Here is a 43,756-nt window from a genome sequence, read left to right on the forward strand (position 1 = left end):
ACGCCGGCGTCGACACCGGCGGCGTGTTGAAACAGGCGCGCGGCAAGCCGGAGCCCGGCGACATTATTTCGAGCTATGCGTTGCGCCAGGCGGCGTTCTCGCGCGACATCTGCGTCGAGGCGGTCCGCGGTGCCTTGGACGGCAAGCTTGTCACGATCGACCCCGGCCTGCCGTCGAAACAATGGTACCATCCGACGATCTGGTTCTATCTCTGGACCGGCCTGACCAAGCGGGTTTGGTAGCCAGCCTTCCCTCGGAATCTCGCCTTTCTTTTTGCGACGTCCAATAGCGTCGCTTTTGAATGCGCGCGCGTCGTCCCATAACAAGCAGCCCCACTGCGCATCCGGCAATGCTCGCACCTGCTGGACAAAGTGGTGGAGCGTCGTTTCCCTCATGGACGCACGGCGCTCTACAGGGAGTGAGAGAATTCATGGCCGATCTGATCGTCGTCTATTGGCGCGACATCCCCGCCCAGGTCATCGTCAAGAAGGGCCGGCAAAACGCCAAGCGCGAACTGCCGCTGCGCTTCACCGAGGCGATCGATATGTGCGCCATGCGCACCGGCGCCGGCGGCACCGACGATTACCTCGCCGAATGGCGCAAGGCCGATCCGATCCCGGTCGGCGACGACCTCGAAGCCGAGGTCGAGAAGGCATTCAGCGACATCGACGCGAAATACGACCGCGAGCGGCTGGTCGCTCTGGTCAAGGCAGGCGGGAAAGAAAATGTCTGAAACCACTCCTGCCAAAGAGGGGCCAAGGGTTACCCAGCCGGTTACCCAGGCCACTCAGGTCAAGAAAGCAGCGCCGAAATCGGACTACAAGCCGGCCGACGTATCGCCGCAGCGGCGCGTGCAGCGCTCGTTTGCGATCAGGCTGTGGTCGATCCGCCATTCGCGATTGCTCGAATGGTTCTACTCCAGATTCGCAGACATGTTCCTGCTGCTCCATCCGCTGTGGAAAGGCCTTGGCTACGGCCGCGTCGAAGCGCCGATCAAGTTCGTTGAAAAACGCGTAAAAGGCTTCATGTTCGACTGCCGCATGTGCGGTCAGTGCATATTGTCCTCGACCGGCATGTCGTGCCCGATGAACTGCCCCAAGCAGCTGCGCAACGGCCCGTGTGGCGGCGTGCGCGCCAACGGCAATTGCGAGGTCGAGCCCGACATGCCTTGCGTATGGGTCAAGGCCTGGGAAGGTTCGCGGAACATGGAGCATGGCGACAGGATCCTGACCGTTCAGAAGCCCGTAGACCAGTCGCTGCGCGAAACCTCGGCCTGGCTGCGGGTGACGGCGCAGTCGGCAGCGGCCGGTGAAGCCGCTGCCAAAGCCAACACTGGAGCGGCCGCGTGATCGGCCGCCAGCGCGACGAAAACCCGGCCGGCATCCATCTGCCGCTCGATCCCCTGCCCGGCCACTCCTCACGTGGCCGACTGGAGCGTGTGCTGCGGCGCGGCGAATTCGCGGTCACCACCGAGCTCAACCCGCCCGACAGCGCCGATCCCGAAGACGTCTATAACCGCGCGAAAATCTTCGACGGCTGGGTCGACGCCATCAATGCCGTCGATGCCTCCGGCGCCAACTGCCACATGTCCTCGGTCGGCATCTGCGCGCTTTTGACCCGCATGGGCTATGCCCCGATCATGCAGATTGCCTGCCGTGACAGGAACCGGATCGCCATCCAGGGCGACGTGCTGGGCGGTGCGGCGATGGGCGTCGCCAACATGCTGTGCCTCACCGGCGACGGCGTCCAGGCCGGCGACCAGCCCGGCGCCAAGCCTGTCTTCGACCTCGATTCCATGTCGTTGCTGGAAACCTGCCGCATCATGCGCGACAACGGCAAGTTCCTGTCCGGCCGCAAGTTGACGACGCCGCCGCAAATTTTCCTCGGCGCCGCCGTCAACCCCTTCGCGCCACCCTTCGATTTCCGCCCGATCCATCTCGGCAAGAAGATCGCCGCCGGCGCGCAGTTCGTGCAGACGCAGTATTGCTTCGACGTGCCGATGTTCAGAACCTTCATGCAGAGGGCGCGGGACTTGGGGCATACGGAAAAAGTTTTCATCCTGTGCGGCGTCGGCCCGCTGGCTTCGGCCAAGACGGCCAAATGGATCCGCTCCAACGTGCCGGGCATTCATATTCCCGATACCATCATCAAGCGGCTGGAAGGCGCGCAGGACCAGAAGAAGGAAGGCAAGCAGCTCTGCACCGACATCATCAACGAGGTGAAGGAAATTCCTGGTGTCTCCGGCATCCATGTGATGGCCTACCGCCAGGAGGAATATGTCGCCGAGATCGTCGATGAATCGGGTGTGCTGAAAGGCCGCCAGCCATGGAAACGTGAGATCCGCCACGACGATCAGATGGTCGCCGACCGGCTCGAGAGCATACTGCACGACGACATTACCGAAACGCAGGTGGATATGGTGAAGACCGCGCACTGACAGCGCGGACGGCCAGCCATTCGCTTGAATGAAACCAGACAACGATATAAAGAAATCTTTATATCAGGCGGAGAGACTTCATGACCCGGACCATCGTCGCCTCGGCGACACGAGAGATCATCATCGGCTTCGACCAGCCTTTCTGCGTCATCGGCGAGCGCATCAACCCGACCGGCCGCAAGAAGCTGGCCGCCGAGATGATCGCCGGCAATTTCGAGACCGTCATCAAGGATGCGCTGGAACAGGCCGCCTGCGGCGCCACCATGCTCGACGTCAATGCCGGCGTCACCTCCGTTAATCCGAACGAAACCGAACCCGGCCTGCTCGTGCAGACGCTGGAGATCGTCCAGGGCCTTGTCGACCTGCCGTTGTCGATCGACTCGTCGGTGACCGCCGCCATCGAGGCAGCGCTCAAGGTCGCCAAGGGCCGGCCGCTGGTCAACTCCGTGACCGGCGAAGAGGAAAAGCTCGAAGCCATCCTGCCGCTGGTCAAGAAGTACAACGTTCCGGTCGTCGCCATCTCCAACGACGAGACCGGCATTTCGATGGATCCGGATGTGCGCTTCGCCGTCGCCAAGAAGATCGTGCAGCGCTGCGCCGATTTCGGCATTCCGGCGCATGACGTCGTCGTTGACCCGCTGGTGATGCCGATCGGCGCGCTCGGCGATGCCGGCCGCCAGGTCTTCGCGTTGCTGCGCCGTCTGCGCGAAGAGCTCAAGGTCAACACCACTTGCGGCCTGTCCAACATTTCGTTCGGCCTGCCGCACCGCCACGGCATCAACGCCGCCTTCATCCCGATGGTGATCGGCGCCGGCATGACTAGCGCTATCATGAACCCGGTTCGCCCGCAGGAAATGGAAGCCGTGCGCGGCGCCAATGTGCTCAACGGCACCGACGAGAACTGCACCAACTGGATCCGCACCTACAAGGATTACAAACCGGCCGAAGGCGGCCAGGCGGTCGCAGCGCCCACCGCCGTTAACGCTCCGGGCGAAGGCGGCGGCAATGGCGGTCGCCGGCGCGGCGGCCGTGAAGCCCGCATGGCCAGGGGATAAGCGCGCAATCGTGAACTCGCCTGCAAACATTACCGATCCGCTCGTGCTGTTCATGCCGTCAGGCAAGCGCGGGCGGTTTCCCGTCGGCACACCGGTGCTCGATGCCGCGCGTCAGCTCGGCGTCTATGTCGAGAGCGTCTGCGGTGGCCGCGCCACCTGCGGTCGCTGCCAGATCGAAGTGCAGGAAGGCAATTTCGCCAAGCACAAGATCGTCTCGTCCAACGACCACATCTCGCCCAAGGGCGCCAAGGAAGAGCGCTATGAGCGCGTCCGCGGCCTGCCCGAGCGGCGCCGCCTGTCCTGCTCGGCGCAGATTCTCGGCGACCTCGTCATCGACGTGCCGCAGGACACGGTCATCAACGCCCAGACCATCCGCAAGGATGCCGACACGCGCGTCATCGCCCGCGATGCGGCAATCCGCATGTGCTATGTCGAGATCGAAGAGCCCGACATGCACAAGCCGCTGGGCGATCTCGACCGCCTCAAGATCGCCTTGATGAAGGATTGGGGCTTTAAAAACCTCGAATTCGATTTCTACCTGATGCCGCAGGTGCAAAGCATACTGCGCAAGGGTAACTGGACCGCGACCGCGGCCATCCACAAGGATGCCGAAAGCGACATCGCCCGCGTCATAGCACTCTGGCCCGGCCTCAAGAACGAGGCCTATGGACTGGCCTGCGACATCGGCTCGACCACCATCGCCATGCATCTGGTGTCGTTGCTGTCGGGCCGCGTCGCCGCTTCGTCGGGCACCTCCAACCCGCAGATCCGCTTCGGCGAGGATCTGATGAGCCGCGTCTCCTATGTGATGATGAACCCGGACGGCCGCGAAGGCATGACGGTCGCCGTGCGCGAGGCGATCTCGGGCCTGGTCGACAAGGTCTGCGCGGAAGGCAATGTCCAGCGCAACGACATCCTGGATTCCGTCTTTGTCGGCAATCCGATCATGCACCATCTGTTCCTCGGCATCGATCCGACCGAACTCGGCGGCGCGCCCTTCGCGCTCGCCGTCTCGGGCGCGGTGCGCATCAAGGCCTCCGATATCGGCCTGAAACTCAACCAGGGCGCCCGCCTCTATATGCTGCCTTGCATTGCCGGCCATGTCGGCGCCGACGCCGCAGCCGTGACGCTGTCGGAAGGCCCGCATCGTCAGGACGAGATGATGCTGATCGTCGACGTCGGCACCAATGCCGAGATCGTGCTTGGCAACGGCAAGCGGGTGGTCGCAGCCTCCTCGCCCACCGGTCCCGCCTTCGAGGGCGCGGAAATCTCCGGCGGCCAGCGCGCTGCCCCCGGCGCCATCGAACGTGTGCGCATCGACCCCGATACGCTGGAGCCGAAATACCGCGTCATCGGCTCTGAACTCTGGTCCGACGATCCCGGCTTCCTCGACAGCGTGCAGGCGACCGGCGTCACCGGCATTTGCGGCTCCGGCATCATCGAGATCGTGGCCGAAATGTACCTCGCCGGCATCATCTCCGAGGATGGAGTGATCGACGGGTCGCTGGCCGAGCGGTCGCCGCGCGTCACGGTCAACGGCCGCACCTTCTCTTATGTCTTGAAGGAAGGCGAACCCAAGATCACCATCACCCAGACCGACGTGCGCGCCATCCAGCTTGCCAAGGCGGCGCTCTATGCCGGCACCAAGCTTCTGATGGAGAAGCAGAACACCGAACACGTCGACCGCATCCATTTCGCCGGCGCCTTCGGCTCGTTCATCGATCCGAAATACGCCATGGTGCTCGGCCTGATCCCGGATTGCGACCTCGACAAGGTCTCGGCCGTCGGCAACGCCGCCGGCGCCGGTGCGCGCATGGCCCTGCTCAATCGCGGCTATCGCCGCGAAATCGAGGATACCGTCAGCCACATCGAGAAGATCGAGACCGCACTGGAGCCGAAGTTCCAGGAGCATTTCGTCTACGCGATGGCGCTTCCCAACAAGGTCGATCCGTTCCCGAAACTGTCGGCGGCGGTGAAATTGCCGCCACGCAAGACCGTCAGCGAGGATGGCGTCGCCGGCGACTCCGCCCCGCGGCGGCGTTCGCGCGAAGGCCATGCCGCCAGGCGCAGCCGGGAATAAGCCGCCTTACGAAGGCCGCCAATTCGCCCAATTTCATTTGTATGCAAATGTTTCCAGATCGCACCGATCTGGAAACCGAAACGCTGTTTTGGCGCAATCCGTCCGATACAGACGTGAAGCATTTAACGGACATCGAAGGGCGGACCGGACTATTCCGCCGCCACAACGCTCCAAAGGAGAATAGAGATGTTCGAGACCCTCGGCCGTTTTCGTGCGGCCATGAAGAATGCACAGGCCGTGCGCGCCATGAACAACCTGCCACCCGAAATCCAGAAGGACATCGGCTGGCCCGTGTCGTCGCGCATCGACGCCCAGACCAACCTGTCGCGCCTGATCCTGGGCTCGGGCCGCTGATGACCTTCGCCGACAAGTGCAAATTGCTGACCAATCGCCGGGACCGCCGCGTGGTCCCGGCTGCGACCGACATCAAGCTTCGCGCCGCGCTGCTGCCCCGGCGCTGAGCCGCGCTGCCCAGAGCCGCGGACGTGGCTGATCAAACAACCGTGTTGGCTTGGGCCAGAATCTTGACATTTCGGCTGGAGGTACGATCTTCGAGATAGTGGGGAATTCTCTTAGTCGGCTGCTGCCGAGCTTGTGTATTCGAATGCCCAGTTTCAAAAGCCACCTCGTTTCCTTCATCCTCCGGCACAGCCGCAAGAAGGCATTTGCCAGCCCGGAAAACCTGCAGCGCTGGATCGCCTATGCCCGCAAGACCGAGGATCATCATCCCCCGGCATTGCTGCGGGAGCGGCTCGATACCACTGATCGCAGCGTCGATGGCTTTCCCGTCTACGAGATCGCGCCGAAGGCGGGCGAACGCAGGCGCATCCTCTACATGCATGGCGGCGCCTATGTCTTCCAGATCACATCCTATCATTGGGGGTTGATCGCCGAGATGGCCGAGCGCTTGGGTTTCGGCATCACCGTGCCGATCTATCCCATCGCGCCGGAGCATGATTTCCACGCCATGTTCGGCATGGTCGGCGACGTCTACCGGCAGATGCTGGATGAGACCGACGCTGAAGACATCGTCTTCATGGGCGATTCCGCGGGCGGCAACATGGCCGTCGTGCTGACCATGATGGCGGCTGAGGAAGGCCTGCCCTTGCCGTCGCGCCACGTGCTGATTTCACCCGGCCTCGACATGTCACTGTCCAACCCCGAAGTGTTCGAGGCGGAACGCAACGATCCGTGGCTCGGCATTTCCGGCGGGCTGGAAGCGATCCGCATGTACAGTGCCGGCATCGATCGCAGCGACTGGCACATCAGCCCGCTCTATGGCGACCTCTCGGTGCTGCCGCAGACCCTGCTTCTGACCGGCTCGCACGACCTGCTCAGCCCCGACAATCTGATCTTCGCCAAAAAGGCGCGCGCTGCCGGCGTCGACGTCCAGGTCGTCTACGAGGAAGGCATGTTCCACGTCTGGCCGCTGATCGAGATGCCGGAGGCGCGTCGCGCCAGGGACAGCATCGTCGCCTTCCTTGAAGGTGAGCCCACCAAGCGGCGCGCAACTGCGCGGCGCACGGCGCGACCCGCTCTCGCGGCGCGCCCCGCCCAAGCAGCGGAATAGCAGAGCAATTCCAGGAAAAGTGTAAAACGGTTTTCCCGGGAAATGCGTGTAGTGCTTTCCCTTGGGAATTGCGTCAAAACAAGGAGTTAGAGCGGCTCGCCGTTTCCGTGAAACGGTGAACCGCTCTAGAACTTGCCGGTTTCGCGGAAAAGCTCGAACGTCGCACGGATATGGTCGGCGACGGCCTTGACCGGCGCGCTGGCGTCCGGCGACACCACCATCGCCAGATTGTAGGTGCCGATATCGGGCATGCCGTCCTTCGGGCAAAGCTCGACCATGTCGTTGCCCAGGAACGACTTCGGCAACGGTGCAACCGCGAGATCCGACATGATGGCGGCGCGCTGGCCGGCCGTGTGGGCGCTCATATAGGCGATGCGGTAATTGCGGCCTTCACGGCTCAGCGCATCGAGCGCGCCGGCCCGCCAGGCGCAGCCCTCTTCCCACAGCGACACCGGCAAAGGCTCGCGCAGATGCGCGCTGCCGCCCTTGGCGCCGGCCCAGACGATCGGCTCGGTGAGCAGCACCTCGGCGCCGAGTGCGCTGGTCTTGTAGGAATTGGTCAGCAGCGTGATGTCGAGCGCCCGGTCGTCCATGCGGCGGCGCAGATTGCTGCTCTGGTCGATGGTGACGTCGACGGCAATCGACGGATGCGACTGCGCGAAACGCTTCAGCACATGCGGCAACACGCGCTCGCCATAGTCGTCCGGCGAGCCGAGCCGCACCACGCCGACGATCTCGGGGATGATGAACTTCGACACCACCTCGCGGTTGATCGACAACAGCCGGCGGGCATAACCGAGCAGCATCTCGCCATCCGTGGTCAGCGTCACCGAGCGCGCATCCCGCGCGAAAACAGAGCGCCCGAGAATGTCCTCGAGCTTCTTGATCTGCATGGAGACCGCCGACGGCGTGCGGAACACCGCATTGGCCGCCGTGGTGAAACTGCCGGTCTCTGCAATGGCCACGAAGGTGCGCAAAACGTCGAGATCGAGCAGCGGCAGCGGATGATTGAGTGGGGCGTTCATCGGGATCGACCTTCAATTTTTCTGATGTGAAGCATCATTCCATTTCGTTTGATTGAACATCAGATTGGGAGGATAGTCAACTCCATCGAAGGCAGGACGTGCCATGGCTCCAACGCTCCTGACACGGAATTGCACTCGATGCGGAATATCCAGGCGACGGAACGCGTTCATGCGGGACGTGCCACAACCAAAGGAGAATGAGATGTCTATCCTGTCATCCATCGGTCGGCTTGCGATCGAATTCAGCGCGGCCCGCGCTCGCTTCCAGACCGAACGTGCGATCCGCTCGCTGCCGATCGAACTGCAGAAGGATATCGGCTGGCCTGAAGCTGCCGACACCAAGACCGGTGCACGCCGCGGCGTCGGATCCTGGGCTGGAGCAAAGTAAACCATTGTGTACCATGCGCTGAAGGCCTGCCGCGCAGACCAGCCCGGCAGGCCTTCTCTATTTTGCCTCGCAGGCTTTCTCCAACTTATTTGCATTCAAATGATTTTCAGAGCCATGTCGCCGCTGCATGGCGTATATGCGTCACTTGCATGGCGCCTCAATGTCGCCGGTAACACGCTGTAAGTAATCGTAAATTTTGGGCACCATGCCCAATAATGTCGCAAACGATGTCGCATTTCCATTCAAGCGCTTCGCATTTGCGATTTAGTTTCTGCTCACGCAGGCCTATATCGACGCCAGCAAACGAGCTGCCCCACTCCATCAAGCGAAGGCGACCCGTCTGAGCAACCGATAGGAGATGATGATGAAGCTTTTTGCCCGCCTCTTTGCCCGCCGCGAAATCAACCTGACGACCGCTCTCGAGCGCCAGCGCCTTGCCAATACCATGCCCGGCCAGACCGGCGCCATGAATGCGGTGCGCCTCGGTTTCGTTGCCTGAGATAACGGCTAGCGCTCAGCGCTTCCCTGCCGCTGCCGACAGTCGATAATAGCGCCGCTTCGGTTTGACCGAAGCGGCGTTTTTCGTTCTGAAGCCGATGTCGCCGGGAGAGCGATGCTCAATCCGGCGGCAGCCCGTGCCTGTCATCCCGGACGATTGCTCATTTGCGACCCATGTCGCAAATATAGTTTCCGCTTAGCCCCCTAGCCAATTGACAGGAATGGTTTTTCCTGATGTCGCTGTGCTGTTCGCGACATCCTGTTCGCGCCATGGCTGCGTGAGGTTCCCTTGAACGCCGTAAAGCATCCGATCAAGCGATCGTTTGTATTCTTCCTTGTCCCGGACTTCACCATGATCGCCTTTGCGACGGCGCTCGACCCGCTGCGCTCGGCCAACCGCATGCTTGGCTATGAGGCCTATCGCTGGCGCCTCGCCAGCATCGACGGCAAGCCGGTGCGCGCCTCCAACGGCGTCGAATGCGCCGTCAACACCTCGCTCGAGGAAGAGCGCAAGAAGATGGCCGGGCCGGATCGGCCGAACATGGCCATCGTCTGCAGCGGCATGAATGTCGAGCGCTACCAGAATAGGTCGGCCTTCGCCTGGCTGCGCGAGGAATACAACAGAGGCGTCGCGGTCGGCGGCCTGTGCACCGGCGCGCATATCCTTGCCGCCGCCGGCCTGCTCTCCAACAAGCGCTGCGCCATCCATTGGGAAAACCTGCCGGGCTTTTCCGAGGCCTTTCCGAAGGCCAACGTCTTTGCCGACCTCTTCGAGATCGACCAGAACATTTACACCTGCGCCGGCGGCACTGCGGCACTCGACATGATGCTCAAGCTGATCGGCGACGATTTCGACGACAATCTGGTCAACCGCGTGTGCGAGCAGGTGCTGACCGACCGCGTGCGCAGCCCCACCGACCGCCAGCGCCTGCCGCTGCGCGCCCGCCTCGGCGTGCAGAATTCCAAGGTGCTGACCATCATCGAACTGATGGAAGGCAACCTCTCCGAGCCGCTGTCGCTGATCGAAATCGCCGACCATGTCGACCTGTCGCGCCGCCAGATCGAGCGGCTGTTCCGCACCGAGATGGGCAGGTCCCCTGCCCGCTACTACCTGGAAATCCGCCTCGACCGCGCGCGACACCTTTTGATCCAGTCGTCGATGCCGGTGGTCGAAGTGGCGGTCGCCTGCGGCTTCGTCTCGGCGTCGCATTTCTCCAAATGCTACCGCGAGCTCTACGCCCGCTCGCCGCAGCAGGAGCGCGTCGACCGCAAGCAATTGCTGGCGGCTTGAGAGTCACGTGACCGCGCGAACGGCACTCTCCAAAGAACTCGCCGACCGGCAGAGTTTCCGCCTCGACGTCGAAAAATGGGCAGCATTCATGGCGGCGTTGGAAACTCCTGCGCGTGACCTACCACGCTTGAAGCGATTGCTGAGCGAACCGAGCATCTTTTCCGTAGGCGACCCAGCTTAGGTCACTGCGCCTGCGCCGTCCGCATAGCCTCGACGCGGATATCCTCGGTCAGCCGCGCCTTGAGCGCCGAGAACTCCGGGCTGGTCTTCAGCGTGTAGTGGCGTGGATGCGGTAGGTCGATGGCGACATCCGACTTGATGCGGCCTGGCCGCGCGCTCATCACGATCACCCGCGAGGCCATGAAGATCGCCTCCTCGATGTCGTGGGTGACGAACAGCACCGTCTTCTTGCGCCGTTCCCAGATGCCGAGCAGCAGTTCCTGCATCAGCCCGCGCGTCTGGTTGTCGAGCGCACCGAACGGCTCGTCCAGCAACAGGATTTCGGGGTCGTTGGCGAGCGCCCGGGCGATCGCCGTGCGCTGCTGCATGCCGCCGGACAGCTGCTTTGGCCAATGGTTCTCGAAGCCCTTGAGCCCGACGAGGTCGACATAGGAAGCGACGATCCCGTCTCGCTCCTTTTCGGCCATGCCGCGTTCGCGCAGGCCGAAGGCGATATTCTGCGCCACCGTCAGCCACGGAAACAGCGTGTAGGACTGGAATACCATGCCGCGATCCGGTCCCGGCCGCGTCACCGCCTTGCCGTCAAGCAGCACACGGCCTTCGCTCGGCGCTTCCAGGCCGGCAACGATCCTGAGCAGCGTCGACTTCCCGCAGCCGGACGGCCCCAGAATGGTGATGAAGTCGTTGGCGGCGACCGCAAGGTCGACCGGCATCAGCGCCTTGACCGGCTGCCCGCCACGCACGCCGGCGAAGGTTCGCGAGACGCCTTCGATAAGCAACTTGCTCATGCCAGGCTCCAGGGGAAGAGCCAGCGATTGAACGCCTTGAAGGCGAAGTCGGACAACAATCCGATCAGCCCGATGACGATGATGCCGAAGATGATCTGCCCTGTCGCCAGCCGCGACTGGCTGTTGATGATCATGTAGCCGATGCCTGAGGACGAACCGATCAGCTCGGCGACGATGACATAGGTCCAGGCCCAGCCGAGCACCAGCCGCAGCGTCTCGGCAATCTCGGGCGCATTGGCCGGCATGATGACGCGTTTGACGATACCGCTGTTGGTCGAGCCCAGCGTATAGGCCGCCTCGACCAGGTCGCGCCGCGTCGAGCCCACCTTGACCGCGACGATCAGGATGATCTGGAACACCGAGCCGACGAAGATGACCAGCAGCTTTTCCAGCTCGCCAATGCCGGCCCACAGGATGAGCAGCGGAATGAAGGCCGAAGCCGGGAGGTAGCGGGCGAAGGAGACGAACGGCTCCAGAAACGCTTCTATTGGCTTCCAGGCGCCCATGGCGATGCCGATCGGCACGGCGACGATCGACGCCAGCAGGAACCCGCCGAAGACCCGCCAGATGGTGATCAATATGTCGAGCCAGAAGCGATCCTCGACCAGCAGCCGCCAACCATCCCGCAGCATCGACAGCGGGTCGGCGAGGAAGATGCGGTTGACGTGGCCGCCAAGCGTGATCCACGCCCAGAAGGCGACGAACAGCACGAAGAAGGAAATGCCAAGCACGGTTCGAATGCCCGGCGACACCGGATGCAAGGGGCGCATCTTCAGATCGTCCGCATCGTCAGATCGTCCCCATGCTCAGTCGCGTTGCCCGGTAGAAAGCGGCGGCGCGCTGGCACCGCCGCATGATGGTCAAAGGCCGGACTATCAGTTCGCCACCGCGCTGGTATCGGCAAGCGCTGCAACATCTGGCGCTTCCTTGATCAACCCCATCTGCAGCAGAAGCTCGCCGGCGGTCTTGGAAAAGTCCTGGAATTCCTTGGTGAAGAACTGCTTGTTCTCCGCCTTGTCGGCCCATTTCAGGTATTTCGCCGAATCCTCGAATTCTTTCGCAGACTGCTTCACGTCGGCGCCCATGATCTCGTAGGATCTCTGCGGATCGCTCTTGATCAGGTCGAGCGCTTCGAAATAGCTGTCGGCCAGCGCCTTGGCGGCGTCGGGATTGGCGGTGAGGAATTCAGGCGTGCAGCCGACCGTGTCGAGCACCATCGGGTAGTCGAGCGTGGTCGCCAATATGTGGCCCTGATCGGACTTGTCGCGCACCGCCGAGATGAACGGCTCATAGGTGACCGCCGCATCGTTCTGGCCGGCGAGGAAGGCTTGCGCCGCCGCATCCGGTTCCAGGTTGACGACGGTCACATCCTTGGTCGACAGGCCGTTCTTGTTCAGCACCCAGGCCAGCATGAAATAGGGCGACGTGCCCGGCGCCGAGGACGCGACATTCTTGCCCTTGAGGTCGGCGACGGTCTTGATGTCGTTGCGCACGACAATGCCGTCGGCGCCATAGGATTTGTCGAGCTGGAAGATCTGCTTGGTGGTCACCCCTGAGGCGTTCCACACCAGCCAGGTCTCGACCGTGGTGGCGGCGCATTGCAGATCGCCGCTGGCGATGGCGAGCGGCCGGCTGGCCTGCGGCACCTTCTTCAGGGTCACGTCGAGGCCATGCTTCTCGAAGATGCCGGCCTGCTTGGCGAGCGTCAGCGGCGCAAAGCCGGTCCATCCGCTGATGCCGATGGTGACCGATGTGGCAGCCTCGGCCGGCACGGATATTGCAGCCGCAAGCGCCAATACCGCGGCAGCGACGATGGTCTTGTTCATGTCGGTTCCCCTTGTTTTTTCGGATGCCGAATTGTGTCACAGACGCCCATGGGCTTGTCAATGAAACCGGCCCTTCACGGCAGCGTGATGATGCGAACGCTAACGCGCATCGAACATCCAGCTGCGGTCGCGCCACATCTTTTCGCCGACCTGGCAGTCGGTCGGCCGGTCCTGCGCCAGCACCACCGGCGGATGCCCGGCCTCCTCGCGCGCCCGTTGCGGCGAAGCGGGACCGGCCAGCTCCAGCACCAGCTTGCGGCGGATGGCTTCGGGAAACTGCGTCCAGTCATTGACCGGGATCATAAAGGATCCGGGACCGCCGATGACGCAGTCGCTGTAGTAGCGGTCGAGATTGTTGACGTCATAGGCGCCGCCGAACCCGCCGCGCGTCATCAGCGGCAGGCCGTTGATGATGATGCCTTGCTTGACCACCGCGTCGCGGGTGATGTCGACGGGCGCGCCCTGGTTGTTGGGCCCGTCGCCGGAAATATCGATGACGCGCTTTGTCCCCTGAAAACCGCTTTCGGCGAACAGATCGCTGCCGAATTCCAGCGCGCCGGAAATCGAGGTGCGCCGGGCGCTGGCCGGCGGATGGGCGGAAAGCTGCGCGGCCACCCGCTCGGCATCGGCCCGGCTGGCGATCACCGTCCACGGCACGACGACCTGCTGCGTGGTCGCTCCCGCCCATTCGACATAGGTGACGGCGACCTTGCCGTAGGCGCCATCGGCGATGGCCTGCAGAACATTGTCGTGCGTCAGCGCAGCAGCATAGCCGTGACGCTGGATTTCAAGTTCGCCCGGCGACATCGACAGCGACACGTCGACGGCCAGCACCAGCTCGACGTCGACCGGCTCGGCGGCTTGAACCGGCGGCACCAGCCAGAGCCCCAGCGCCAGCGCGGCGCTGCCTGAAAGGAAATGTCGTGCGCAAGAAAAAGCAGACATACCCGAAGGTAAGCGAAAACCGGCTGCTGACAAAGCAAAAAGCCCGGCGAGGTGCCGGCTTTTCGATATGTTGGTTGGAACCGATGAAGCTCAACTCCTCGGCTTCAGATTCTCTGGATCGTAGAGCGGCTTGTAGCCGACGGCAGCCACCTCGACCGGGTAGGTCTCGCCGAAATATTCGATGGCAAACTTGCGGCCCTCCTGGGCATGGGCCCAGGGCAGATAGGCGAGGCCGATGTTCTTGCCGATGGTCGGGCCATAGGCCATCGACGTGGTGAAAGACCGGCGGCCGAGTTCGTCGACCAGCGTCTCGCCGGTCTTCGGATCCATCACCGGCATGGTGCCGACGGGATAGCGGGCAACGCCTTTCGCATCGACGTTCTCGGTCATCACCAGCGTGCACAGGATCGCCGGCTGGTGCTCGCGGGCGCGGTATTCGACATGTTTGGCCTTGCCGCAGAAATCGTTCTCCTTGACCTTCGGTCGGGCAAGGTCGGCCTCGAGCAGATTGTACTCGGTCAACAGGTCGGCGTTCTGCAGGCGCAGGCTCTTTTCCATGCGCCGGGTGTTGGCATAGGTCTCGACGCCGAACGGCATGACCCCGGTCGAGCGCAGCGCGTCCCAAACGGCCAGGCCGTCTTCGTAACGCATATGCAGTTCCCAGCCCTGCTCGCCGACATAAGAGATGCGGAATGCCGTGACATCCTTGCCGCCGATCCTGACCGGCTTGATCGCCGCGAACGGGAAGTTCTCGAGCGAGAGACCATCCGGATTTTCGACCACTTTCTGCAGCGTGGTGCGGGCGTTCGGTCCCCAGATGCCGATGGTGACATATTTTTCCGTCACGTCGGTGATGGTGACGTCAAAGCCTTTATCCTGCGCGGTGCGCTGCATGTAGCGGAAGTCGCGCGGACCGGCGTCGGCGCCGTCGATCAGCCGACAGCGGTCGGCCATGCGGATGACGGTGAAGTCGGCGCGCACCATGCCTTCCTCGTCGAGGAAGTGGGTGTAGATACCCTTGCCGATGTTGTTGTCGCCGCCGATCTTGGCCGCGCACAGCCACTCCAGCAGCGCGACATGATCCGGCCCTTCGATGTCGTACATCGAGAAATGCGAGAGGTTGACGATGCCGCAATCCTCGCTCATCGCCAGGTGCTCGGCATTGGACACCCGCCAGAAATGGCGGTTGTCCCATTCGTTCTCACGTATGGGAACCCGGTTGCCATACTTCTCCAGCAGATGCTCGTTGGCGGCATAGCCATGCGCGCGCTCCCAACCGCCCAGCTCCATGAAGTAACCGCCAAGTTCCTTCTCGCGCTCCCAGAACGGCGAGCGGCGGATGTTGCGGCCTTTGGAGAACGGCTCGCGCGGATGCACCGCCGGATTGTAGACCTTCATCGCCGTCTCGGTGCAGCGATCCCAGATGAACTGCTCTTTCGTCTGGTGCGGATAGAAGCGCGCATAGTCGATGGCGTGATGGTCGATTTCCGTGCGGCCGTCCGTCATCCAGTCGGCGATCAGCTTGCCCATGCCGGGGCCGTCCTTGACCCAGATGGCGACGGCGTACCAGAGGCCCCTCACCTTCTGGCTCTCGCCCATGGACGGGCCGCCATCGGCGGTCACCTGCAACAGGCCGTTGAAGGAATGGCTTTCGTTGTAGCCGAGTTCGCCCAGGATCGGCGTCAGTTCCATGGCGCGCTCAAGCGGCGCCAGGATCTGCTCCATGTCGAGATCGCGCTGCGACGGCGACAGCCGCGCCTGATCCTTTTCCAGCAAATCGCGCGGATGGCAAAGACGCGGATTGGTCTCTTCGTAATAACCCCATTCGATCTGCCCGCCCTCGGCGGTCCTGGGGTCGCCGGTGTCGCGCATATAGGCCGAATTGCCTTGGTCGCGCAGCAGCGGCCAGCCGATCTCCTTGCCCGTGCCGGCAAACTCATTGTAGGGACCGAAGAACGTCAGCGGATGGTCGATCGGCATGACCGGCAGGTCTTCGCCGACCATCTCGGCGATCAGCCGGCCCCAGATGCCGGCGCAGACGATGACATAATCGGCCATGATCGTGCCGCGGTCGGTGACGACGCCCTTGATGCGGCCCTCCTCGACGATGAGAGATTTGGCCGGCGTGTTGGCGAAGGACTTCAACTTGCCCGACGCTTCCGCCTGGTCGACCAGCTTGCCGGCGACGGTCTGCGAGCGCGGGATGACCAGGCCGGCGTCCGGATCCCACAGGCCGCCCTGCACCATGGACTCTTCGATCAGCGGGAATTTTTCCTTGATCTCGGCCGGTTCGATCAGCCGGGCGCGGGTGCCGAAGGATTTGGCCGAGGCGATCTTGCGCTTGATCTCGTCCATGCGACTGTCATCGCCGACGCGCGCCACTTCGAGACCGCCGATGCGGGCGTAATGGCCCATCTTTTCGTAGAAATCGATGGAGTAGAGCGTCGTCCAGCACGACAGGAAATCATGGCTCGTGGTGTAGCAGAAGTCCGAGGCATGCGCGGTCGAGCCGATATCGGTCGGGATGCCCGACTTGTCGATGCCGACAATGTCGGTCCAGCCGCGCTCGATCAGATGATGCGCGATCGACGCGCCGACAATGCCACCCAGGCCGACGATGACGACCTTCGCCTGTTTCGGAAACTCTGCCATTGCCCGCGACTCCAAGGGGATAAAGCGGGCGCGTCCGCGCCCGTTCGAATGGCGCACAATATGCAGAGGACGTGGATGCAGCTACCGCCTGTTTGCGACACGTCGCAGATGCGACGCGACCCGGCGCGCCGGCGTGCCGCCAGTGGCGATCTATCTCAGGCGAAGGCCCAGATGTCCTCGGCCTGGAAGCCGACCTGATAGCCTGATGTCTTCAGCTTGACCACGACCTGGCCGATTTCGGCGGCCGGCAGCGCGCCGACCTCGACCTTGATCATGCCCGGACGATAGCGCTTGAGATCGAGCTGTTCGAAGACGATCCAGTCGGCGCCCTCGCAATCGACCAGGAAGGCGTCGATATGCGTGATGCCGTTGCGGTCGAGCAGTGTCTGCAACGTCTCCGACGGCACTTCGATGTCCCTGAGATGCGGCGCGAACTTGTTGAAATTGACGTCGGCCTCGCCCCAGGCATTTTTGCCCGACATCAGATTGGTGTCGGTGACCGACGAGCAGCCGATGAACTCGATCGGCAGCGTGCCGGCCTCGAGTGCCGCGGCATCGAAAGTGTGGACGGTGATCGTGCCTTTGGTTTTTGTCACCGCGACCGGTTCGACGACGAAGCGTTCCGTGTCGGGATAGTTGGCGCGCAACCGCTTCTGATTGTACGGGATCGGCTCGACCAGCACGGCCCGCGCCCGCGGAATGCGGTGCAGCCACGGCGTGACGTCGTCGAACAGCGCGCCGTCGCAAGCGCCGACATTGACCATCTGGAAGGCTTGCCCACCGCCAAACCGCGCCTTCAGCGCCGCCTTGGCCAGGAATTTCGTGCCACGCAACGCCGGCCCGCGATCGAGCAGACCGGCAGGCAGGCCGAGTGAAAGGGCGATGCGCGCCAGCCCGGAAATGGAACTCATGGCTTATCTCCAGGTATGGCGATGGGCCGCCTTCCATTCAGGCTTGCCGACGCCCACAGCGCCATGATCGGGCCGACGAGCAAAAGGTAGGGCGGCAGAAGGTTCGGGAAGTAGATGCGGGTGTCGTGGATCGGGAAGACGGTGAATTTCGCCAGCATGCCGAGCACCAGTGCTGCAAGCAGGATGCCGGCGCGGCGATCGAGCCGGAAGCCGGCGCGGCCGAGCGCAAACCACGCGGCCAGCGCCAGAACCGAGACGCCGACCCAGCTGTTGATGCTGATGGCGCGAATGAAGGATGAGGCGAACGCCTTGAGATAGGCGCCAACCGAGAACGGCGGCTCGAAGCCATCCATATTGTAGTGCTGCTCGATGCTGGAGAACCACAGATGCGGCCACCAGCCGGGATGGTGGGCCCAGTGCGAAATGGCGAAATAGGCGACGAAGGACGCGGCAAAGCCGGCCAGCGCGCCCCACGCCCACTGCCGGAAGACCAGCAGCAGCAGGGCGAAAATGGCCAGGAACACGATGTTGTCCGGCCGCGCCATGAAGGCGAGGAAAAGCAGGACGGCGGTCGCTGCCTCGCGGCCGCGCATATAAGCAAACAGCCCTCCGAGGAACAATGCCGCGCACAGCAGATCCGGCGTCGAGGCGCGTGCGGCATCGCCGAAATCGGCCATGATCAGCACCGCGCCGACCACCGGCGCCAGCGCCAGCGCGCCTTCGGTTCGCAGCCACAGCAGCGTAATCATGCCGAACAGCAGCACCGAGAGCACCTGCAGCACCCGCATCGCCTCGACCGGCGACATCACCGAACTCATCGTCGACAGCATCTCGGCGTAGAGGAACTTTATCCGGTACATGCCAAGCAGCGAATGGAAGTCGGCGGAATTTTGCGCCATATGGCTGCGGAAGTCGCCGCCATCGTCGGTCAGCGCCTTGTAGTCGGCGGCCGGCACGCCGGCCTGGACCGTGCTGTAGGCATAATCATGCAGCGCCTGCGCATTGGCGAAGCTGCCTTCCTCGGCGATTGCGAGATAAGGCAGCATGTCCCAATTGGCGTCGGGCAACGTCCAGGCGGTGAACGCCGTCAGCAGGATATAGAGCGAAAACGCGATCGCGCCGATTGGCGCGGCCCATCGCGCATAAGTGCCCTCGCCCCACGCCAGAGCGGCCGCGGTCAGCCGGTCGAGTGTGTTTTGCGGGGCGGGAGACTTGCTCAGCATTGTCGGACTCGGGACTTCGCTCAACGGACTTCTTTAACGGACTTGGCTTTTGACGAAATCCTTCACGATTCCCACGATGCCGCGCGACAGCAGGCTATCGAAAGCATCGACGAAACGGTCGACATGCTCGCGCTGACAGGTCAGCGGCGGCTCGAGACGGATGACGTTGCGGTTGTATTCGGTGAAGGCGACGAGCACGTCATAGTCGCGCAGCAACAGCGCGCCGACGAAGCCCGACAGCGAGCCCTTCAGCTTGTCGTCGAGGACGCTGACGATCGGACGCAGCACCATCGGCAAGGTCTGCGAGAAGTCGTGGAACTCGAGCCCGACCATAAAGCCTTTGCCGCGCACATCCTTGATGATCTTCGGGTACTTCTGCTTCAGCGCCTGCAGGCGCTGAAGCAGATAGTCGCCGGTAGTGGCGGCGTTGTCGATCAGCCCCTCATCATAGAGCACGTTGATGCCCTCGATCGCGGTGACGCAGGCCTCGCCCATGCCGCCAAAGGTGGCCATGGCATGGATCATCGCCGTCTTCGGCGTGCCATAGGCCTTCATATAGACCTCGCGCCGGGCGATCATCGCGCCGACCGCCGCCTTGCCGGCGCCGAGCGATTTCGCCAGCGCCGTCACATCGGGCACGACGCCATAATGCTCGAAGGCATAGAAGCGTCCCGAACGGCCATAGCCGCACTGCACTTCGTCCGCCACCCACAGCACGCCATACTGGTCGCAGAGCACGCGCAATTTCTGCCAGTATTGCGCCTCTGCCTGGATGATGCCGCCGCCGCCCTGGATTGTCTCAAGCACGATGACGCCGACCTCCGGGTCGGAGCGGAACAGCCGCTCGACCGCTTCGATATCGGCGAACGGAATGCGAACGGTGTTCTCAGCCATCTTGAAGTCCGCGCGGTAGAGCTGGCCATCGGTAATGCCGAGCACGCCCTTGGTCTTGCCGTGGAAGGAATTCTCGGCATAGACGATTTTTGGCCTCTTCGGCCCGGCGGCGCGCTCGGCGAGCTTCACCGCCGCTTCCATCGCTTCCGAACCCGACGAGCCCAGAAACACCATGTCGAGATCGCCGGGCGAGCATTTGGCGATGTTGTGCGCAAGGGCCGATGCATATTGCGACATGAAGGCGATGGCGATTTCCTGGCGCTTCTCCTCCTGGAATTTGCGCCGGGCCTCCAGGATGCGCGGATGGTTGTGGCCGAAGGCCAGCGAACCGAAGCCGCCGAAGAAGTCGAGAATCTTGCGGCCGTTCTGGTCGATGTAGAACATGCCTTCGGCACGCTCGATCTTGATCTTGTGGAAGCCGAGCAGCTTCATGAAATGCAGCTGGCCCGGATTGAGATGCGCCTTGAACAGGTCGGTCATGCGCGCGACATCCATCGCCTTCGCCTGCTCGACGCTGATCAGGTCGGGCTTGGCGATGGCGGTAGGCGACAACGCCGGCGCGCCGACCATGGTGCGCGCGTTCGTCTGCTCAGGCTTGGCCATGACGGTCATTTCGGAGTTCTCCTGGTCGTCCCACTTATTCGGCGGGGACATGATTGGCGGTGACGGCAAGCCCGTCTTTCTTGGCGCGGTATTCGCTGTAGGCGGCGATCAGCATGTCCTCGTCGCGATATTGCGGCACCCAGCCGAGCTGGCGCTCGGCCTTGGATACGTCGAGCACGCACTCCTCATCGGCGATCAGATATTGTTCGGGATCCATGATCGGCATGTTCATGAGATCGAGCAGGTCGAGGGTGCGCTTGACCGCCCAGCCCGGCGTCGGGATCAGCAGCGATTTCGAGCCGGCATGCTTGATCAGGTCGCCCAGCAATTTCTTCACCGGCGGCGGATTGAGGGAGCCCAGATTATAGGCCTGGTTGGGCACGCCTGCCTTCCAGGCCGCGCGGGCAGCTTCCGCGCAATCGAACACCGAGATGAACTGATAGGGGTTCTTGCCCGAGCCGATCATCGGCACAGGAAAATTCCAGTCGATCAGTTTGAACAGCTTTTCCAGGATCCCGAGCCGGCCGGGACCGATGATCAGACGCGGGCGAAACAGCGAGATCGACATGCCGCGCTTGCGCCATTGAGCGGCGAGCTCCTCGGTCTTCTGCTTCGACCAGCCATATTCGCCGAGCGGTGCGACCGGGTGCTCCTCGGTCATCGGCTGGGTGACCGTGTGGCCGTAGATCATGTCGGTGGTGTAGTGGACGAGCTTGGACGCGCCGGCCTTGTCCATCGCCTGCATGATGTGTTCGGTGCCGTGGAAATTCACCGGAAAGAAGAAGTCGTGACGCTTGGCCCGCACCTGGATCGGCGACAGCATTTTGGCCGACAGGTTGTAGACCATGTCGTCGGCCTTCAATCCGATGTTGGCCACCGAGGCCGTATCCGTGACATCGCAGGTGACGAAGCGAACGTTGCGATAGTGCGTCAGGTCGCTCTTGACGATGTCGGCAACGACAACCTCTTCACCATCGGCCACAAGCTTCGGGGCAAGATGACGGCCGACGAAGCCGTCGCCGCCGAAAATAACATGTCTCATCGAACGATCTCGCTGGTCTTGTCGGGGATGATGGAAGCGGTTTGGTCGTCATGCCCGCTCCCGCCCAAGTCTCGACCGCTTTGCGCGATCAGCACGGTGCCGATGCAGATGAAGGCGATGCCGGCAATGCGCCAGGCATTGAGGTCCTCGCGGAAGATGAAATAGGCGAAGATCGCAACCGCGACATAGGCAAGGCTGAGGAACGGATAGGCAAAGCTGAGCTCGACCTTGGACAGCACATACAGATGCGAAGCCATCGAGATGACGAAGGTGCACAGGCCGAGAAACACCCATGGGCTGAAAACGATCTGCAACAGCTTCAAAAGCGGATTGGCTTCGAACGAAATCGGCCCGAGCGACATCATGCCTTGCTTCAGCATCAGCTGCGCCGCGGCATTGGTCATGACCGTAAACAGAATGAAGACGATATATTTCATATTTTGCACCCGCCACTCGCAACGGTCCTATTACTAACCTGCAAACATTTCGTGAAGTCACGACATGCTTTGAGTAAACCACGAAACTTACGATCTATTCACCATGACCTATTCGGATTGTACCTATTCAGCTGCCTCGACACGCCCTGGCCGGACGTTGAGCTTTTTCGCCGTCCGCAGCCAGAAACTGGACACGAACGCCGGGTCGCGCAGCGCTTCAAGCCGCTGCCAATTCGGGAAGGAGGCCGCGAAAGTATCAGCGCCCATGCGCGCATCCTTGTACGGGTTGACCGCGCCGCCGGCCGCGACCGTGATGCGGTCGAGTTCGCTGAGCAGGGCCAGCGTCCTGTCGCCGCGATTGGGGAAATCCAGCGTCAACGTGAAGCCTGGCCGCGGAAAGGACAGCAGCCCCGGCGAGCGGATCGAGCCGAAGCGCTTCAACACGGTGAGGAAAGAGCCCTGCCCGGCCCGTCGCGCCGCCTCGAGCAGCGCCGGCATGGTCTGACGCGCGACATTTTCCGGCACCACGCTCTGGTGCTGGTAGAGACCTTTCGGGCCATACAGCCGATTCCAGTCGCCGACACCATCAAGCGGAAAGAAAAAGCCCTGGTAGCCGGTTTGGCTCGGCCCCGGCGAGTGCCCCTTCTTCCACCGATAGGCGGCGTTGAAGGCGGTGAGGAACGGCCGGTTGAGCACATTGAACGGCGGCTGGAACGGCACTGAAAAACGGGAGCCGGCGCGAGACGCCGCATGCGAGCCATACTCGGCATGATTGCCTGTCAACAACAGGCCGCGCCCGCGGCCATGGCCGCCGGCAAGCTGGTCGATCCAGGCGACGGCATATTCATTGGCCTGGTCGGCGGCCTCGGCCAGTTCGAAGAATTCGCCGAGATCGGCAAACCGCGTTACCTTCTCGGCGATATCAAGGGAATGCACCCGCATCAGCCGGATCGAGGCCGACAGGATCAGGCCGGTCAGCCCCATGCCGCCGATCGTCGCCGCAAACAGCCTTGCATTGTCGGTTGCCGAGCAGGTGTAGGTCCGCCCGTCCGAGCGCAGCAGCGTGAACGACTCGACATGGCAGCCAAAGGTGCCGCGCCGGTGATGGTTCTTGCCATGGACGTCATTGGCGATCGCGCCGCCAAGGGTGACGAACTGGGTGCCTGGGACCACAGTCGGAAAGAAACCGTAAGGTGCAGTGTGCGCAATGATATCGGAGAGGAACACGCCGGCCTCCGCCTCGAGCAGGCCGGTCTCGGCATTGAAGGCGCCGATGCGGTTCAGCGGCCGCATGTCCACGACCGCACCTGGCTCGTTCTGGCAGGAATCACCGTAGGAGCGGCCATTGCCATAGGCGAGCAGAGCGTTCTTTGTCGCCTTGCCGCTTCGCATCAGCGCGATGGCATCGTCGGCCGCGATGCCTCGCTTTGCGGCCGGCGTGGCGAGGCCAAAACTCCGGTACCGTTCGCCGGCCATGCCCTACCAGCCTCCCGCGACCAGAAGGGCGGCGCCGATCACCACGACGATCTGGCTTCGCCAGTCGCGAATGATGAAGATGACCGGATCGTCATTCATCTCGTTGCGGCGCGCCAGGATCCAGACCCGCATGGTCAAATACAGCACGATCGGCGCCAGCGGCCAGACCAGCCAGGGATGCGGATAGAGTTCGCGTACCGCGACGCTGTCCATGTAGAGCGCCAGCACCAGCGCCGAGGAGAAGGCCGACGCCATTCCTGCCTGGGCGACGATCTCCTGATCTTCGATGCGGTAGCCGCGGCCGGCAATGCGCTCGCCCACCGGAATGGCTGTGGTGCGCAGTTCGACATAGCGCTTCACCAGCGCCAGCGACAGGAAGAAGAAAATCGAGAAGGCGAGCAGCCAGAACGAGACTTCGACCCCGGTCGCCGCAGCACCTGCCAGCACACGCACCGTGTAGAGCCCGGCCAGCGTCAGTACGTCGGCTAGGAGCATGCGCTTGAACGACAGCGAATAGGCTGTGGTCACCACCAGATAGCCGGCGAGCACGCCCAGGAACTCGGTCGGCAACAGAAGCCCGGCGGCAATGCCGATCGCCAGCAGCACCGCCATCGCGCCGAGACCGAACGGGATCGACAAAGCGCCGCTGGCGAAAGGCCGGTTGCGTTTGGTCGGGTGCTTGCGGTCAAGCGCAAGGTCGAAGAAATCGTTGAGGATGTAGATGGCGGAAGCCACGGCGCTGAAGGAGACGAACGCCAGCAGGCATTGCCAGATCATGTTGATGTTGAAGTATTCATGCGACAGCACCATCGGCACCGCGATCAGCGAATTCTTCAGCCACTGATGCACCCGCAGCATCTTGACGAATGTCTTCAATGTCCTTTTCGGCGCCGGCATCCTTTCGGCGCTATGCGCGGCCTGCCAGCGCTTCGCATGGCGGTCGGGCGCCACGACGATGGCGTTGCGTGCGGCTCCGAAAACCTTGAGGTCGTGCCGGCTGTTGCCGGCATAGTCGAAACCGCCGTCGCCATAGGCGGCGATGAGCGCGTCGCGCTTGCGGCCCGAGGTCATGTTGTGGGGACCGTCGGTCGCCAGCACATAGTCGAAGACGCCCAGATGCGCGGCGATCGTCTCGGCGAACTTGCGTGGCGTACCGGTCGCCAGCACGATCTTGCGTCCGTCGCTATGGTCGGCGCGCAGCCGCTGCAGCAGCGCTTCGCGATAGGGCAGCGAGGCCGGATCGATGTCGATGCGGTCGGCAATCGCTTGTTTCAGCCGCGCCGGGCCGGCGGCCAGCCAGAACGGAACCAGGAAAACATAGAGCGGATTCTTCTTGAGCAGGATGAACAAGCCTTCCCAAAGAAGATCGGTCGCAATCAGCGTGCCGTCGAGGTCGACCGCAAGCGGGATTGCGTTCTTGTCCGACCGCGCATCCATATCTTTCCTGCCCAGCTCAAAAACCCGTCGCGCCACGTTTCGGCGTCTTGGTATCCGGCATAGCGAGCAACGGCGCAACGAACGTTAAAACGTCTGGTTGCAACGGATATGCGCCGGGGTATTTCCCTCGTCATCGTTAAGCAACCGTTGCCGTAGACGAGAAAAGGCCGGGCATTGCCCGGCCTCTACTACATTTGCCTGCCGACTTACTTGATGCGGGCAACGCCACCCGAGATTTCGACCGTTTCCGAGCCGGTCAGGGCCTCGAGGTCACCATTGGGCAAGGTGACAAAACAGCCGTTCGGGCAGAATTCCACGGTTTCGCCGGCCGCCAGCGCCAACTCCGTCTTGCCGCCGCCTTCCGTCACGATCAGCGTACGGGTCTCAGCATCCTTGTTGACCGCGCTGGCGGCAAAGGCCGAGCCACTCGCTGCGGTAAGAGCGATGGCGACGACGAGCGACTTCCACATTTTGCAATATCGGTGTTTCCACACCGCCTCTGTTGCATTTCGCAAGGCATTCTCGCCTTTGCATGTGAGCTTATATGAGATGCAAGCTGAACCGCAACTGAATGCCGCATTCATGCCGCAATTGGTTTGGGAGGAGCTTGGGGCCTTAGCTGGGATCGGGTTTGCGGGCCTTGCGACCAGTTTTGGCCAGCCGCTTCGCCTCGGCGGCGGCTCTGGCCTCCGCCTGCTCCTTCTCGGCGAACTCGACCTCGATCTTGTCGTCGTCGATCGGCCATGCGTCGGTCTTCTTGACCTTGACCTCGGCGCGCGGCGTCGAGGGGATTTCTATGTGCTCGGCGTCAAAAGCATCGAGAACGGCAAAGCGGATATCGTTCTGAACGATGGCGCCGTTCAGCACATCGGCCAGGAACACGCGGATCTCGAACTCGAGTGCTGCCGGCCCGAAATTGGTGAACAGCACGAAGGGTTCCGGGTTCTTCAGCACCAGCGCATGGCCGCGCGCAATCTCAAGCAGAACCGCGTGTACCCGCTTGACGTCGCTGCCATAGGCGACCCCGACCTTGATCTCCACACGTCCGAGCTTGTTGCGGTGCGTCCAGTTGCCGACGGCGTTGTTGATGAGGTTCGAATTGGGCAGGATCACCGATTGCCGCTGGAAGGTCTCGATTTCGGTGGCGCGCACGCTGATCTTCTTGACCGTGCCTGATGTGTCGCCAGCGACGATCCAGTCGCCGACCTTGAACGGCCGCTCGGCGAGCAGGATCAGGCCGGACACGAAGTTGGACACGACATTTTGCAGGCCAAAGCCGATACCCAGCGAGAGTGCGCCGGCAACGAGCGCCAAATTGGAGAGATCGATGCCCGCCGCCGAGATGCCAACGAGGCCGGCGAGCGCGACGCCGGCATAGCCGACCGCCAGCCGGATCGAGTTGCGCACGCCGGTATCGACCTTGCCGCGCGCCATCACCGAGCCGTCGAGCCAGCCCTGGAACCAGCGGGTCAGGAAATAGCCGATGATGAAGACGACGATGCCGGTGAGGATGCCGGTGACCGAGATCGTCACCGAACCGATGGTGACGCCTGTCGCCAATTTATAGCCCCAGGCCTGGATATCGCCGGGCTGGAAGCCCCACATCAACAGGATCAGCGGCAGGAACACCAGCACGATCATCAGGTTGATGGCAACGCTGACGACGAGGCCGAGTCGGTCGAGCGCGGTGTCCTCATAGCTGGAATTGGTCTTCAGCCAGCGCCCGATGGACGTGCCGGCGAAACCACCCTCCTCGCCGATCTCGCGCGCCGACAGGAAGCCGATATAGGCGGTGAGCAGGATGGTGCCGGTGACCACGACCTGCAACGAGACGAAGATGGCAAGACCGATATAGCCGAACAGTGCCGCCGCAATCGTGAACAGGCCGAGCGCGACACAGGTGTAGCGCAGCCAGGCCGGCCAGGGGCGCCAGCGCCCGTCGGCGTCCTTGTAAGGCTTCAGCAGCGCCATAAGGATCAGGATGACGCCCACGATGACGGTGGCGACAAAACTCCTGGCCACCGTCAGCGACAGGGGCGAGCCCATCTTGTCGTTGACGATCGACAGGAAATTGTTGATGCCGATGACGACTGCCATGGCCGTCGTCAGCCGCACCAGCCAACGCGCCGGGCCGGTCTCGACCTGGATCAGGCGCCAGTTCGGCATGCTGGGCGACAGAGCCGCATTGGTCAGGCGGTTGACACAGAACACTATGGCGATGACGGCTGCCAGCGCGTTGAGGAAAACGCCTATGTCGCCGCGCAGCACATTGTAGTAGTTGTACAGGAACACCGTCGAGGCGAGGAAGGCGCTGACCGCCAGCGTCGGCAGCAAAGTCGACCAGAACGCCACCGACAGGCGACTGAGATATGTCGGATCTTCAACCGACGCGTCGGGCTCGAAGATGCGCCCAAACAGGCGGCGCCCACCGACCAGAAGCACCACCGCCAAAGCAAGCGCCATGAGGGTCGCCGCGAGCATCGCCTGGAACTTGAACTTGAAGGCAAAGCTCAGCCACGATGACACCGCCCTGTAGAAGTTGGCGTATTCGTCCCTTGCGTCGGAAAACACCTGGGGGCTCAGTGCATCGGACAACACATAGCGCTTGGTCAGCCCGCTGCGAAACAGCTCGCTGCGCATGTTGCCGATCTTCTCGATCAGCGCATTGATGCGGATCGACAGGTTCTGCGCGCCGGCGATGACGGCGTTGATCTCCGCCTTTTCCGACGCCAGCGCCTGGCGCTCGCCGGTCACGATGTCCGGTTCAGGGGGCTGTCCGGCAGCCGGCGGTGCGCCAAGCTGCTCAAGCCTCGAATTGATCTCTCCCAGCCGCGAACGAAACGCCAGCGCGCTGTTCAGCGCAGCGCGCGACAGCTCTTCCAGCTGCAGGCGGATTTCGACAAGGGTGGTGTCGTCGACGCCGTCCTCCTGGACTTTCTTCTCCAGAGCGTCGGTCTTCGTCGTCAAACCCTGCAGGATTTTCTGCTGGTCGGCGACCAGCCCGGCAGGCGCCTGGCCCAGCCCCTGCGCCATGGCGCCGAACGAATGCGGCGCCAAGGCAACGAGCGCTAGGACCAGGATCAGGCGAAAGAAGCGAAAAAACATAATGGTGGCGACTCAAAGGGCGGCAAAGGCCGCCTCTAAAGCGGTCCTTGATAGAGACGCTCATCCCGTGGGGCAAGTCGTGGTGAAGTCATGGCAGGTGTCGCCTTGCGGGAGTCGGCCAGTCGAAAAGCCATGGCGCAATCTTGGCTTTGCGCCCGCCGCCTGCTCTATAGTCTGCCGCATCGCACCCGAGCCGGAAGGTTTCAGGTCTGTCCGACCTGAAACCTTCCGGCTCTAGAAATCAAAGATATAGAGCATGATGTCGTCCGAAAACCGCTTCACACTTTTCGGCATCATGCTCTAGGGATGACATGAAGAATGGCGGAATATTCAGCCCTTTCGCTTCTCACGAACGCGCTCAAGGGAAACAAGGACTGGAAGCCGGCCTGGCGCAAGCCCGACCCCAAGGCTTCCTATGACGTCATCATCATCGGTGGCGGCGGCCACGGCCTGTCGACGGCGTACTATCTGGCCAAGGAGCACGGCATCACTAACGTCGCGGTGCTGGAAAAGGACTGGCTGGGTTCCGGCAATGTCGGCCGTAACACCACGGCGGTGCGCTCCAACTACCTTTTGCCGTCCAACACCCGCTTCTACGAACATTCGATGAAGATGTGGGAGAACCTTTCGCACGACCTCAACTACAACGTCATGTTCTCGCAGCGCGGCTGCCTGAACCTGGCTCACACGCCGGGCCAGTTCGACGACTTGGCAAGGCGCGGCAACGCCATGCGCCACCTCGGCGTCGATGCCGAGCTGATGAGCACCGCCGAGATCGCGCGCCTGGTCCCGGCGCTGGACATGTCGGCCTCCGCGCGCTTTCCCATCGTCGGCGGCCTGATGCAGCCGCGCGCCGGCACCGCCCGTCACGATGCGGTTGCCTGGGGCTATGCCCGCGGCGCCGACCGACGCGGCGTCGACATCGTCGAGAATTGCGAGGTCACCGGCTTCCTGCGCGACGGCGACCGCATCACCGGCGTGCAGACGACGCGCGGAGAGATCCGCGGCAAGAAAGTTGCCGTGGCCGTTGCCGGCAGCACCGGACGGGTGATGCAGCTTGCCGGCATCGACAGGATGCCGATCGAGAGCCATGTGCTGCAGGCCTTCGTGACAGAGTCGCTGAAACCGTTCTGCAACACGGTCCTGACCTTCGGCATGGGCCATTTCTATATGTCGCAGTCCGACAAGGGCGGCCTTGTCTATGGCGGCGATATCGACGGCTACAACAGCTACGCCCAGCGCGGTAATCTGCCCATCGTTGACGAGGTGATGAGCGAGATGCTGGCGCTGTTTCCCGGCCTTGCGCGTGTACGCATGCTGCGCTCCTGGGGCGGCGTCTGCGACATGTCGATGGACGGTTCGCCGATCATCACCACCGGCCCGCTGCCGGGCATGTATCTCAATTGCGGCTGGTGCTATGGCGGCTTCAAGGCGACGCCGGCCTCGGGCTGGTGCTTTGCCTACACCATCGCCAAGGACGAGCCGCACGCGCTCAACGCGCCGTTCACGCTCGACCGTTTTTATCGCGGCCTGGTGATCGACGACAAGGGCCAGGGCGCAACGCCCCGGCTGCATTAGGGTTCAAACAAATGCTTATCACTTGTCCCTATTGCGGCCCGCGCGACGTCATCGAGTTCACCTATCAGGGCGATGGCAACCGCGAGCGCCCGCAGCCCAACTCGCAGGACCTCGACGCCTGGAACGCCTATGTCTACGACCGCCTGAACCCGGCCGGCGACCACAATGAGATCTGGCAGCATTCCGGCGGCTGCCGCACCCATCTGAGGATGGTGCGCAACACGGTCACGCATGAGATTTCCGGCACCGGTTTTGCGCGCGGCGACCATAATGCCGCCGCCCGGCACAAGGCCGGAGGGAAGTCGTGAGCCCGCGCCGCACCGAGACCGGCGGCCGCGTCGACCGCATGCGCACCATCCGCTTCACCTTCGACGGCACGCCCTACACCGGCCATGCCGGCGACACGCTGGCCTCGGCACTGCTTGCCAACGGCGTGACGCTTTTCGGCCGCTCGTTCAAATACCACCGCCCGCGCGGCCTGCTCTCGGCCGGCGTCGAGGAGCCGAACGCGCTGGTCACGGTGCTGCGCGGCGAAGTGCGCGAGCCCAACATCGCCGCAACCATGGTCGAGATCTATGACGGGCTGGTGGCCGTCAGCCAGAACCGCTTTCCCTCGCTCGCCTGGGACATCAACGCCGTCAACCAGCTCGGCGGCAAGATCCTGGCCGCCGGCTTCTACTACAAGACCTTCATGGGCCCTGTCTTCGGCCCCTTGAAAGGCACCCGCTTCTGGATGTTCTGCGAGCATTTCATCCGCCGCGCCGCCGGCCTGGGCCGCGCCGGTATTGCCGCCGACACCTCGCGCTACGAGCGCATGAACGCGTTTTGCGACGTGCTGGTGGTCGGCTCCGGCCCGGCCGGCCTGTCGGCCGCCAAGGCCGCTGCCGACCAGGGCGCGCGGGTCATCCTGGCCGAACTCGAGCCGCGTTTCGGCGGCTCGGCCAACTGGTCCGGCGAGGCCATCGACGGCGCGCCGGCCGCCGACTGGGCGGCGCGCACCGTCAGCCAACTCGAAGGCCATGACACGGTCCGCCTGCTGCCGCGCACCACGGTGTGGGGCTATTACGACGGCAACACGCTGGCGGCACTCGAGCGCGTCACCGACCATAAGGAGACGCCCGGCAAGGGCGAGCCTCGCCATCGCTACTGGGCGATCCGCGCCAAAACGGTGGTGCTGGCCACCGGCTCTTTCGAGCGGCCGCTTGTGTTCCCCGGCAATGACCGGCCGGGCGTCATGCTGGCGCATGCCGCCGAGCGCTATGTTAGTGATTATGGCGTGCTGCCCGGCGACAGGGTCGCGCTGTTCACCAACAATGACAGCGCCTATCGCTCGGCGCTGGCGCTGAGGAAGGCGGGCGCGGCTATTGTCGCCATCATCGACGTGCGCCCCGAGCTTTCGGCCGAGATGCGCAGCCTCGCCACCGAGGCCGAAGCCGAAATCCTCTCCGGCCATGCCGTGGTCGCCACCGAGGGCGGCAAGGCGCTCTCCGGCCTCAAGGTGCAGCGCTTCGACATGAACTCGGGCACGCTCAGCGGTGATGCCCGCAGCATCCATGCCAATTGCCTGCTGATGTCGGGCGGCTGGTCGCCGACCATCCACCTCGCCAGCCAGGCTGGCGCGAGAGCCGAGTGGAATCCTGCCCGCCAGGCCTTCCTGCCGCCAAAGCAAACGCAACAGCACTGGCCAAATCAGCAATGGATTGGTGCGGGTGCTTTCAACGGAAGCTTCTCGACCATCGAAGCGATCACTGAGGGCCGCGCAGCCGGCCTGTCGGCAGCGGGCGGAGCGGCTGCGCCGGCAGCCTTGCCGGATGTCGAAGTAGCCCCGGGAAACCCAGATCCGGCCCCGGTGTTCGAGATCAAGGCGAAAGGCAAAAGCTTCGTCGACTTCCAGCATGATGTCACCGCCGAGGACGTGCGGCTGGCGCATCGCGAGGGTTTTGTCTCGGTCGAGCACCTGAAGCGCTACACCACGCTCGGCATGGCGACCGACCAGGGCAAGAACTCCAACGTTCCGGGTCTCGCCATCATGGCCGAGGCGTTGGGCAAGCCGATCCCCGAAGTCGGCACAACCCGCTTCCGCCCTCCCTACTCCGCGGTGTCGATTGGCTCGCTCGCGGCCGAGCGTTTCGGCGATCTGAAGCCGGAGCGGCTGACGCCGATGCATGACTGGCACCTCGCCAATGGTGCGACCATGTATTCCGCCGGGCTCTGGTATCGGCCAATGATCTACGGCCTTGCCGGCGAGACGGTCGAACAGGCCTATGTCCGTGAAGCCAGGGCGACGCGCGAAAGTGCCGGCATTGTCGACGTCTCGACGCTGGGCAAGATCGCCGTGCAGGGACCGGATGCCGGTGAATTCCTCGACCGCGTCTACACCAACATGTTTTCTACCCTCCCCGTCGGCAAGGCCCGCTACGGCCTGATGCTGCGCGAGGATGGGCTGGCCTTCGACGACGGCACCACCTGGCGGCTTGGCGAACAGGATTTCCTGATGACGACCACCACGGCCAACGCCGGCAAGGTGATGCAGCATCTGGAATATTTCCTCGACGTCATCTGGCCGGAGCTCAAAGTGCATGTCACCTCGGTAACCGACGAATGGGCGGGCGCGGCCATCGGCGGGCCGAAGGCGCGGGCCATCCTCGCCGCCTGTGTCACCGGCACCGCCGTCGACAACACTGCCCTGCCCTTCATGGGCATCGTGCGCGGCGAGATATCAGGCGTGCCGGTGATGATTTGCCGGCTGTCCTTCTCCGGAGAAATGGCCTTCGAGGTCTATTGCGGCGCCGGCTACGGCACCCATGTCTGGCAAGCCCTTGTCGAAGCCGGCAAGCCGTTCGGCCTGGTCACCTACGGGCTGGAGGCGTTGGGCACGATGCGCATCGAAAAGGGCCATGTCACCGGCGCGGAGATCGACGGCCGCACCACGGCGCGCGACCTGCATCTCGACTGGATGCTGTCGAAGAAGAAGCCGTTCATCGGCTCGGCGATGATGGACCGCGAAGGCCTGATCGCGCCCGAGCGGCTGCAGCTGGTCGGCCTGGTCTCGCTCGACAATCGGCCGTTCAATGGCGGAGCCCACCTCGTCGAGGAACTGGACGAAGCCAATCCGCACGACTCCATCGGCCATATCACCGCCTGCTGCTACTCGCCGGCGCTGGGCAAGCACATCGCGCTGGCTTTGGTCGAGGGCGGCAAGGCGCGCCATGGCACCCGGGCATTCGTCTCCGATCCGCTGCGCAAGCGGTTCGGGCCGGTCGAAATCGTCTCCAACCATTTCTACGACCCGGACGGGAGCCGCATGCATGGCTGAGCGCCAATCACGTGAACGCCAGCCACCCGAGCGGCTCTCGCCGCTCGAGCCGGTGTTCCATCCGGGTTCGCACGGCAACTTCGAGCATGGCGTCGATGTCATTCTGACCGAAATCAGGCCAGGCTCGATTCTGCAGCTGGCCGCATGGCCGGGCGCGGAAAAGCAGCTGATCGAAGCGATCCGCAAGGTCACCGGCCTCGATTTGCCCGATGGCGCCGGCGGCGGCGTTGCCAAGGACGGCAAGGCCGTGTTCGGTTTCGCGCCTGGAAAATTCACCGTCGTCGACGATGCCGAGGGCCTGGCGGCGAGTTTTGCCGGGGACGTAACCCCGGCAATCGGCACGATCACCGACCTGTCGCATGGCCGCACCGCTATCCGCATCGCCGGCCCTAAGGCCGAATGGGTGCTGGCGAAATTCTTCGCCATCGACTTCGCCCTACCTGCCTTCCCCATAGGCGCCGGCCGTTCGACCACCCATCACGACGTCTTTGCGCAGATCCAACGCACCGGCGCCGACCAGTTCGATACCTATGTCTTCCGCTCCTTCGCCCGCTCGTTCTGGAAGGCGCTCTGCCATGCCAGCGAGGAAGTCGGCTACGAGGTGCAGTAGCCGTGCCGCCTTCCGCCACTGGCATCAAGGCCAGCCGGCTCTGCCGCTAGAGAATCCCGCGCTAGACGCCCATGATGGATAAACGTGGCCGCCCAACCGGTCCAAAGGGGGTCTGGAAACCCCTTCTTTAGAGTCGGCATCCTCGTTTGGTTCGAACATCCCCATGACCGCAGAACTATCCGCCGGCGCCACGGATCGCGCCGATGTGTCGGCCAGAGCCTTGCTCCTGCTACCGCTGACGGTCGCCTGCGGCGTGTTCATGACCAGCCTCGACCAGAATGTCGTGGTCACCGCCCTGCCCGGTATCAGCGACAGCCTCGGCCGGCCGCCGAGCCAGCTCGGCCTGTTGATCACCGTCTATGTCGCCAGCCTGATCATCTCGATGCCGCTCGGCGGCTGGGCGGCCGACCGCTTCGGCTTGCGCAGCGTCTACTGCTTCGCCTTGCTGGTGTTCGCCGCGTCATCGGCGCTGTGCGGCCTGTCCAACGACATCTGGACGCTGGTCGGCGCCCGCGCGCTGCAAGGCTTCGGCGGCGCCTTGATGGGGACGCTCGGCCAGGTCGTCATCCTGTCGACCTTCCCGCGCAGCCGCACGCTGAAGATCAACATGTATATTTCGCTTGCCGGCCAGTCCGGACCGCTGGTCGGCCCGCTCGTCGGCGGCGCGCTGACGACTTATATCTCCTGGCGCTGGATCTTCTTCATCAACGTGCCGTTCGCGCTGGCGGCGGCCGTGCTTGCCGCCTCGCTGTTTCCGACCGTTACCAAACCGGTGCGCACGCAGTTCGATTTTCCGGGCTTCCTGCTGGTCGGCAGCGGCATGGTCCTGCTGGTCTTCGGCATGGATTCGCTTGCGGCCAAAGACGCCGCCGGCAGCATGATCGCGGCCGAGCTGACGCTGGCGATCGTCATCCTGACGCTTGCCTCCTTCCACTGCCTGCGCGCCCGCAACCCTTTGCTTGACCTGAAACTCCTGCACATCCGCACCTTTCGCATCTCCTTCCTCACCGGTGGTGGGCTGGACACGATCGGCCTGAGCTCGGTCGTTTTCCTTTTGCCGCTGATGTTCCAGCTCGGCTTCGGCATGAGCGCGGTGCAGGCGGGATCGCTGACTTTCGTTGCCGCAATCGGCTCGCTGATCATGCGTGTCTTCATGCCGCGCCTGCTCAACCGTTTCGGCTTTCGCCGCGTACTGGTCGTCAACACGCCGATCGTTGCTGCCATGGTAGCGGGCTTCGCCTTGATTGAGGCGACCACGCCGGTCTGGATTGTGCTAGCCTATATCTTCGCCTTCGGCGTTCTGCGCTCGGCGCAGTGGGCTTCGACCGGCAACCTCGCCTATTCCGACATCGCGCCCGACCAGCTCGCCCGCTTCAGCGCACTCTACTACATACTGTGGCAGTTGGGGGTGGCGATCAGCGTCGGCCTGGCGGCGGCGCTGTTGTCGTTCCTGGCTGGCGGCGGGCCGGCGGTGACCAACGATTTCCGCATCCTGTTCGTGGTCGAGGGCGTCATCACGCTGTGCGCGCTGATCGCCTATCTCAGACTGACACCGCAGGACGGCGCCCATGTCAGCGGCCATGGCGCGCAGATGAACGTGGAATAAGGCGCCGTTAGCCGAGCCCTATTCGCTGAACGTCACCCACTCTTCCAGCGGCACGCGGTCGGTGCGGAAGTCGTTTTCGGGCTTGGAGGTGTCCTCGAGGCCTAGCGCCATGCCGCAGACGACGATCTCCTCGTCGGGAATGTTGAGCACCGGCCGGATCTGCCGGTGATAGGGCGCGAAGGCGGCCTGCGGGCAGGTGTGCAGGCCCCTGCCTCGCGCCGCCACCATGATGTTCTGCAGGAACATTCCGTAGTCGATCCACGAGCCTTGGTTCAGCCGCCGGTCTATGGTGAAGATCATGCCGACCGGCGCGTCGAAGAAGACGAAGTTGCGGTCGTGCTGGGCGCGCATCTTGTCGACCTCGCGGCGACCGATGCCGAGTGCCCCGTAGAGCCCGAAACCGTTGGCGCGGCGGCGGGTGAGATACGGCTCGAAGAACTGGGTGGGGTAATAGCGATACTCGTCCCAATCGGCCTTTTCGGCGCGGATACCGGAATTCAGGATGGCATCGGTGATCTGCTGCTTGACCTCGCCCTTGACGACATAGACCCGCCAGGGCTGCATATTGGTGCCCGAAGGCGCGCGCGCGGCGACGCCAAGAATGGCTCGGATCGTCTCGTCATCGACCATGTCGGGCAGGAAGGCGCGCACTGAACGGCGCGAGATGATCGCCTCGTCGACAACAGCCGCGTTATGCGCTGCCAGGCCGTTTTTTTCCAGCATGGGCCGTCCCTTTGCGCACACTTCGAAAGCCGAACCGGCTATCGGAGAAGACCTTGCGCAGATTTCAATCCTTGGTCGCCGACCCGCATTCCCACACCCGCCGCTCGTGCCAGAGCCTTTGCATGAACCGCCAAAATGGCGCAAGCAAATCTTGTGTGCCCATGAAAATCCGCTTGATTTTTTCACGGACATGAGCTCTCATGAAATTCATTTTCAGATTTTCATCAAGTGAGCGTTTTGGCCCCAGCTATTCCCAAAACATTGCAGGGACCTGACGAGCGCCTGCTGGCGAGCGACATCCGTGCGCTGCGCAAGGCGCGTGGTCTGACGCTGGCTGAGATCGCGCTGAAGCTTGGCCGCTCTGTCGGCTGGGTCAGCCAGGTCGAGCGCGGCCTGTCGATTCCTTCGCTCGGCGACCTCAGGGCCTTCGCCGATTTATTCGGCGTGCCGCTCAGCCTGTTCTTCAGCCACGACGTGCCGATCGAAAAGGAGCGCGGCGTTGTAGTGCGCGCCGGCAGCCGGCGCACGCTTGGCACAAGCGAATCCGGCCTGGTGGAGGAGCTTCTGTCGCCCGATCTCGGCGGCAGTTTCGAGATGGTGCGTTCGATCTTCGCGCCGGGCGCCGAGATGAAGAGCGAGCAGCTGCGGCCGACCGAGGAAGCCGGCTACATCGCCTCTGGCATTTTCGAGATCGAGATCGCCGGCGTCTGGCACCGTCTTGTCGAAGGCGATTCCTTCCGCTTCGAGCGCAAACCGTACCGCTGGCGCAATCCCGGCAGCGAGCCGGCCGTGGTCATCTGGGTGGTTTCGCCGCCTGTTTATTGAATGCATGTCGCCCAAAGTGTGCAGCGGTTTGGGAAACGACATGCATCAAGCAAAAAGATAGAAGCGCAGCGGGCTTCAGGTTTGGGAGAAGAATATGGCCGGTTTGCCGACCACGGCACGCGTGGTGATCATCGGAGGCGGTGTCGTCGGCACCTCCTCGCTCTACCACCTTTGCAAGGCGGGCTGGACCGATTGCGTGCTGCTCGAAAAGAACGAGCTGACATCGGGCTCGACCTGGCATGCCGCCGGCAACGTGCCGACCTTCTCGTCGTCCTGGTCGCTGATGAACATGCAGCGCTATTCGACCGAGCTTTATCGCGGTCTCGCCGACGTGGTCGACTATCCCATGAACTACCACGTTACCGGCTCGCTCCGCCTCGCCCACACCAAGGAGCGCATGCAGGAGTTCCAGCGCGCCAAGGGCATGGGCCGCTACCAGGGCATGGACATCGACATCGTCGGCCCCGACGAGATCAAGCGCCGCTATCCCTTCATCGAGACGCATGAATTGAAAGGCGCGCTCTATGATCCAAACGACGGCGACATCGACCCCGCGCAGCTGACGCAGGCACTTGCCAAGGGTGCGCGCGACATGGGGGCAAAGATCATCCGCTTCTGCCCAACCACGGGCGTGCGCCGTGAGAACGACGAATGGGTGGTTGTCACCCCGCAAGGCGAGATCCGTTGCGAGATCGTCGTCAACGCCGCCGGCTACCGAGCCGCGGAAGTCGGCAAAATGTTCGGCCGCGACGTCCCGATGATGGTGATGAGCCATCAGTACATCTTGTTCGAGGAAATCCCCGAACTGGTGGCGTGGTCGAAGGAGCAGGGCAAGAAGCTGCCGCTGCTGCGCGACGTCGACACCTCCTACTATCTGCGCCAGGAAAAGAACGGCATGAATCTCGGTCCCTATGAGCGCAATTGCCGCGCGCATTGGGCAACCCACAACGACCCGATGCCGGAGGACTTTTCCTTCCAGCTCTTCCCCGACGATCTCGACCGTCTCGAGCACTACCTTGCCGATGCCGTAGCCCGCGTGCCGATCCTGGGCACTGCCGGCCTGTCCAAGGTGATCAACGGGCCGATCCCTTACGCGCCGGACGGCAATCCGCTGATCGGTCCGATGCCCGGCGTTCCCAACGCGTTCGAGGCCTGTGTCTTCACCTTCGGCATCGCCCAGGGCGGCGGCGCCGGCAAGGTGCTGGCCGAGTGGATCACCGAGGGCCAGACCGAATGGGACATGTGGTCTTGCGATCCGCGCCGTTTCACCAGCTTTGCGGCCGCCCCCGACTATAGCGTCGCCAAGGGCATGGAGATCTACGGCAACGAATACGCCATCCAGTTCCCGCGCCATGCCTGGCCGGCCGGGCGCGACCGCAAGCTGTCGCCGATCCACGATCGCATCAAGGCGCTCGGCGCCCAGTTCGACGCCTATAATGGCTGGGAGCGTGCCACCTGGTATGCGCAACCCGGTGACGACACGTCGGAAGAAGCAACACTCACCTTCCGCCGCGACGGGCCGTGGCAGCACCGCGTGCGCGAAGAATGCTTGGCGGTGCGCGACGCCGCCTGCATTCTCGACCTGCCCGGCTTCTCGCGCTTCAACCTCGAAGGTCCTGGCGCAGCCGAATGGCTGGCACTGCAGGTCACCGGTCTGGTGCCCAAGCCCGGCCGAATCGGCCTCGCCTATTTCGCCGACGACAAGGGCCGCATCGTCACCGAGATGTCGGTGGTGCGCCATGGCGAAGAGCAGATGACGCTGATCACCGCGGCGGTAGCGCAGTGGCACGATTTCGAATGGCTGAAGTCGCGCCTGCCGAAGGACGCAGCTTTCACCCTCACCGACAGGACCGAAGACTATTCGACGCAAATTCTCGCCGGTCCCAATTCGCGCAAGATCCTGGCCGAGGTCTGTGGCGCGGATCTCTCGCTGCCCTGGCTGACGCATCAGGAAACCACCATCGCCGGCCGCTGGGCGAAGCTGGTGCGGGTATCCTTCGCCGGCGAACTCGGCTGGGAAATCCACACCAAGGTGGGAGACACCGCCGCCATCTTCGACGCCATCTGGGCGGCGGGACAAAAACACGGTCTGAAACCGTTCGGCATGTATGCGCTGGATTCGCTGCGCCTCGAAAAGGGCTACCGGACCTGGAAGGGCGACCTGTCGACCGACTATACGGTCCTGCAGGGCGGGCTCGAGCGCTTCGTCAAATGGGACAAGCCCGACTTCCGCGGCAAGGCAGCCCTGCAGAACGAAAAGCAGCAAGGCGTGAAGAAGCGCTTCGTCACGCTGGTGGTCGAAAACCCAGGCGATTGCGACGCGCCGTCCGTGTCGACGCTCTGGCATGACGGCAAGATCGTCGGCGAGACGACATCGGGCGGCTGGGGTCATCGCATCGGTAAATCGATCGCGCTCGGCATGCTGCGCGCCGACCTGGCTGAACCCGATACCGCGATCGAGATTGAAATTTTTGGCGATCGTTTCAAGGCAGTCGTGCAGAAAGACGAGCCGCTGTGGGATCCGAAAAACGAAAGACTGAGAGCATGAAGAAAGTCATTCTCACCGATGGCGGCGTGGGCCAGGAACTGGTCCGCCGCAGCAGCTCCGAGCCGACGCCGCTCTGGTCGGCCAGGGTGCTGATCGACGAGCCGGATCTGGTGCGTGACCTGCATGCCGAATTCATCCGGGCCGGCGCTCGCGTCATCACCATCAACACCTATTCGGCAACGCCGGAGCGGCTCGCGCGGGAAGGAGCAGAAGACCTCTTCAAGCCCTTGCAAAAGCGCGGCATCGAATTGGCAAGACAGGCACGCGACGAGGCAGGCGATGCAGCGATCGCCGGCTGCCTGTCACCGCTGTTCGGCAGCTATGCGCCGGCGCTGACCATATCGTTCGAGGAGACGCTGGACATCTATCGCCGCATCGTCGCCGAGCAGGCCGATGGCGTCGACCTGTTCCTGTGCGAGACCATGGCCTCAGCCGAGGAAGGCCGTGCGGCCGTTACCGCTGCGTCGGAAAGCGGCAAACCTGTCTGGGTGTCTTGGACGCTCGCCGATCACGGCGCGCCGCGGCTGCGCAGCGGCGAAACAATAGCGGCAGCGGCGGACGCCCTCGACGGCCTGACGGTTGCAGCGCGCCTGGTGAATTGCTGCCGGCCAGAAGCTATCGCCGCGGCACTGCCCGAATTGATTGCCCTCGGCGGCCCGGTCGGCGCCTATGCCAATGGCTTCACCTCTGTCGAAGCGCTCAAGCATGGCGGAACGGTCGAAGTGCTGCACGCACGCCACGACCTTGATCCGGATGCTTATGCCGACCAGGCGCTCGGCTGGGTCGCCGCTGGCGCCACCATCGTCGGCGGCTGCTGCGAAGTCGGCCCTGCCCACATCGCCGCGTTGCGCGACCAGCTGGAACAGGCCGGCCACGAAATCTCGGGAGTATCCTGATGCCCAGACCCTCATCGCGCATTTCCGGCATCGTGCCTTCGGGCAAGGATGGCTGGGAGGTCCACACCGAGGCCTGGGCCCGCAAGGAGGCCGGACAGGACATCATCATGCTGTCGGTCGGCGACCATGATTTCGATACGCCGAGCCAGACGATCGAAGCCTGCGTGACGGCGGTTCGCGGCAGCAACCATCACTACACCCCGCTGTCCGGCGTTCCGCGCCTTCGCAGGGCGATGGCGGCGGCCTCGACCGCCTGCACCGGGGTCGAGACGAGCCCCGACCAGGTGATCGCCACGCCGGGCGGTCAGGCCGCCCTTTACGCTGCCGTGCAGGCCGTTCTCGACCAGGGCGACCACGCCATCGTGGTGGCGCCCTACTACGCGACTTATCCCAACACGTTCAGCGCCGCCGGCGCCAGCTTCACCGTCGTCGAGACACCGGCCGAAGACGGTTTCCAGCCGCACGCCGAGATGATCCGCGCGGCGCTCAAGCCCAACACGCGCGCCATTTTGATCAACACGCCGAACAACCCGACCGGCGCCGTCTATTCGCGTGAGCGTCTGGAAGAGCTGGCCGAGATCTGCCGCGAGCACGATCTCTGGCTGCTGTCGGACGAGGTCTACTGGACGCTCGGCGGCGGCGAGCACATCTCGCCGCGCGGCCTGCCCGGCATGGCCGAGCGCACGCTGGTCATCAATTCGATGTCCAAGAGCCACGGCATGACCGGCTGGCGCATGGGCTGGCTGACCGGCCCGACGCAGATGATCACGCTGTTGACCAATCTCAATCTGGTGACGACCTACGGCCTGCCGGCCTTCATCTCGATCGCCTGCGCCGAGGCGCTGGAGAACCGCTATGGCGTGAAAGAGATCGCCGAACGCTATGCGGCGCGCCGCACCGTCCTGCTCGACGCCGTGCGCGGCATGAACAATATCAGCGTGCACGGCTCGGAGGGCGGCATGTATGTCATGCTCGACATCTCCGCCGTCGAGCCCGACGACGAGAAATTCGCCTGGGCCTTTCTCGACCAGGAGAGTGTCGGCGTCATGCCGGGTTCCAGCTTCGGCAAGGCCGCTGCCGGCCACATCCGCATCAGCCTCTGCCAACCGGAGCCGGTGCTTCAGGAAGCCGCAAAACGCCTGCGCCGCTTCGCATCCGGCTATCGCCGCGAGGCCGCATGACCAGAAGCATTCCCACCAAGGCCCGCGCGGTTATTATCGGCGGCGGTGTCTCCGGCTGTTCGGTCGCCTACCACCTGGCCAAGCTCGGCTGGACCGACATCGTGCTGCTCGAACGCAAGCAGCTGACCTCGGGTACGACCTGGCACGCCGCCGGCCTGATCGGCCAGCTGCGCGGCTCGCAGAACATGACGCGGCTGGCGAAATATTCGGCCGACCTCTACGTCAAGCTGGAAGCCGAAACCGAAGTCGGCACCGGCATGCGCCAGGTCGGCTCGATCACCGTGGCGCTGACCGAGGAGCGCAAGCACGAGATTTACCGGCAGGCCTCGCTCGCCCGCGCCTTCGATGTCGATGTGCGCGAGATTTCGCCTGGTGAAGTCAAGGAGATGTACCCGCATCTCAACGTGTCCGATGTGGTCGGCGCCGTGCATCTGCCGCTCGACGGCCAGTGCGATCCGGCCAACATCGCCATGGCGCTGGCCAAGGGCGCCCGCCAGCGCGGCGCCACAGTCGTCGAGAATGTGAAGGTCACCAAGGTCCACACCAAGGCCGGTCGCGTCACCGGCGTGTCGTGGGCGCAAGGCGACGACCAGGGCACGATCGAGGCCGACATCGTCGTCAACTGCGCCGGCATGTGGGCGCGCGAACTCGGCGCCCAGAACGGCGTCACCATCCCGCTGCATGCCTGCGAGCATTTTTATCTCGTCACCGAGCCGATCCCCGGCCTTGGCCGGCTGCCGGTGCTGCGCGTGCCGGATGAGTGCGCCTACTACAAGGAAGACGCCGGCAAGATGATGCTCGGCGCTTTCGAGCCGGTGGCCAAGCCCTGGGGCATGGACGGCATAAGCGAGGATTTCTGCTTCGACCAGTTGCCGGAGGACATGGAGCATTTCGAGCCGATCCTCGAGATGGGCGTCAACCGCATGCCGATGCTGGCAACCGCCGGCATTCACACCTTCTTCAACGGCCCCGAAAGCTTTACCCCCGACGACCGCTACTATCTCGGCGAGGCCCCGGAACTCCGTGGCTACTGGATGGCGACCGGCTACAATTCCATCGGCATCGTCTCGTCCGGCGGCGCCGGCATGGCGCTGGCGCAGTGGATCAATGACGGCGAAGCGCCCTTCGACCTCTGGGAAGTCGACATCCGCCGCGCCCAGCCATTCCAGAAGAACCGTAGGTATCTCAAGGAGCGTGTCTCCGAAACACTCGGCCTGCTCTATGCCGACCATTTCCCCTACCGGCAGATGGCAACGTCCAGGAATGTCAGGCGCTCGCCCCTGCACGAACAGCTGAAGGCGCGCGGCGCCGTGTTCGGCGAAGTCGCCGGCTGGGAGCGCGCCAACTGGTTCGCCCGCGAGGGACAGGAGCGCGAATATCGCTATTCCTGGAAGCGGCAGAACTGGTTCGACAACCAGCGCGAGGAACATCTGGCGGTCCGCAACAAGGTCGCCCTGTTCGACATGACCTCGTTCGGCAAGATCCGTGTCGAAGGCCGCGACGCCTGCGCCTTCCTGCAAAGGCTCTGCGCCAACGACATGGATGGGGCGCCCGGCAAGATCGTCTACACCCAGATGCTCAACCAGCGCGGCGGCATCGAGAGCGATCTGACGGTATCGCGGCTATCTGAGACCGCCTACTTCCTCGTCGTGCCGGGCGCGACGCTGCAACGCGACCTCGCCTGGCTGCGCCGGCATGTCGGCGATGAATTCGTAGTCATCACCGATGTCACCGCTGCCGAGGCGGTGCTCTGCCTGATGGGTCCAGATGCGCGAAAACTGATCCAGAAGGTCAGCCCTAATGATTTTTCCAATGAGAACAATCCGTTCGGCACCTTCCAGGAGATCGAGATCGGCATGGGCCTCGCCCGCGCGCACCGCGTCACCTATGTCGGCGAACTCGGCTGGGAACTTTATGTCTCGACCGACCAGGCGGCCCATGTCTTCGAGGCGATCGATGAGGCGGGCGCGGATGTCGGCCTGCAACTTTGCGGCCTGCATACGCTCGATTCCTGTCGCATCGAAAAGGCGTTTCGGCATTTCGGCCACGACATCACCGACGAGGACAATGTGCTGGAGGCCGGCCTCGGCTTTGCGGTCAAAACCGCCAAGGGCGAGTTCATCGGCCGCGATGCGGTGCTGAAGAGAAAAGAAGCCGGCCTGTCGCGCCGGCTGGTGCAGTTCCGTTTGAAAGACCCTGAACCCCTGCTCTTCCACAACGAGGCGATCCTGCGCGACGGCAAGATCGTCGGCCCGATCACATCGGGGAATTACGGCCACCATCTCGGCGGCGCGATCGGACTGGGCTATGTGCCCTGCCAGGGCGAGAGCGAGGCGGATGTGCTGGCCTCGTCCTACGAGATCGAGATCGCCGGCGAGCGTTTTGCGGCGGAAGCATCGCTGAAGCCGATGTACGATCCCAAGGCGGAACGGACGAGGATGTAGCACCTTTTTACCCTCCCCTTGTGGGGAGGGTCGGCTCGCAGTCGGAGCGAAGCGGCTATTGCGAGACGGGGTGGGGGTGCGCCCTACGAGACCCCCCACCCCGCTTCGCAAAAGCCGCCTTGCGGCATTTGCTGCGCGACCCTCCCCTCAAGGGGGAGGGTGAAGA

General features: G+C 63.4%; 37 protein-coding genes and 1 pseudogene. 22 read left to right on the forward strand and 16 right to left on the reverse strand.

The features are described from left to right. The 8 genes and pseudogenes from NKI61_RS20615 to NKI61_RS20650 form a co-directional block, all read left to right on the forward strand. Positions 1-242 (forward strand): annotated as a pseudogene (locus NKI61_RS20615) (formyl transferase); the annotation flags it as partial. A 188-nt stretch (positions 243-430) separates the two neighbouring features. Continuing rightward, a complete protein-coding gene (locus NKI61_RS20620; protein ID WP_023670397.1) occupies positions 431-733 on the forward strand; it encodes a virulence factor in 303 nt (100 codons plus the stop codon). After that, complete coding sequence (locus NKI61_RS20625; protein WP_352825777.1) at positions 726-1,349, forward strand: methylenetetrahydrofolate reductase C-terminal domain-containing protein; 624 nt, start codon at positions 726-728, stop codon at positions 1,347-1,349. The genes NKI61_RS20620 and NKI61_RS20625 overlap by 8 nt, the downstream gene beginning before the upstream one ends. Further along, entirely contained in the window at positions 1,346-2,437 is a 1,092-nt protein-coding gene (locus NKI61_RS20630; protein ID WP_023744709.1) for a methylenetetrahydrofolate reductase, read from the forward strand. The genes NKI61_RS20625 and NKI61_RS20630 overlap by 4 nt, the downstream gene beginning before the upstream one ends. Before the next feature lie 80 nt (positions 2,438-2,517). Next, complete coding sequence (locus NKI61_RS20635; protein WP_023670394.1) at positions 2,518-3,492, forward strand: methyltetrahydrofolate cobalamin methyltransferase; 975 nt, start codon at positions 2,518-2,520, stop codon at positions 3,490-3,492. After that, positions 3,443-5,572: an ASKHA domain-containing protein gene (locus NKI61_RS20640; RefSeq protein ID WP_352840568.1), complete on the forward strand. Its 2,130-nt coding sequence runs from the start codon at positions 3,443-3,445 to the stop codon at positions 5,570-5,572. Before NKI61_RS20635 ends, NKI61_RS20640 begins: the two co-directional genes overlap by 50 nt. A 186-nt stretch (positions 5,573-5,758) precedes the next feature. After that, complete coding sequence (locus tag NKI61_RS20645) at positions 5,759-5,926, forward strand: hypothetical protein (RefSeq protein ID WP_023670392.1); 168 nt, start codon at positions 5,759-5,761, stop codon at positions 5,924-5,926. A 250-nt stretch (positions 5,927-6,176) separates the two neighbouring features. After that, on the forward strand, positions 6,177-7,142 hold the full coding sequence (locus NKI61_RS20650; protein ID WP_352840570.1) for an alpha/beta hydrolase: 966 nt from the start codon (positions 6,177-6,179) through the stop codon (positions 7,140-7,142). 125 nt (positions 7,143-7,267) lie between these two features. On the opposite strand, the gene NKI61_RS20655 is transcribed toward NKI61_RS20650, so the two are convergent. Then, a complete protein-coding gene (locus NKI61_RS20655; protein WP_023670389.1) occupies positions 7,268-8,167 on the reverse strand; it encodes a LysR substrate-binding domain-containing protein in 900 nt (299 codons plus the stop codon). Positions 8,168-8,369: 202 nt separating this feature from the next. Between NKI61_RS20655 and NKI61_RS20660 the strand changes: the two genes are divergently transcribed. The 4 genes from NKI61_RS20660 (at position 8,370) to NKI61_RS20675 (ending at position 10,525) form a co-directional block, all read left to right on the forward strand. Further along, the gene (locus tag NKI61_RS20660; RefSeq protein ID WP_023670388.1) at positions 8,370-8,555 is read left to right on the forward strand and encodes a hypothetical protein; all 186 of its coding nucleotides are present in this window, start codon (positions 8,370-8,372) and stop codon (positions 8,553-8,555) included. Positions 8,556-8,919: 364 nt separating this feature from the next. Continuing rightward, positions 8,920-9,054, forward strand: a complete 135-nt coding sequence (locus tag NKI61_RS20665) for a hypothetical protein (protein WP_023691011.1) — start codon at positions 8,920-8,922, stop codon at positions 9,052-9,054. 351 nt (positions 9,055-9,405) lie between these two features. Continuing rightward, the gene (locus NKI61_RS20670) at positions 9,406-10,344 is read left to right on the forward strand and encodes a GlxA family transcriptional regulator (RefSeq protein ID WP_348524244.1); all 939 of its coding nucleotides are present in this window, start codon (positions 9,406-9,408) and stop codon (positions 10,342-10,344) included. 7 nt (positions 10,345-10,351) lie between these two features. Next, on the forward strand, positions 10,352-10,525 hold the full coding sequence (locus tag NKI61_RS20675; protein ID WP_023741589.1) for a type II toxin -antitoxin system TacA 1-like antitoxin: 174 nt from the start codon (positions 10,352-10,354) through the stop codon (positions 10,523-10,525). A gap of 1 nt (position 10,526) precedes the next feature. On the opposite strand, the gene NKI61_RS20680 is transcribed toward NKI61_RS20675, so the two are convergent. The 14 genes from NKI61_RS20680 to NKI61_RS20745 all read right to left on the reverse strand — a co-directional run bounded on the left by NKI61_RS20680 (position 10,527) and on the right by NKI61_RS20745 (position 27,863). Further along, positions 10,527-11,312, reverse strand: coding sequence for an ABC transporter ATP-binding protein (locus NKI61_RS20680; protein WP_023741590.1), 786 nt, complete (start codon positions 11,310-11,312; stop codon positions 10,527-10,529). Next, entirely contained in the window at positions 11,309-12,082 is a 774-nt protein-coding gene (locus NKI61_RS20685; protein ID WP_023688107.1) for an ABC transporter permease, read from the reverse strand. The genes NKI61_RS20680 and NKI61_RS20685 overlap by 4 nt, the downstream gene beginning before the upstream one ends. Positions 12,083-12,187: 105 nt before the next feature. Beyond that, positions 12,188-13,138 (reverse strand): ABC transporter substrate-binding protein, encoded by a 951-nt coding sequence (locus tag NKI61_RS20690; RefSeq protein ID WP_023670382.1) that lies wholly within the window; start codon positions 13,136-13,138, stop codon positions 12,188-12,190. A 99-nt stretch (positions 13,139-13,237) separates the two neighbouring features. Further along, the gene (locus NKI61_RS20695) at positions 13,238-14,083 is read right to left on the reverse strand and encodes a DUF1194 domain-containing protein (protein ID WP_352840572.1); all 846 of its coding nucleotides are present in this window, start codon (positions 14,081-14,083) and stop codon (positions 13,238-13,240) included. Positions 14,084-14,173: 90 nt separating this feature from the next. After that, entirely contained in the window at positions 14,174-16,735 is a 2,562-nt protein-coding gene (locus tag NKI61_RS20700) for a GcvT family protein (RefSeq protein WP_352840575.1), read from the reverse strand. 155 nt (positions 16,736-16,890) lie between these two features. Further along, positions 16,891-17,646, reverse strand: a complete 756-nt coding sequence (locus NKI61_RS20705) for an FkbM family methyltransferase (protein ID WP_352668862.1) — start codon at positions 17,644-17,646, stop codon at positions 16,891-16,893. Then, positions 17,643-18,869: a hypothetical protein gene (locus NKI61_RS20710; protein ID WP_352840576.1), complete on the reverse strand. Its 1,227-nt coding sequence runs from the start codon at positions 18,867-18,869 to the stop codon at positions 17,643-17,645. The genes NKI61_RS20705 and NKI61_RS20710 overlap by 4 nt, the downstream gene beginning before the upstream one ends. Positions 18,870-18,902: 33 nt before the next feature. Next, complete coding sequence (locus tag NKI61_RS20715) at positions 18,903-20,333, reverse strand: aspartate aminotransferase family protein (RefSeq protein ID WP_352840600.1); 1,431 nt, start codon at positions 20,331-20,333, stop codon at positions 18,903-18,905. A gap of 67 nt (positions 20,334-20,400) precedes the next feature. Beyond that, on the reverse strand, positions 20,401-21,408 hold the full coding sequence (locus NKI61_RS20720; protein WP_023688098.1) for an NAD-dependent epimerase/dehydratase family protein: 1,008 nt from the start codon (positions 21,406-21,408) through the stop codon (positions 20,401-20,403). Continuing rightward, positions 21,405-21,845: an EamA family transporter gene (locus tag NKI61_RS20725; RefSeq protein WP_352840578.1), complete on the reverse strand. Its 441-nt coding sequence runs from the start codon at positions 21,843-21,845 to the stop codon at positions 21,405-21,407. The genes NKI61_RS20720 and NKI61_RS20725 overlap by 4 nt, the downstream gene beginning before the upstream one ends. Before the next feature lie 123 nt (positions 21,846-21,968). After that, positions 21,969-23,321: an FAD-binding oxidoreductase gene (locus tag NKI61_RS20730; protein WP_352840580.1), complete on the reverse strand. Its 1,353-nt coding sequence runs from the start codon at positions 23,319-23,321 to the stop codon at positions 21,969-21,971. Positions 23,322-23,324: 3 nt separating this feature from the next. Further along, positions 23,325-24,758: a UbiA family prenyltransferase gene (locus NKI61_RS20735; protein WP_352840582.1), complete on the reverse strand. Its 1,434-nt coding sequence runs from the start codon at positions 24,756-24,758 to the stop codon at positions 23,325-23,327. A 206-nt stretch (positions 24,759-24,964) separates the two neighbouring features. Beyond that, positions 24,965-25,228, reverse strand: coding sequence for a hypothetical protein (locus tag NKI61_RS20740; protein WP_023670370.1), 264 nt, complete (start codon positions 25,226-25,228; stop codon positions 24,965-24,967). A gap of 145 nt (positions 25,229-25,373) precedes the next feature. Further along, positions 25,374-27,863, reverse strand: a complete 2,490-nt coding sequence (locus tag NKI61_RS20745) for a mechanosensitive ion channel family protein (protein ID WP_352840583.1) — start codon at positions 27,861-27,863, stop codon at positions 25,374-25,376. Between the two features lie 318 nt (positions 27,864-28,181). Between NKI61_RS20745 and NKI61_RS20750 the strand changes: the two genes are divergently transcribed. The 5 genes from NKI61_RS20750 (at position 28,182) to NKI61_RS20770 (ending at position 34,973) form a co-directional block, all read left to right on the forward strand. Then, positions 28,182-29,441, forward strand: a complete 1,260-nt coding sequence (locus tag NKI61_RS20750; protein ID WP_352840585.1) for a sarcosine oxidase subunit beta family protein — start codon at positions 28,182-28,184, stop codon at positions 29,439-29,441. Positions 29,442-29,452: 11 nt separating this feature from the next. After that, positions 29,453-29,749, forward strand: a complete 297-nt coding sequence (locus NKI61_RS20755; RefSeq protein ID WP_023830528.1) for a sarcosine oxidase subunit delta — start codon at positions 29,453-29,455, stop codon at positions 29,747-29,749. Continuing rightward, on the forward strand, positions 29,746-32,757 hold the full coding sequence (locus NKI61_RS20760) for a sarcosine oxidase subunit alpha (protein WP_352840587.1): 3,012 nt from the start codon (positions 29,746-29,748) through the stop codon (positions 32,755-32,757). Before NKI61_RS20755 ends, NKI61_RS20760 begins: the two co-directional genes overlap by 4 nt. Continuing rightward, a complete protein-coding gene (locus NKI61_RS20765) occupies positions 32,750-33,367 on the forward strand; it encodes a sarcosine oxidase subunit gamma (protein ID WP_352840588.1) in 618 nt (205 codons plus the stop codon). Before NKI61_RS20760 ends, NKI61_RS20765 begins: the two co-directional genes overlap by 8 nt. A gap of 163 nt (positions 33,368-33,530) precedes the next feature. Beyond that, positions 33,531-34,973, forward strand: coding sequence for an MFS transporter (locus NKI61_RS20770; RefSeq protein WP_352840590.1), 1,443 nt, complete (start codon positions 33,531-33,533; stop codon positions 34,971-34,973). 18 nt (positions 34,974-34,991) lie between these two features. On the opposite strand, the gene NKI61_RS20775 is transcribed toward NKI61_RS20770, so the two are convergent. Beyond that, the gene (locus NKI61_RS20775) at positions 34,992-35,696 is read right to left on the reverse strand and encodes a nitroreductase (RefSeq protein ID WP_023700347.1); all 705 of its coding nucleotides are present in this window, start codon (positions 35,694-35,696) and stop codon (positions 34,992-34,994) included. Positions 35,697-35,978: 282 nt separating this feature from the next. Here NKI61_RS20775 and NKI61_RS20780 point away from each other — a divergent pair, with 282 nt between their 5' ends. The 5 genes from NKI61_RS20780 to NKI61_RS20800 all read left to right on the forward strand — a co-directional run bounded on the left by NKI61_RS20780 (position 35,979) and on the right by NKI61_RS20800 (position 43,590). Further along, positions 35,979-36,521: a helix-turn-helix domain-containing protein gene (locus NKI61_RS20780; RefSeq protein ID WP_023815506.1), complete on the forward strand. Its 543-nt coding sequence runs from the start codon at positions 35,979-35,981 to the stop codon at positions 36,519-36,521. A 94-nt stretch (positions 36,522-36,615) separates the two neighbouring features. After that, positions 36,616-39,069 carry a GcvT family protein gene (locus tag NKI61_RS20785; RefSeq protein ID WP_352840592.1) on the forward strand — a complete coding sequence of 818 codons (2,454 nt, stop codon included), beginning with the start codon at positions 36,616-36,618 and terminating at the stop codon, positions 39,067-39,069. Continuing rightward, on the forward strand, positions 39,066-39,965 hold the full coding sequence (locus tag NKI61_RS20790; protein ID WP_352840595.1) for a homocysteine S-methyltransferase family protein: 900 nt from the start codon (positions 39,066-39,068) through the stop codon (positions 39,963-39,965). Before NKI61_RS20785 ends, NKI61_RS20790 begins: the two co-directional genes overlap by 4 nt. Continuing rightward, positions 39,965-41,146: a pyridoxal phosphate-dependent aminotransferase gene (locus NKI61_RS20795; RefSeq protein WP_352840597.1), complete on the forward strand. Its 1,182-nt coding sequence runs from the start codon at positions 39,965-39,967 to the stop codon at positions 41,144-41,146. The genes NKI61_RS20790 and NKI61_RS20795 overlap by 1 nt, the downstream gene beginning before the upstream one ends. Then, complete coding sequence (locus NKI61_RS20800; protein ID WP_352840599.1) at positions 41,143-43,590, forward strand: GcvT family protein; 2,448 nt, start codon at positions 41,143-41,145, stop codon at positions 43,588-43,590. Before NKI61_RS20795 ends, NKI61_RS20800 begins: the two co-directional genes overlap by 4 nt. Positions 43,591-43,756 lie beyond the last annotated feature (166 nt).

Origin of the sequence: Mesorhizobium sp. M0514 (genome assembly GCF_040321145.1) — a bacterium.
Classification (GTDB): domain Bacteria; phylum Pseudomonadota; class Alphaproteobacteria; order Rhizobiales; family Rhizobiaceae; genus Mesorhizobium.

Excerpts from the sequence above, each read along its gene's own strand:
- NKI61_RS20620 (WP_023670397.1), top strand. The coding sequence starts at position 431 with ATGGCCGATCTGATCGTCGTCTATTGGCGCGACATCCCCGCCCAGGTC.
- NKI61_RS20625 (WP_352825777.1), top strand. The coding sequence starts at position 726 with ATGTCTGAAACCACTCCTGCCAAAGAGGGGCCAAGGGTTACCCAGCCG.
- NKI61_RS20635 (WP_023670394.1), top strand. The coding sequence starts at position 2,518 with ATGACCCGGACCATCGTCGCCTCGGCGACACGAGAGATCATCATCGGC.
- NKI61_RS20640 (WP_352840568.1), top strand. The coding sequence starts at position 3,443 with ATGGCGGTCGCCGGCGCGGCGGCCGTGAAGCCCGCATGGCCAGGGGAT.
- NKI61_RS20645 (WP_023670392.1), top strand. The coding sequence starts at position 5,759 with ATGTTCGAGACCCTCGGCCGTTTTCGTGCGGCCATGAAGAATGCACAG.
- NKI61_RS20650 (WP_352840570.1), top strand. The coding sequence starts at position 6,177 with ATGCCCAGTTTCAAAAGCCACCTCGTTTCCTTCATCCTCCGGCACAGC.
- NKI61_RS20655 (WP_023670389.1), bottom strand. The coding sequence starts at position 8,167 with ATGAACGCCCCACTCAATCATCCGCTGCCGCTGCTCGATCTCGACGTT.
- NKI61_RS20660 (WP_023670388.1), top strand. The coding sequence starts at position 8,370 with ATGTCTATCCTGTCATCCATCGGTCGGCTTGCGATCGAATTCAGCGCG.
- NKI61_RS20665 (WP_023691011.1), top strand. The coding sequence starts at position 8,920 with ATGAAGCTTTTTGCCCGCCTCTTTGCCCGCCGCGAAATCAACCTGACG.
- NKI61_RS20670 (WP_348524244.1), top strand. The coding sequence starts at position 9,406 with ATGATCGCCTTTGCGACGGCGCTCGACCCGCTGCGCTCGGCCAACCGC.
- NKI61_RS20680 (WP_023741590.1), bottom strand. The coding sequence starts at position 11,312 with ATGAGCAAGTTGCTTATCGAAGGCGTCTCGCGAACCTTCGCCGGCGTG.
- NKI61_RS20685 (WP_023688107.1), bottom strand. The coding sequence starts at position 12,082 with ATGCGCCCCTTGCATCCGGTGTCGCCGGGCATTCGAACCGTGCTTGGC.
- NKI61_RS20690 (WP_023670382.1), bottom strand. The coding sequence starts at position 13,138 with ATGAACAAGACCATCGTCGCTGCCGCGGTATTGGCGCTTGCGGCTGCA.
- NKI61_RS20695 (WP_352840572.1), bottom strand. The coding sequence starts at position 14,083 with ATGTCTGCTTTTTCTTGCGCACGACATTTCCTTTCAGGCAGCGCCGCG.
- NKI61_RS20700 (WP_352840575.1), bottom strand. The coding sequence starts at position 16,735 with ATGGCAGAGTTTCCGAAACAGGCGAAGGTCGTCATCGTCGGCCTGGGT.
- NKI61_RS20705 (WP_352668862.1), bottom strand. The coding sequence starts at position 17,646 with ATGAGTTCCATTTCCGGGCTGGCGCGCATCGCCCTTTCACTCGGCCTG.
- NKI61_RS20710 (WP_352840576.1), bottom strand. The coding sequence starts at position 18,869 with ATGCTGAGCAAGTCTCCCGCCCCGCAAAACACACTCGACCGGCTGACC.
- NKI61_RS20715 (WP_352840600.1), bottom strand. The coding sequence starts at position 20,333 with ATGGTCGGCGCGCCGGCGTTGTCGCCTACCGCCATCGCCAAGCCCGAC.
- NKI61_RS20720 (WP_023688098.1), bottom strand. The coding sequence starts at position 21,408 with ATGAGACATGTTATTTTCGGCGGCGACGGCTTCGTCGGCCGTCATCTT.
- NKI61_RS20725 (WP_352840578.1), bottom strand. The coding sequence starts at position 21,845 with ATGAAATATATCGTCTTCATTCTGTTTACGGTCATGACCAATGCCGCG.
- NKI61_RS20730 (WP_352840580.1), bottom strand. The coding sequence starts at position 23,321 with ATGGCCGGCGAACGGTACCGGAGTTTTGGCCTCGCCACGCCGGCCGCA.
- NKI61_RS20735 (WP_352840582.1), bottom strand. The coding sequence starts at position 24,758 with ATGGATGCGCGGTCGGACAAGAACGCAATCCCGCTTGCGGTCGACCTC.
- NKI61_RS20740 (WP_023670370.1), bottom strand. The coding sequence starts at position 25,228 with ATGTGGAAGTCGCTCGTCGTCGCCATCGCTCTTACCGCAGCGAGTGGC.
- NKI61_RS20745 (WP_352840583.1), bottom strand. The coding sequence starts at position 27,863 with ATGTTTTTTCGCTTCTTTCGCCTGATCCTGGTCCTAGCGCTCGTTGCC.
- NKI61_RS20750 (WP_352840585.1), top strand. The coding sequence starts at position 28,182 with ATGGCGGAATATTCAGCCCTTTCGCTTCTCACGAACGCGCTCAAGGGA.
- NKI61_RS20755 (WP_023830528.1), top strand. The coding sequence starts at position 29,453 with ATGCTTATCACTTGTCCCTATTGCGGCCCGCGCGACGTCATCGAGTTC.
- NKI61_RS20765 (WP_352840588.1), top strand. The coding sequence starts at position 32,750 with ATGGCTGAGCGCCAATCACGTGAACGCCAGCCACCCGAGCGGCTCTCG.
- NKI61_RS20770 (WP_352840590.1), top strand. The coding sequence starts at position 33,531 with ATGACCGCAGAACTATCCGCCGGCGCCACGGATCGCGCCGATGTGTCG.
- NKI61_RS20775 (WP_023700347.1), bottom strand. The coding sequence starts at position 35,696 with ATGCTGGAAAAAAACGGCCTGGCAGCGCATAACGCGGCTGTTGTCGAC.
- NKI61_RS20785 (WP_352840592.1), top strand. The coding sequence starts at position 36,616 with ATGGCCGGTTTGCCGACCACGGCACGCGTGGTGATCATCGGAGGCGGT.
- NKI61_RS20790 (WP_352840595.1), top strand. The coding sequence starts at position 39,066 with ATGAAGAAAGTCATTCTCACCGATGGCGGCGTGGGCCAGGAACTGGTC.
- NKI61_RS20795 (WP_352840597.1), top strand. The coding sequence starts at position 39,965 with ATGCCCAGACCCTCATCGCGCATTTCCGGCATCGTGCCTTCGGGCAAG.
- NKI61_RS20800 (WP_352840599.1), top strand. The coding sequence starts at position 41,143 with ATGACCAGAAGCATTCCCACCAAGGCCCGCGCGGTTATTATCGGCGGC.